At 75.1% G+C, this 55,346-nt stretch carries 51 protein-coding genes, 2 pseudogenes and 2 riboswitches (1 of these 55 running past the window's edge); of the genes and pseudogenes, 30 read left to right on the top strand and 23 right to left on the bottom strand.

Annotation, left to right across the window (positions count from 1 at the left end; genetic code table 11):
- Nucleotides 1–127 precede the first annotated feature (127 nt).
- Entirely contained in the window at nt 128–784 is a 657-nt protein-coding gene (locus AC1WTP_RS08230; RefSeq protein WP_481648609.1) for a methionine ABC transporter permease, read from the bottom strand.
- Nucleotides 781–1,764 carry a methionine ABC transporter ATP-binding protein gene (locus AC1WTP_RS08225; RefSeq protein WP_481648608.1) on the bottom strand — a complete coding sequence of 328 codons (984 nt, stop codon included), beginning with the start codon at nt 1,762–1,764 and terminating at the stop codon, nt 781–783. Before AC1WTP_RS08225 ends, AC1WTP_RS08230 begins: the two co-directional genes overlap by 4 nt.
- Nucleotides 1,765–1,971: 207 nt before the next feature.
- Here AC1WTP_RS08225 and AC1WTP_RS08220 point away from each other — a divergent pair, with 207 nt between their 5' ends.
- From AC1WTP_RS08220 to AC1WTP_RS08170, 11 genes are all read left to right on the top strand, one after another.
- Nucleotides 1,972–2,481 (top strand): GNAT family N-acetyltransferase, encoded by a 510-nt coding sequence (locus tag AC1WTP_RS08220; RefSeq protein WP_481648607.1) that lies wholly within the window; start codon nt 1,972–1,974, stop codon nt 2,479–2,481.
- A 277-nt stretch (nt 2,482–2,758) separates the two neighbouring features.
- Complete coding sequence (locus tag AC1WTP_RS08215; protein WP_481648606.1) at nt 2,759–3,190, top strand: hypothetical protein; 432 nt, start codon at nt 2,759–2,761, stop codon at nt 3,188–3,190.
- A gap of 2 nt (nt 3,191–3,192) precedes the next feature.
- The gene (locus AC1WTP_RS08210; RefSeq protein ID WP_481648605.1) at nt 3,193–4,440 is read left to right on the top strand and encodes an SRPBCC family protein; all 1,248 of its coding nucleotides are present in this window, start codon (nt 3,193–3,195) and stop codon (nt 4,438–4,440) included.
- Nucleotides 4,437–4,856, top strand: coding sequence for a gas vesicle protein GvpJ (gene gvpJ, locus AC1WTP_RS08205; RefSeq protein ID WP_481648604.1), 420 nt, complete (start codon nt 4,437–4,439; stop codon nt 4,854–4,856). The genes AC1WTP_RS08210 and gvpJ overlap by 4 nt, the downstream gene beginning before the upstream one ends.
- Before the next feature lies 1 nt (nt 4,857).
- Nucleotides 4,858–5,613, top strand: a complete 756-nt coding sequence (locus AC1WTP_RS08200; RefSeq protein ID WP_481648603.1) for a GvpL/GvpF family gas vesicle protein — start codon at nt 4,858–4,860, stop codon at nt 5,611–5,613.
- Nucleotides 5,614–5,616: 3 nt separating this feature from the next.
- A complete protein-coding gene (locus AC1WTP_RS08195) occupies nt 5,617–6,144 on the top strand; it encodes a gas vesicle protein GvpG (protein ID WP_481648602.1) in 528 nt (175 codons plus the stop codon).
- Nucleotides 6,104–6,463 (top strand): gas vesicle protein GvpO, encoded by a 360-nt coding sequence (locus AC1WTP_RS08190; protein ID WP_481648601.1) that lies wholly within the window; start codon nt 6,104–6,106, stop codon nt 6,461–6,463. The genes AC1WTP_RS08195 and AC1WTP_RS08190 overlap by 41 nt, the downstream gene beginning before the upstream one ends.
- Nucleotide 6,464: 1 nt before the next feature.
- The gene (locus tag AC1WTP_RS08185; protein ID WP_481648600.1) at nt 6,465–6,836 is read left to right on the top strand and encodes a gas vesicle protein; all 372 of its coding nucleotides are present in this window, start codon (nt 6,465–6,467) and stop codon (nt 6,834–6,836) included.
- The gene (locus AC1WTP_RS08180) at nt 6,820–7,659 is read left to right on the top strand and encodes a GvpL/GvpF family gas vesicle protein (RefSeq protein ID WP_481648599.1); all 840 of its coding nucleotides are present in this window, start codon (nt 6,820–6,822) and stop codon (nt 7,657–7,659) included. The genes AC1WTP_RS08185 and AC1WTP_RS08180 overlap by 17 nt, the downstream gene beginning before the upstream one ends.
- Nucleotides 7,660–7,717: 58 nt before the next feature.
- Nucleotides 7,718–7,975 (top strand): gas vesicle protein, encoded by a 258-nt coding sequence (locus AC1WTP_RS08175; RefSeq protein WP_481648598.1) that lies wholly within the window; start codon nt 7,718–7,720, stop codon nt 7,973–7,975.
- Nucleotides 7,972–8,370, top strand: coding sequence for a gas vesicle protein K (locus AC1WTP_RS08170; protein WP_481648597.1), 399 nt, complete (start codon nt 7,972–7,974; stop codon nt 8,368–8,370). Before AC1WTP_RS08175 ends, AC1WTP_RS08170 begins: the two co-directional genes overlap by 4 nt.
- A 31-nt stretch (nt 8,371–8,401) precedes the next feature.
- Here AC1WTP_RS08170 and AC1WTP_RS08165 read toward each other — a convergent pair whose 3' ends face one another.
- From AC1WTP_RS08165 to AC1WTP_RS08140, 6 genes are read right to left on the bottom strand one after another with little or no spacing between them, the layout of a single operon-like run.
- Nucleotides 8,402–10,729: an AAA family ATPase gene (locus AC1WTP_RS08165; RefSeq protein ID WP_481648596.1), complete on the bottom strand. Its 2,328-nt coding sequence runs from the start codon at nt 10,727–10,729 to the stop codon at nt 8,402–8,404.
- Nucleotides 10,730–10,768: 39 nt separating this feature from the next.
- Complete coding sequence (locus AC1WTP_RS08160) at nt 10,769–11,326, bottom strand: hypothetical protein (protein WP_481648595.1); 558 nt, start codon at nt 11,324–11,326, stop codon at nt 10,769–10,771.
- 43 nt (nt 11,327–11,369) lie between these two features.
- Nucleotides 11,370–12,110, bottom strand: coding sequence for a GTP-binding protein (locus AC1WTP_RS08155; protein ID WP_481648594.1), 741 nt, complete (start codon nt 12,108–12,110; stop codon nt 11,370–11,372).
- Entirely contained in the window at nt 12,088–12,558 is a 471-nt protein-coding gene (locus AC1WTP_RS08150; RefSeq protein WP_481648593.1) for a DUF742 domain-containing protein, read from the bottom strand. The genes AC1WTP_RS08155 and AC1WTP_RS08150 overlap by 23 nt, the downstream gene beginning before the upstream one ends.
- A complete protein-coding gene (locus AC1WTP_RS08145; protein WP_481648592.1) occupies nt 12,555–13,031 on the bottom strand; it encodes a roadblock/LC7 domain-containing protein in 477 nt (158 codons plus the stop codon). Before AC1WTP_RS08145 ends, AC1WTP_RS08150 begins: the two co-directional genes overlap by 4 nt.
- On the bottom strand, nt 13,028–16,513 hold the full coding sequence (locus tag AC1WTP_RS08140) for a sensor histidine kinase (protein WP_481648591.1): 3,486 nt from the start codon (nt 16,511–16,513) through the stop codon (nt 13,028–13,030). Before AC1WTP_RS08140 ends, AC1WTP_RS08145 begins: the two co-directional genes overlap by 4 nt.
- 383 nt (nt 16,514–16,896) lie before the next feature.
- Between AC1WTP_RS08140 and AC1WTP_RS08135 the strand changes: the two genes are divergently transcribed.
- Nucleotides 16,897–19,767, top strand: a complete 2,871-nt coding sequence (locus tag AC1WTP_RS08135; RefSeq protein WP_481648590.1) for an alpha/beta fold hydrolase — start codon at nt 16,897–16,899, stop codon at nt 19,765–19,767.
- Entirely contained in the window at nt 19,767–20,639 is an 873-nt protein-coding gene (locus AC1WTP_RS08130; RefSeq protein ID WP_447134168.1) for an ABC transporter permease, read from the top strand. Before AC1WTP_RS08135 ends, AC1WTP_RS08130 begins: the two co-directional genes overlap by 1 nt.
- On the opposite strand, the gene AC1WTP_RS08125 is transcribed toward AC1WTP_RS08130, so the two are convergent.
- Together AC1WTP_RS08125 and AC1WTP_RS08120 are read right to left on the bottom strand one after the other, a co-directional pair.
- Nucleotides 20,634–21,326, bottom strand: coding sequence for a DUF4232 domain-containing protein (locus AC1WTP_RS08125; RefSeq protein WP_481648589.1), 693 nt, complete (start codon nt 21,324–21,326; stop codon nt 20,634–20,636). The two genes, AC1WTP_RS08130 and AC1WTP_RS08125, sit on opposite strands and share 6 nt — an antisense overlap.
- 173 nt (nt 21,327–21,499) lie before the next feature.
- The gene (locus AC1WTP_RS08120; protein WP_481648588.1) at nt 21,500–21,820 is read right to left on the bottom strand and encodes an ArsR/SmtB family transcription factor; all 321 of its coding nucleotides are present in this window, start codon (nt 21,818–21,820) and stop codon (nt 21,500–21,502) included.
- A gap of 90 nt (nt 21,821–21,910) precedes the next feature.
- Between AC1WTP_RS08120 and AC1WTP_RS08115 the strand changes: the two genes are divergently transcribed.
- The 4 genes from AC1WTP_RS08115 to paaN all read left to right on the top strand — a co-directional run bounded on the left by AC1WTP_RS08115 (nt 21,911) and on the right by paaN (nt 27,593).
- Nucleotides 21,911–22,891, top strand: a complete 981-nt coding sequence (locus AC1WTP_RS08115; RefSeq protein WP_481648587.1) for a DMT family transporter — start codon at nt 21,911–21,913, stop codon at nt 22,889–22,891.
- A 75-nt stretch (nt 22,892–22,966) separates the two neighbouring features.
- A riboswitch (SAM riboswitch) is annotated at nt 22,967–23,102 on the top strand.
- An 11-nt stretch (nt 23,103–23,113) separates the two neighbouring features.
- Nucleotides 23,114–24,400: a threonine synthase gene (thrC, locus tag AC1WTP_RS08110; RefSeq protein ID WP_481648586.1), complete on the top strand. Its 1,287-nt coding sequence runs from the start codon at nt 23,114–23,116 to the stop codon at nt 24,398–24,400.
- Between the two features lie 439 nt (nt 24,401–24,839).
- A complete protein-coding gene (locus AC1WTP_RS08105) occupies nt 24,840–25,859 on the top strand; it encodes an N-acetyltransferase family protein (protein ID WP_481648585.1) in 1,020 nt (339 codons plus the stop codon).
- A 60-nt stretch (nt 25,860–25,919) separates the two neighbouring features.
- Nucleotides 25,920–27,593, top strand: coding sequence for a phenylacetic acid degradation protein PaaN (paaN, locus tag AC1WTP_RS08100; protein ID WP_481648584.1), 1,674 nt, complete (start codon nt 25,920–25,922; stop codon nt 27,591–27,593).
- A gap of 171 nt (nt 27,594–27,764) precedes the next feature.
- Here paaN and AC1WTP_RS08095 read toward each other — a convergent pair whose 3' ends face one another.
- Nucleotides 27,765–28,295, bottom strand: a complete 531-nt coding sequence (locus tag AC1WTP_RS08095) for an N-acetyltransferase family protein (protein ID WP_481648583.1) — start codon at nt 28,293–28,295, stop codon at nt 27,765–27,767.
- Nucleotides 28,296–28,516: 221 nt separating this feature from the next.
- On the opposite strand from AC1WTP_RS08095, the gene AC1WTP_RS08090 reads away from it, so the two are divergent.
- From AC1WTP_RS08090 to groL, 3 genes are all read left to right on the top strand, one after another.
- Entirely contained in the window at nt 28,517–28,720 is a 204-nt protein-coding gene (locus AC1WTP_RS08090) for a cold-shock protein (protein ID WP_013288855.1), read from the top strand.
- Nucleotides 28,721–28,818: 98 nt separating this feature from the next.
- Nucleotides 28,819–30,126, top strand: a complete 1,308-nt coding sequence (locus tag AC1WTP_RS08085) for a hypothetical protein (protein ID WP_481648582.1) — start codon at nt 28,819–28,821, stop codon at nt 30,124–30,126.
- Nucleotides 30,127–30,400: 274 nt separating this feature from the next.
- Nucleotides 30,401–32,023 (top strand): chaperonin GroEL, encoded by a 1,623-nt coding sequence (gene groL, locus AC1WTP_RS08080; RefSeq protein ID WP_281571999.1) that lies wholly within the window; start codon nt 30,401–30,403, stop codon nt 32,021–32,023.
- A 57-nt stretch (nt 32,024–32,080) separates the two neighbouring features.
- On the opposite strand, the gene AC1WTP_RS08075 is transcribed toward groL, so the two are convergent.
- From AC1WTP_RS08075 to AC1WTP_RS08065, 3 genes are all read right to left on the bottom strand, one after another.
- A complete protein-coding gene (locus tag AC1WTP_RS08075; protein WP_481648581.1) occupies nt 32,081–32,329 on the bottom strand; it encodes a hypothetical protein in 249 nt (82 codons plus the stop codon).
- A gap of 86 nt (nt 32,330–32,415) precedes the next feature.
- On the bottom strand, nt 32,416–33,342 hold the full coding sequence (locus AC1WTP_RS08070) for a GNAT family N-acetyltransferase (RefSeq protein ID WP_481648580.1): 927 nt from the start codon (nt 33,340–33,342) through the stop codon (nt 32,416–32,418).
- A 46-nt stretch (nt 33,343–33,388) separates the two neighbouring features.
- Entirely contained in the window at nt 33,389–35,884 is a 2,496-nt protein-coding gene (locus tag AC1WTP_RS08065) for a S8 family serine peptidase (RefSeq protein ID WP_481648579.1), read from the bottom strand.
- Between the two features lie 79 nt (nt 35,885–35,963).
- Here AC1WTP_RS08065 and AC1WTP_RS08060 point away from each other — a divergent pair, with 79 nt between their 5' ends.
- Both AC1WTP_RS08060 and AC1WTP_RS08055 read left to right on the top strand, forming a co-directional pair.
- A complete protein-coding gene (locus AC1WTP_RS08060; protein WP_481648655.1) occupies nt 35,964–37,781 on the top strand; it encodes a glycerol-3-phosphate dehydrogenase/oxidase in 1,818 nt (605 codons plus the stop codon).
- Between the two features lie 83 nt (nt 37,782–37,864).
- Nucleotides 37,865–38,395 (top strand): hypothetical protein, encoded by a 531-nt coding sequence (locus tag AC1WTP_RS08055; protein WP_481648578.1) that lies wholly within the window; start codon nt 37,865–37,867, stop codon nt 38,393–38,395.
- Between the two features lie 32 nt (nt 38,396–38,427).
- Here the strand turns inward: AC1WTP_RS08055 and AC1WTP_RS08050 are convergent, their stop codons facing one another.
- On the bottom strand, nt 38,428–39,828 hold the full coding sequence (locus tag AC1WTP_RS08050; protein ID WP_481648577.1) for an FAD-binding oxidoreductase: 1,401 nt from the start codon (nt 39,826–39,828) through the stop codon (nt 38,428–38,430).
- 66 nt (nt 39,829–39,894) lie between these two features.
- Here AC1WTP_RS08050 and AC1WTP_RS08045 point away from each other — a divergent pair, with 66 nt between their 5' ends.
- On the top strand, nt 39,895–40,194 hold the full coding sequence (locus AC1WTP_RS08045) for a DUF4031 domain-containing protein (protein WP_481648576.1): 300 nt from the start codon (nt 39,895–39,897) through the stop codon (nt 40,192–40,194).
- On the opposite strand, the gene AC1WTP_RS08040 is transcribed toward AC1WTP_RS08045, so the two are convergent.
- Nucleotides 40,151–40,801 carry an HD domain-containing protein gene (locus AC1WTP_RS08040; RefSeq protein ID WP_481648575.1) on the bottom strand — a complete coding sequence of 217 codons (651 nt, stop codon included), beginning with the start codon at nt 40,799–40,801 and terminating at the stop codon, nt 40,151–40,153. The genes AC1WTP_RS08045 and AC1WTP_RS08040 overlap by 44 nt on opposite strands.
- 73 nt (nt 40,802–40,874) lie before the next feature.
- Here AC1WTP_RS08040 and AC1WTP_RS08035 point away from each other — a divergent pair, with 73 nt between their 5' ends.
- The gene (locus AC1WTP_RS08035; protein ID WP_481648654.1) at nt 40,875–42,131 is read left to right on the top strand and encodes an FUSC family protein; all 1,257 of its coding nucleotides are present in this window, start codon (nt 40,875–40,877) and stop codon (nt 42,129–42,131) included.
- A 66-nt stretch (nt 42,132–42,197) separates the two neighbouring features.
- On the opposite strand, the gene AC1WTP_RS08030 is transcribed toward AC1WTP_RS08035, so the two are convergent.
- Nucleotides 42,198–43,460 (bottom strand): aminotransferase class V-fold PLP-dependent enzyme, encoded by a 1,263-nt coding sequence (locus AC1WTP_RS08030; RefSeq protein ID WP_481648574.1) that lies wholly within the window; start codon nt 43,458–43,460, stop codon nt 42,198–42,200.
- 43 nt (nt 43,461–43,503) lie between these two features.
- Nucleotides 43,504–43,625: riboswitch (SAM riboswitch) on the bottom strand.
- A gap of 23 nt (nt 43,626–43,648) precedes the next feature.
- On the opposite strand from AC1WTP_RS08030, the gene AC1WTP_RS08025 reads away from it, so the two are divergent.
- Nucleotides 43,649–45,142 (top strand): PrsW family intramembrane metalloprotease, encoded by a 1,494-nt coding sequence (locus AC1WTP_RS08025; RefSeq protein WP_481648573.1) that lies wholly within the window; start codon nt 43,649–43,651, stop codon nt 45,140–45,142.
- A gap of 66 nt (nt 45,143–45,208) precedes the next feature.
- Here AC1WTP_RS08025 and AC1WTP_RS08020 read toward each other — a convergent pair whose 3' ends face one another.
- Both AC1WTP_RS08020 and AC1WTP_RS08015 read right to left on the bottom strand, forming a co-directional pair.
- Nucleotides 45,209–45,376: a hypothetical protein gene (locus tag AC1WTP_RS08020; RefSeq protein ID WP_481648572.1), complete on the bottom strand. Its 168-nt coding sequence runs from the start codon at nt 45,374–45,376 to the stop codon at nt 45,209–45,211.
- A 161-nt stretch (nt 45,377–45,537) separates the two neighbouring features.
- Nucleotides 45,538–45,876 carry a GroES family chaperonin gene (locus AC1WTP_RS08015; RefSeq protein ID WP_447134189.1) on the bottom strand — a complete coding sequence of 113 codons (339 nt, stop codon included), beginning with the start codon at nt 45,874–45,876 and terminating at the stop codon, nt 45,538–45,540.
- A 105-nt stretch (nt 45,877–45,981) separates the two neighbouring features.
- Between AC1WTP_RS08015 and AC1WTP_RS08010 the strand changes: the two genes are divergently transcribed.
- Nucleotides 45,982–47,334, top strand: coding sequence for an AI-2E family transporter (locus AC1WTP_RS08010; protein WP_481648653.1), 1,353 nt, complete (start codon nt 45,982–45,984; stop codon nt 47,332–47,334).
- 253 nt (nt 47,335–47,587) lie between these two features.
- On the opposite strand, the pseudogene AC1WTP_RS08005 reads toward AC1WTP_RS08010, so the two are convergent.
- Nucleotides 47,588–48,283: pseudogene (locus tag AC1WTP_RS08005) on the bottom strand (ATP-dependent DNA helicase); the annotation flags it as partial.
- Between the two features lie 135 nt (nt 48,284–48,418).
- Nucleotides 48,419–49,777: pseudogene (locus tag AC1WTP_RS08000) on the bottom strand (ATP-dependent DNA helicase); the annotation flags it as partial.
- 137 nt (nt 49,778–49,914) lie between these two features.
- Between AC1WTP_RS08000 and AC1WTP_RS07995 the strand changes: the two are divergent.
- On the top strand, nt 49,915–50,421 hold the full coding sequence (locus tag AC1WTP_RS07995; RefSeq protein WP_447134191.1) for a DUF402 domain-containing protein: 507 nt from the start codon (nt 49,915–49,917) through the stop codon (nt 50,419–50,421).
- 56 nt (nt 50,422–50,477) lie between these two features.
- Here AC1WTP_RS07995 and sigJ read toward each other — a convergent pair whose 3' ends face one another.
- Nucleotides 50,478–51,443 carry an RNA polymerase sigma factor SigJ gene (gene sigJ, locus AC1WTP_RS07990; RefSeq protein WP_481648571.1) on the bottom strand — a complete coding sequence of 322 codons (966 nt, stop codon included), beginning with the start codon at nt 51,441–51,443 and terminating at the stop codon, nt 50,478–50,480.
- A 205-nt stretch (nt 51,444–51,648) separates the two neighbouring features.
- On the opposite strand from sigJ, the gene AC1WTP_RS07985 reads away from it, so the two are divergent.
- From AC1WTP_RS07985 to AC1WTP_RS07975, 3 genes are all read left to right on the top strand, one after another.
- A complete protein-coding gene (locus tag AC1WTP_RS07985; RefSeq protein ID WP_481648570.1) occupies nt 51,649–52,590 on the top strand; it encodes a PPK2 family polyphosphate kinase in 942 nt (313 codons plus the stop codon).
- A gap of 129 nt (nt 52,591–52,719) precedes the next feature.
- Complete coding sequence (locus tag AC1WTP_RS07980) at nt 52,720–53,346, top strand: DUF47 domain-containing protein (protein WP_088996260.1); 627 nt, start codon at nt 52,720–52,722, stop codon at nt 53,344–53,346.
- Between the two features lie 4 nt (nt 53,347–53,350).
- The gene (locus tag AC1WTP_RS07975; protein ID WP_481648569.1) at nt 53,351–54,355 is read left to right on the top strand and encodes an inorganic phosphate transporter; all 1,005 of its coding nucleotides are present in this window, start codon (nt 53,351–53,353) and stop codon (nt 54,353–54,355) included.
- Nucleotides 54,356–54,505: 150 nt separating this feature from the next.
- Here AC1WTP_RS07975 and AC1WTP_RS07970 read toward each other — a convergent pair whose 3' ends face one another.
- On the bottom strand, nt 54,506–55,346 hold the 3' portion of the coding sequence (locus AC1WTP_RS07970; RefSeq protein WP_481648568.1) for a Gfo/Idh/MocA family protein. 128 nt of this gene lie beyond the right edge of the window; the window shows 841 of its 969 coding nt (coding positions 129–969); the start codon falls outside the window, past its right edge — the gene reads right to left on this strand; its stop codon occupies nt 54,506–54,508.

The raw sequence follows: 55,346 nt of genomic DNA, 5'->3' as shown, positions 1-55,346 counted from the left end.
TTGCCTTTCGTCGATCTGGCCGGCGTGCCCGTCGGGGCGGGCCGGGTTGTCGGGTCGGCCGCGCCGGTGGGCGCGAGCCGGGTTCCGGTCGGCCGGGTAGGCGTCGGCCGGCTTCACCCGTCCGGGGTCACCGGTGGGAGAGTCTTCGGGTGAGCACGTCGCCGACCACCTGGACGAGCTGGACGAAGGCGACCAGGAGCACCACGGTGGCGATCATGACGTCGTTCTCGAACCGCTGGTAGCCGTAGCGCAGGGCCAGGTCGCCGAGGCCGCCACCGCCGATCACGCCGGCCATCGCCGAGTAGCCGATCAGCGCCACCACGGTGAGGGTGAAGCCGGCGACCAGGCCCGGCCGGGCCTCGCGGAGCAGCACCTTCCCGATGATCTGCCGGCGGGTCGCGCCCATCGCCCGGGCCGCCGCGATCACGTCCCGGTCCACCTCCCGCAGTGCGGTCTCCACGATCCGGGCGTAGAACGGGATCGCGCTGACCGTCAGCGGGACGATCGCGGCGGTGGTGCCGATGGTGGTGCCGACGACCGCCCGGGTGACCGGGATGATCGCCACCAGCAGGATGATGAAGGGCAGCGAGCGGCCGACGTTGACGACCAGGCCGAGCAGCGCGTTCACCGGCCGCGCGGGCAGCAGGCCGTCGCGTCCGGTGAGCACCAGCAGCACGCCGACCAGCAGTCCGCCCAGCGCCGAGAGCAGCGCCGCCACGGCGACCATGTACGCGGTCTCGCGCAGCCCCTGGGTCAGCAGCGGCACGAGATCGTCGGCGATCACGCGGCCACCTCCACCGCGAGCCCGGCGGCGCGCAGGTGGGCCACCGCCGGGGCGGTCCGCTCGGCGTCACCGGGCAGCACCAGCCGCAGCCGGCCGGCGCGACCGCCGGCGAGCTGCTCGACGGCGCCGCCGAGGATGCGGGCGTCGAGGTCGAAGCGGCGGGTCAGCTCGGCGACGAAGGCGGTGTCCGCGTCCGGGCCGGCCACCGTGACGTCGACGACCGTGCTGTCGGGCAGCGTCGGGGGCGCCCCGAGCGGGAAGACCTCGGCGGCGAGTTCGGAGCCGGGCCGGGCGATCAGGTCGGTGACCCGACCGGACTCGGTGAGCCGGCCGTCGCGCATCACCGCCGCCGAGTCGCAGAGCCGCTTGACCACGTCCATCTCGTGGGTGATCAGCAGGACGGTCAGCCCGAGCCGCTGGTTGAGGTCGCGGAGCAGGCCGAGGATCGAACGGGTGGTCTCCGGGTCCAGCGCCGAGGTGGCCTCGTCGCTGAGCAGCACCTTCGGCCGGCCGGCGAGCGCCCGGGCGATACCGACCCGCTGCTTCTGGCCGCCGGAGAGCTGGGCCGGGTAGGCGTCGGCCCGGTCGCTGAGCCCGACCAGGTCGAGCAGCTCGGCCACCCGACGCGCCCGCTCCCGGCGCGGCACGCCCATCACCTCGAGCGCGAAGGACACGTTGCCCGCCGCGGTGCGGGAGCCGAGCAGCGCGAAGTGCTGGTGGACCATGCCGATCCGCTGCCGGGCCGCGCGCAGCCGGTCCCCGCCGAGCGCGGTCAGCTCCACCCCGTCCACCGTGACGGTGCCCTCGTCGGGGCGCTCCAGCAGGTTGACGCAGCGCAGCAGGGTGCTCTTGCCGGCGCCGCTGCGCCCCACCACGCCGAACACCTCGCCGGGGCGTACGGAGAGGCTGACGCCGTCGACGGCGACCACGGCCCGCCCCCGACCGCGGTACGTCCGGCGCAGCCCGTCGAGCTCGATCACAGCTGATCCCGTCCTCGTCGCCGCGCGGCGGGAGCGGTCGCTCCCGTATTGTCTACCAGCCCAGTAGGTTAATCGGCGAAACGGCTTTTGACAGCGGAGCGTGAGGCGGAACACGATGCGGCCCGACCGGCCGATACCTTCCGCCGTACCGCCAGTCGGTGCTCAACGGGGTGGACTTGCGCCGGTAGGGGCGGCAGACTGCGGCACGTGGCGGGTGCGGTCCGGTTGGAGCCGGTGGACGAGCGGAACCTTGAGCCGTTGCTCTCCGTAGCGGCGGCCGAGGCGGAGCCCGGCGACGTCATGCCGCCGGTGGAGGCGCCGGCGGGGTGGTCGCACGCCCGCCGGGAGGCGTTCCGCCAGTACCACCGGGCCAGCTTCGGTGGGCTGTCCGGCCCGACCGGCACCCAGATGTACGCCATCCTCGTCGGCGGCGAGGTGGTCGGCATGATCCGGATGACCCGCCGGGACGAGCCGGGCACGGTCGAGACCGGGATGTGGCTCGGCCGGTCCGCGCGTGGCCAGGGGGTCGGCCCGGCGGCGCTGCGTGAACTGCTGAACGCCGCGGCCGCGGCCGGCATGCGACTCGTCGTCGCGGAGACCACCCGGGACAATTCCGGGGCGATCTCGGTGCTCGAGAAATGCGGCGCGAAATTGCGCGAGGACGGCGACCGCGTGCACGCCGAGATATGCCTCGATTCGACGCCCCCGACATTCTGATTCCGCTATTGTCGGTTGCTGCAGGTCTGGCATATCCCCTGCTCGTCCGGGCATGTCTGTCCGGAATGCACCCTTCGTGAATGTGTCGACCGGGCGTTCGGACGGCGTCCCCGCGCCGCGATTCGTGGATGTTTTGCGGATTGGGCACCGGGTACTGCCCGCCGGGTCCGCTAAAACGGGACACCTGATTTGCGGTCCTACTTGCGCTATTCCCCGGTAGCCAATTCCGGCCGCTGCCCATCAGGTGTCTCCGCGCCCGGGGAGCGAAGGAGAGCTGATGAACAGCGGAGCACGAATCGGGATGGCGGTCGGCTTCGGCTACCTGCTGGGTCGCCGGCGCAAGCTGCGTACCGCACTGACCCTGGCCGCCGCCGTGGCGATCGGCCGGGCGAGCCGGGACCCCGGCGGACTGCTGAAGCGGGGCACCGACCTGCTGCACGCGTCCCCCCACCTGAGCAACCTCGGCCATCTCGGCAAGCCGCTCGCCTCGGCGGGCAAGGCGGCCGCGACCGCCGCCGCGGGCAGTGGCATCGACGCGATCAGCGGCAAGCTGCGCGGCTCGGCCGACACGCTGCGCCGCAAGGCCGCCGGCCAGCCCGACGGCGGCGGCCGGCCCGAGGACACCGACCGGTCCGGCGGCGACGGCGACCAGCCGGAGCGGGCGGACGCGGAGCGGGAGACCGCCGGGTCCCGCCGACGGGGGCGATGAGCATGGCGGAGACCAGTCCGGGCGGCCTCGCGGGCAAGGTCCGCGGCCAGCTCGTCGACGACGTCAAGGACCTGGCGAGCGCGATCGGCGAGCGAGCCGTCGCCGCGGTGACCGAGCGGGTCACCGGCGCGACCGGCCGGCTCACCGAGTACGCGAAGCAGGGCGGCGGGCCGGGCCTGGTGGCCGCCGCCACCGGCGCGCACAAGCTGGCCGAGGGCAGCTCGCCCGTGAAGGCGATGTTCCATGCCGGGGTGGCCGGCGGTAAGGAGAAGTTGATGTCGGCCTTCGGCCGGGGCGGCAAGGGTGGCAAGGGTGGCGGCAGGAAGCTGAAGGTCACCAACATCGTGGAGGCGGTCGAGGTCGGTGTGCCGGTCCGGGTCGCCTACAACCAGTGGACCCAGTTCGGCGACTTCCCGAGCTTCATGAAGAAGGTCGAGAACGTCGACACCGAGTCGGACGAGAAGCTGACCTGGAAGGCGCAGGTCTTCTGGTCGCACCGGACCTGGGAGTCCACCATCGTCCGGCAGATCCCGGACAAGCTGATCCACTGGCGCTCGAAGGGCGAGAAGGGCTCGGTGGACGGCACGGTCAGCTTCCACGAGCTGACGCCCGACCTGACCCGCATCCTGGTCGTGCTGGAGTACCACCCGCAGGGCCTCTTCGAGCACACCGGCAACCTGTGGCGGGCCCAGGGCCGCCGGGCCCGGCTGGAGCTGAAGCACTTCGTCCGGCACGTGATGACGCAGACCGTCCTCGACCCGGACTCGGTGCAGGGTTGGCGCGGCGAGATCCAGGACTCCCAGGTGGTCAAGGACCACGAGACCGCCCTCCGCGAGGAGGAGGAGCAGGGGCGCCGCGAGGAACGGGAGCAGCCCGAGGAGCGGGAGCCGCGCGGGCGCCGGGGCCGGGGGCGTCCCGAGGCGGAGCCCGAGGAGGAGCCGGAGGAGGTCGGGGAGGAGCCGCGCGAGGAGCGGCCCGCCGAACGCGCCCGCCGTCGTCCGCCGGTTCGTCGTCGTCCCCCCGCCCAGGAGGAGTACGACGAGTACGAGGACGAGTACGACGCCTACCAGGAGGGCGGACCCGACGAGGCGCCGGAGGAGCAGCCGTCGCCGCGCCGCCGCGCACCCGAGCGGGCCCGCCGGGAGCAGCCCCGGGAGGAGGCGCCCCGTCCCCGTCCGGCGGCCCGCCGAGCGCCGGAGGCACCCCGCCGGCCGGTCGTCCGCCGTCGTCGGGAGGAGCGGAACGAGTGACCGTCGCGACGAGTGGGGACCAGGCCGCTGGCGGCGCGCTGGAGCGTGGTGGCACCAGCCTCGCCGACGTGGTGGAGACCGTGCTGGACAAGGGCGTGGTGATCGACGCGCAGGTGTCGGTCGCCGTGGTCGGCATCCAGCTGCTGGAGATCAACGCGCGGGTGGTCATCGCCAGTGTGGAGACGTACCTGCGCTTCGCCGAGGCGGTCGACCGGTTCGACATCACCCCGAAGAACCAGAAGGGGCTGCCGGACCTGGTGGAGGGCGCCTCCGGGGCGGTCGGCAAGGGCAAGGCGGTTTCCGGCCTCGGCAAGGCGGCCCGGGAGATCAGCGGGGCGGTCGCCGACTCGCTGGGCGACCGCGGCGGCGACCGGGACCGGCAGCGCCCCCGCCGGCGCCGGGACGAGGAGCGCTGAGATGGCCGAGGAGACCGGATTGTTCATCTACGGCATCGTGCCCGCCGACGTGGAGCCGACCCCGGACGCGGTCGGGGTCGGGGATCCGCCGGGTGAGGTGGCCGCGATCCAGCACGGCGAGCTGGCCGCGCTGGTCAGCGCGGTGCCGCTGGAAGGTCCCCTGGGCCGCCCGGCGGACCTGACCGCCTACCAGGAACTGCTGGACGGGACCGCGGCGGTGGCGCCGGTGCTGCCGGTGCGGTTCGGCACGGTGGTCACCGGGGCGGACGCGGTGGCCGACCTGCTGGGCGCGCACCAGGACCGGTTCGCCGCCGCCCTCGACGAGTTCGAGGGCCGGGTCCAGTACACCGTGCACGGCCGCTACGAGGAGCCGGCGCTGATCGGCGCGGTACTGGCCGAGAACCCGGCCGCCGCCGAGCTGGCCGACCAGGTGCGCGGGCAGCCCGAGGAGGTCACCCGGCCGCAGCGCATCCGGCTCGGCGAGATGATCAGTCAGGCGGTGGAGCTGCGCCGGGAGGCGGAGAACCGGCAGCTCCTCGACGAGCTGGGCCGGCTCGCGGTGGCCAGCGCGCCCCGGGCGCCGAGCAGCGAGCTGGACGCGGGAAGCGCCGCGTTCCTGGTCGACCGGGACCGCGAGGACGATTTCGTCGACGCGGTGGAGGCGTACGCGGAGCAGCGCCGGGAGCTGATCCGGACCAGGTTGCTGGGCCCGCTGGCCCCGTACGACTTCGTCAGCGCGCACCAGCTGGTGGAGTGACCGGTGGACATCCTCTGGACGCTGCTGACCCTGCCGTACGCCCCGGTGCGCGGGCTGACCGCGGTGGTCAAGGTGATCGCCCGGGAGGCGGAGTCGCAGCGGTACAGCCCGACCAGCATCCGGCGCGAGCTGGAGGAGCTGGACGCGGCGGCCGCCGCCGGCGACATCACGCCGCAGGAGCGGGACCGCGGGCAGCAGCAGGTGCTGGACCGGCTCACCGGCACCACCGCCTGGCGGCCGGCCGCGGGCGGCGAGGCGGGCAACCGCACCGCGGCCCGCGGCCGCCCCGCCGTCCGGCGTGGTGCCGCCGGGCAGGACTCCGGGCGGGGCCGGCAGGAGGCCCGGCGCGGCGACGCCCAGCCGGAGACCCGGCGGGGGACCGGGTGGCAGCCGGACCGGCGGGGGAACGGACGGGCCCGCCCGGTGGCGGAACGGGCGCGGCGCGCCGGCCCGGGCGCGCCGCGTGACGGCGGTGAGGGAGGTGAGCGCGGTGGCGAACCTGATCCGCGGCGACGGCGGCCGGGCCCGTAGGAACGAGCCGGTCGACGAGCCGTACGACGACGAGTACGACGAGGAGGAGGAGTACCTCGAACCGATCTCGGCCGCCGAGGCGGCCCGGGAGGGGCTGCGGCAGATCGTCGAGTTGACCGGCCGGGACGCGGTGGGCACCACCTCGTTGAAGTCCGTCCGGGACGGCTGGCTGGTCGGGGTGGAGGTCGTCGAGGACCACCGGATCCCCGCCTCCACCGACCTGCTCGGCCTGTACGAGGTGGAACTCGACCTGGAGGGCGGCCTGCTCGGCTACCGGCGGGTGCGGCGCTACCAGCGCGGAAAGGGCGAGGTGGGCTGAGATGACCAGCGGGCAACCCCCGTCGGTGGTGCAGAACTCGGGTCAGGTGCTGCCGGCCGGCCACGAGCCGGCCAACCTCGGCGACATCCTGGAACGGGTGCTGGACCGGGGCATCGTGATCGCCGGCGACATCCGGGTCAGCCTGCTCGACATCGAGCTGCTCACCCTCAAGCTGCGGCTGGTGATCGCCTCGGTCGACACCGCCCGGCAGATCGGCATCGACTGGTGGGAGCACGATCCCTGGCTCAGCTCCCGGGCGCGCCCGCCGGTGGAGCCCGGCCCGCGCGACCCGGAGCAGGTGGAGGCGGAACGCCGGCCCCGGGTGGCCCGGCGGGCCGCGCGGAGAGAGGAGTGGGATGAGTTCGACGGCTGACCTCGCGGCCGGCGTCGACCAGATCGACCCGCCCGTCGGCGTCTGGCTGCACGGCGTGGTCCGGGACGTCGAGCCGGCGGTGCTCGCCGCGATCCCCGGGATGGCCGGCGCGTCGGTCCGCCCGGTCCGCGCCGCCGGCCTGACGGCCGTGGTCAGCACCGCCCCGCTGGCCGAGTACGGCGAGGAGGCGCTGCGCCGCAACCTGGAGGACCTGGCCTGGCTGGAACGGGCCGCCCGGGCGCACCACGCGGTGGTCGACGCGCTCGCCCGCCGGGGTCCCGTGGTGCCCGCCCGGCTGGCCACGGTCCACCGCGACGACGCCCGGGTGGCCGGCCAGCTCGCCGTCCGGCGGGCCGAGCTGACCGGCCTCCTGGACCGGCTGACCGGGCGTGGTGAGTGGGGCGTCAAGGGCTACCTGGTGCCCGGTGCGCCGCCCCGGGCCGCGGAACCCGCCGGTGCGGGCGGGGTCGGGACGGCGTACCTGCGGCGGCGGCGGGCCCAGCTGACCGCCCGCGAGGAGGGGCAGCGGATCGCGGCCGAGGCCGCGGCGGCGGTGCACGACGCGCTGGCCGGGTACGCGGTCGCCGCCCGCCGGCACGCCCCGCAGGACCGCCGGCTCTCCGGCGCGCCCACCCCGATGGTGCTCAACGGCGCGTACCTGGTGGAGAGCGGGCGGCTCGACGGCTTCACCGAACTGGTCGCCGCGCTGGCCGAGCGGCATCCGGAGCTGCGGCTGGAGCTGACCGGCCCGTGGCCGCCGTACTCCTTCGCCGAGGAGCGGCCGGCCGGCCCGGCGCTGGCCGTCCGGGAGCCGGCATGCTGACCACGGCCGGCCCGCGCCCCGGCGGTATGACCCGGCCCGGTGGCGTCCGGGAGCCGGCGTGGTGACCACCTCGCTCGCCCCGAACAGCGCCGACGACCCGCTGGCCTACCGCCCGGTGGCCCTGGTCGACCTGCTCGACCGGGTGCTCGCCACCGGCGTGGTGATCAGCGGCGACATCACCATCGCGATCGCCGACGTGGACCTCGTCCGGGTCTCGCTGCGCGCCCTGGTCGCCTCGGTCGGCGCGCTGGCCCCGCCCGAGCTGCGCGACGCCGTCCCGGACGACGGCGCCCGGCTGCCGGGGGAGGGGTCGTGAGCGCGGGGGAGGACGCCCGTCGACCCGGCCCCCGCCCGGCCGGGGCCGGCCGGGACGAGGCGGCCGAGCTGGCCGCCGCGCTCGGCGAGCCGCAGTGGCAGCCGCCCCGGGTGACCCCGCTGGACCGGCGGCTGGCGGTGGACCGGGAGTCCGTCGAGCGGGGACTGGCCAGTCTGGTGCTCACCGTGATCGAGCTGCTCCGGCAGCTGGTGGAGCGCCAGGCGCTGCGCCGGGTCGACCTCGGCGACCTCACCGAGGAGCAGGTCGAGCGGATCGGCATGACGCTGCTGGCGCTGGAGGAGCAGATGGCCGGGCTGCGGGAGTACTTCGGGCTGGCCCCGGAGGATCTCAACCTCGACCTCGGCCCGCTCGGCCCGCTGCTGCCCACCGACTGATTCCGGGCACTGCGCCACCCGGTGGGCCCGGTCAGCTCCGGCCGGCCGCGTACGCGGCGAGCCAGGCCACCTGGGCCGGGTCGAGCGACGGCCGGACCCGGGCGCGGGCCGCGGCGACGTGCGCGGCGGTGACCGTGGAGGCGGTCAGCGACTCCCGCATGGCGGCCAGCGCCGCCTCCCGGACCAGCGCCGCGCAGTCGGCCGCCGAGAAGCCGGCCAGCTCCTCGCCCAGCCCGGCCAGGTCCACCTCCGGCGCCAGCGGCACGTTCCGGGCGGCGGCCCGGAGGATCTCCGCCCGCGCCGGCCCGTCCGGCGGTGGCACGTAGACCAGCCGCTCCAGCCGCCCGGGCCGCAGCAGCGCCGGGTCGACCAGGTCCGGCCGGTTCGTCGCGCCGACCACCACCACGTTGCGCAGCGCCTCCACCCCGTCCAGTTCGGTGAGCAGGGCGGCCACCACCCGGTCGGTGGTGCCCCCGTCGGTGGCCTGGCCGCGGACCGGGGCCAGCGCGTCGACCTCGTCCAGGAAGACCAGCGTGGGGGCGGCCTCCCGGGCGCGGCGGAACAGCTCGCGGACCGCCCGTTCGCTCTCGCCGACCCACTTGGACAGCAGTTCCGCGCCCTTGACCGAGAGCACGTTGGCCCGTCCCGACCCGGCCAGCGCGGTGACCAGGTAGGTCTTGCCGCAGCCCGGCGGGCCGTAGAGCAGCACGCCGCGCGGCGGCTGCACGCCCAGCCGGGCGAAGGTGTCCGGATAGGTCAGCGGCCAGAGCACCGACTCGGTGAGGGTCTCCTTCACCTCGGCGAGGTCGCCCACGTCGTCCAGCGTCACCGTGGCCAGTTCCAGGGTGGACGCCGCCATCGTGGTCGGCCGGACCACCTCCAGCGCGGCGGCGAAGTCGGCCATCGCCACGGTCGGCGTCTCGACCGACTTCTGCCGCAGCGCCGCGCGGACCCCGGCCTCGCGGACCAGCGCGGCCAGGTCGGCGGCGACGAACCCCGGAGTACGCCCGGCGACCTCGTCCAGCCGGACGTCGTCGGCGAGCGGCACCTGCCGGGTGAGCACGGTCAACTGCTCGCGGCGCAGGGCCGGGTCCGGCAGCGGGACGGTGATCCGCAGCGAGAGCAGGTCCGGCGCGCGCAGCGCGGGGTCGACCGCCTCCGGCCGGCCGGTGGTGCAGACCACCGCCGCCCCGGCCCGGAGGATCTCGGCGAGCACCTGGCGGAACACGGTGGCCACCGGGCCCGGCTCGTCGGCGGGGGCGAGCGCCTCCACGTCGGTGACCAGCAGCACCCCCGGGCCGGTCGCGCGGACCTCGGCGGCGGCGGCGCGCAGCCGGTCGGCGGCGGCCTGGTTGCTCAGCGCGGCCACCTCCGGGGCCCAGAGCGGGCAGACCCGCGCGCCGACCCGCGCGGCCACCGCGCGCACCAGCGCCGACTTGCCGGAGCCGGCGGGCCCGCTGAGCAGCACCCCGAGCGAGACCGTGGTGCCCAGCCGGCCGAGCACCTCCCCGTGGTGGAAGCCGAGGTCGAGCAGTTCGGTCAGCTCCTCGGCCTGGGCGCGGAGCCCGGGCAGTTCGTCCACCGACGGGACGCTCTCCGCGTCCGTGCCGTCGGCCACCGCGCCGGCCGGTCGGCCCGCCGTCGGCCCGGCCACGCCAGCGGTCGGGCCGCGGGTCGCCGCCCGCAGCCGGGCCCCGCCCGCACCCGGTGCGACCGGTGCGCCGCGTCCGGCCACCGGCCCGCCGGTCGCCCCCGCCGCCGCGGCGGGCCCGGCGGAGCCGTGGGTGACCGGACCGTGCTCCCAACCGACCAGGGTGTCCATGGTGACCAGCGACCCGTCCGGCTCGGCGGCGACCACGCCGAGCAGGGTGCTGGTCCAGGCGTAGCCGACCCGGTTGGACAGGCTGCGCCGGGCCGCCTCGACCAGGCTGCGGGTCGCGGCGTCCGGCAGCACGTCCTGGGGCAGCAGCGACACGTCGTCGCCGCTGGTCACCACCTTGCCGAGCAGGGCGAGCCGGAGCATCTCCGGCGACACCGCGGCGGCGATCTCGGCGGGGCCGGCGAGGAGCACCCGGCGGGCCGGGGTGACCGGGGTCGGGCTGACCGTGACCTGGCCGCCGTCCCGGACGCCGAGGTTGCCCAGGACCAGGTCGTCGGCGTAGAGCAGGGCGCTGCTCGCGGTCGGCTCGGCCGCCGCCACGATGCCGGCGGTCACCCGCCGGCCAGCCAGCCGCACCGGGTCGCCCGGGCGCAGCGCGAGCGCGGTGAGCACCTCCGGGTGCAGCCGGACGATGCCCCGCCGGGCGTCCAGCGCCGCGGGCCGCAGGCTCGCGGTCAGGGTCAGGTCGGGTCGATCCACCGCCCGACCCTAGCCGCCGGCGTCACCCCCGTGCCCCGGTCACCGGGGCGGGTCGTCGTCCAGCAGGGTCGGGTCCCGGCGGATCAGTTCGGCCAGCCGGGCGGCCGGATCGGCACGCACCCCGTCCCGGCCCGGGGCGAGGTCCGGCACCGTCTTCACCGACATCGGCCAGGCCGGCGGCGGTACGGCGGCGGTCTCCGCGCGGACCGTCACGTCCGGCCCCGACCAGGCCACCCGCAGCGGGTACGCCTGCCCGTCGTGCTCGACCCGGACGGTGACCGCCAGGCCGGGATGGCCGGCGACCACCCGGCGTACCGCCTCGGCGATCTCCTCGACCGGGTCCCGCCGGGCGTCGTCGTCGGCGGCGCGGTGGCTGCCCGCCGGGGAGGCCCCGGCGGCCGCCCGGCGCGGTCCCGCGTCCCGGGTGTCCGCCCAGCCGGGCCCGGCGTTGCGGCCGGTCTCGGGCCGGCCCACGCCGGACTCCGGCCGGTCGGCCGGCTCCCGATCCGGCGCACCGGCCGGATCGGTGGCCCGCCGCCGCAACGCCTCCTCGCGCCGGGCCAACCGGGCCAGTGTCTCGTCCAAACCACCTCTCATCACGACCACCCCTTCGATGAAACGGGTCTGACCGCCCGGGAGTTCAGTCCCTCCGCTCCCGGGTGGCCCGGTCCAGCGCCCGGTCCAGGACGACCAGCAGGGCGTCCCGCACGGAGAGCCGGTCCCGGGCGTCGAACCGCACGAGCGGCACGTGGTCGCCGATCGCCAGCGCCCAGCGGATCGCGGCGAGGTCGTGCGCCAGCCGGCCGTCGAAGGCGTTCACCCCCACCACGAACGGCAGCCCGGCGCGCTCGAAGAAGTCGACGGCCGGGTAGCAGTCGTCCAGCCGGCTGCTGTCCACCACGACGAGCGCGCCGAGCGCGCCGCGGGCCAGGTCGTCCCACATGAAACCGAACCGGGTCTGGCCCGGCGTGCCGAACAGGTACAGCTTCAGGCTGCGGTCGACGGTGACGCAGCCGAAGTCCATCGCCACCGTGGTGGTCGTCTTCGCGGTGCGTACGCCCGGGTCGTCCACGCCGATCCCGGCGCTGGTCATCTCCGCCTCGGTGGTCAGCGGGGCGATCTCCGAGATGGCACCCACCGTGGTGGTCTTGCCGACCCCGAAGCCGCCGGCGATCAGGATCTTCACCGGGATCGGCGGCGCGGCGCGTCCGGCCGGAGCCGGGCGGGGCGCCGGGACGTGACCGGCGGGCGGGGCCGGCGGCGGCGTGGCCCGCCCGCCGGGTGTCGCCCCGGTCGGGGCGCCGTAGCGGGCGGCGGCGCTGTTGGTGGCGACCGCGCCCTGCGGGGCGACCGGCCAGTCAGGAGATCGCACGGAGTCCATCAATCACTCGCAGGATGAGGTCGGGGTCGTGGGCGTCGTCGGCGTCGGCGACGTGCACGTCCAGGTGTCCGGCGGCGCGCAGGTCGCCGACCAGCACCCGGGTCACCCCGAATTGCAGCCGGGTCCGGGCGGAGATCTCCGCGACCGAGATCGGCTCGGCGCAGAGCGCGACGATCGCCGCCAGTTCCGGGGCCAGCCGGGCGGGCGGGACCGTCCACGGGGTGAGGTCGGGCCGGGCGGTCACCTGGGTCTCCAGCCCGATCGCCGGGTCGGCGCCGGTCACCCGGCCGGCGGTGAGCACGAACGGGCGCGGCCCGTCCGGCTCGGGCTCCGGCCCGGCCGGCGCCACCGGTCCGTCCGCCGCCGGGTCGTCGGCGGACGACCGCAGGTAGGGCCGGATCCGGACCACGGGTTCCGGATCCGGCTCGCCGCCGACGTCCGGGGTCATTGCTGGGCGGCGTTCTTCAACTCGGCGATCAGTCGCGGGGTGAGCGCGCCACCGGCCCGGCCGGCGAAGAGCGTCATCTCGTACCCGACGGTGCCCAGGTTGGCCGTCCGGTCGGCGACCACCCCGAGCACCGAGCCGCTGCTGATCGCGCTGATCAGCAGGTAGCCGTCGGTCATGTCGACGACCACCCGGTTCAACCCGCCGAGCGCGTACCAGCTGGCGGCGCCGCCGGCCAGGCTGGTCATGCCGGAGACCACCGCGGCGAGCCGCTCGGCGTTCGACCGGTCCTTGATCGCGGACATCGCCATCAGCAGCCCGTCCGAGGAGACCGCGATCGCCTCCAGCACCCCGGCGGTGCCGGAGGTGAAGGAGTCCAGCAGCCAGTTGAAGGTGCGGGCCTCCGGGCTGAGGTCGCCGCCGGGGTCGGGGTGGTTCTGGTGGTCGACGTTGTCGTGCAGGAAGGGGCTGGTCACCGTGATGATCCCTCTTCGTTACGGCGGTCTGGACGGACTTCACGCAGAGCGCGGGCGACGCCCGCCTCGAACGCGGTGATCAGGTCGCGGACCTCGGCCGGGTCGCCGGGGTGGTGGTTGATCGGCTGGTGGGCCGGGGAGGTGGTCAGCTGGGCCCCGGGCACCCGCCGCCGGATGCCGGCCCCGGCGAGCCCCGGCCCGGCGGGAACCCCCGGCGGTGCGGACGCCACCGGGGTGGCGGTGGGCTCCGGTGGCGGGTTCCGCCGCGGCCGGCGGGGCAGGCCGGACGGGGTCGTCGCGGGTTCGCCGCTGGTCGGCGCGGCCGGAGGGGGTCCGGCGAGGTCGGCCGGCGACCCGGCCGCGGGACCGCCGTGCCCGGCGACGGCCGCCGCCAGCGGCCGCCCGCCCGCGGCGTCGACCACCCGGGGCGGCAGCCGCCGGTCGCGGGCCGGCACCGTGGCCCGGGCCACCGTGGCCCCGGCCCGTTCGGGGCGCGGCACCACCAGCGCGGCCAGCGGGACGTCCAGCAGGACCGTCACGCCGCCACCGACGGTCGGGGCGAGCCGCACCGCCCAGCCGTGCCGGCGGGCCAGCCGGCCCACCACGAAGAGGCCGAGCACCTCGGTGGGGGCCAGGTCGAGCCGTTCCCGGCGGGTGAGCCGGGCGTTCTCCTCGGTCAGCCGCTCCGCGGTCATGCCGATCCCGTGGTCCACCACGGTCAGCCGGGCCCCGGCGCCGGTCAGCTCGCCGGTCACCACCACCCGGGTGTGCGGCGGGGAGAAGACGGTGGCGTTCTCCATCAGCTCGGCCAGCGCCAGCACCAGGTCGCCGACGGTCCCGGGGGCCGCCGAGACGCCCGGCGGCACCTGTACGTCCACCCGGGTGTAGTCCTCGATCTCGCCGAGCGCCAGGCGGACCACGTCACCGAGGGGCACCGGCGCCACGTGGGCGTCGGCGCCGGTCGACCCGGAGAGCACCACCAGGCTGCCGGCGTTGCGGCGCAGCCGGCTGGAGATGTGGTCGAGCCGGTACAGGTGCTCCAGCCGGGCCGGGTCGGTCTCCTGCCGCTCCAGCCGGTCGATCAGCGCGATCTGCCGGCCGACCAGGTTCTGGGTACGCCGGCCGACGTGGCCGAACATCTGCGCCACGTTGCGCCGGCCGGCCACCTGCCGCTCCACCAGCCGGGCCGCGGTGGCCTGCACCCGGTCGAACGCGCGGGCCAGGTCGCCGATCTCGTCCCGGGCCCGTACGTCGACCGGGTCGAGCCGGACCGGCTGGGCGTTCTCGGTCTCGTCGTCGGTGACCCGGACCAGTTCGGCCTCGGCGAGCCGGGCCACCCGGTCGGCGGAGCGGGTGAGCCGGCTCAGCGGCCGGGCCACCGTCCGGGCGACGGCGACGCTGAGCAGCAGCACCACCGCCAGGATCAGCGCGGCCACCGTGCCGACCAGGTACGCGGCGGTCAGCGCCCGACGCTGCTCGCCGGTCACCTCGGCGAGCACGTCCGCGACGATCTTCTTCTCGATGAACTGGCCGAGGGTGATCATCGAGCGGGCCGACGGGAAGAGCGCGTCCAGCGTCACGTTGCGCACCGCGCCGGACGGGTCGATGACGCTGGTGGTCAGGAAGTCGGCGCTGGTCCGGGCGGCCACCGCCGCGTCGTTCAGCTCGGCCAGCTTGAACTGCTCGGCGGTGATCAGCCGGCGGAACCGGCGGTTGTCCACGGTGAGCGCGGCCATGCAGGCGACGAAGGCGGCGTTGGTGGTCGGGTCGTCGCTCGCCTTCACCAGCACGATCAGCGTGGCGCAGGTCCCCAGCCCCTCGTCGGCCCGTAGCAGCGCGTCCAGCGCCAGCACCTGCCGCCCGGCGGCGGTCTCGGTGTCCACGCTGAACGGCAGGCGCAGGGACTCGATCAGCGCCGTGTCGACCGGGCCGTACGCGTCCATGATCCGGCTCGGGGTGGCGGTGCCGGCGAGCACCGCGCGGCGCAGGTCGGTCAGCGCGCGGACCCCGTCCAGCGCGTCGGCGACCGGCGGCGGCAGCGCCTCGCCCTGGTCGGCCCGCAGGTCGGCCACCCGGTCGTCCACCGTGGCGCTCTTGCGTACCAGTTCGGTCCGGCTGACCCGGCCGAGCAGCAGGCCGACCGAGAGGATGCGCTCCTGTTGCAGGTCCTGCACCAGGGTGCCGATCCGGCTGGCCAGCCGGACCCGGTCGGCGATCTCGCCGGCCCGTTGCGCGGCGGCCACCCGGTCGAGCACCACCGGCACGGCGAGGCCGACCGTGCTGACCAGCGGGATGACCACGAGCAGCGCGAGTTTGCCGCGGATCCGGAGCCTACCGAGCAGCATCGACCGGTCCCCACTGCGCGGCCGCCGGGCCGACCGGCTGGAGCGGGCGCGGCTCGTCGGGTCGCGCTCCGGCGGGACGCCGGAGTCGTCCCGGGCCCGCCGCGGGTCGGCCGCCCGCCGCCGGGCCCGGCGGGCCGCGGCGAGCAGCATCCCGCCGAGCGTGCCGAGCAGCAGCAGGGCGAGGCCGGCGGCCCCGAGGGCGAGCCGGCGGTCCCGGTCCAGCGCGTCCACCCGGGCGGCGAGCAGGGTGTCGAGTTCGGCGAGGATGACCGGCTGGAGCTGGGTGGCGGCCGACTGCGCGTTGAGCCGGGCCGCGGCGACCTGCGCCGGGTCGACGACGCCGGTGCGGTCGGCCGGGGTGGAGGCGGCGGCCAGCGTCTCGACCGCGCGCTGGTAGGTGTCGAGCGGGGTGAGCACGGTGGGGCCCAGGTCGGTGCTCTCCGTGCTGTCGACCGCCGCGCGCAGGTCGGTGACCAGGTCGCCGGCGGGGGTGAGCGCACCGACCCGGAGGCTGGCGAGTTCGGTCGCGGTGCGCAGCCGTTCGGCGGCCGGCCGGCGGGCGGCGAGCGTGGTCAGGTCGGCCAGCCGGCCGGTGGCGACCACCGCCGCGGGCAGATCCTGACCCACCCCGTCCTGCAGGAAGAAGGAGTCCGCCCCCCGGTCGCGGATCAGGCCGGAGCTCTCCCGTACCTTGCGGTGCAGGTCCAGCAGCAGGCCGGTGACCTCGCCGTACGCCGCGAAGGCGGCCTCCGGGTCGGCCGGCGGACGGTCGCGCAGCGCCTCGAGTTTCGCCCGCAGCCCGGCCCAGCGTTTCTGGCTGCGCAGCTCGCCCCCGATCCGGGCGTCGACGGTGGCGGCGGCCTCGACCGCGCGGGTCAGCGCCTCTTCGGGCACCGGCCGGCCGGCGACGGCGGCGGACTGGGCGTCGACCAGCGCGTCGGTGACCGGGGCGAGGGCCGCCAGGTAGGTCACCCCCAACCGCTCCCGGGCGGCCAGCGCCCGGTCGTCGTCGGTGTGCCGCCAGGTCAGGCCGAAGAGAAGCGCGACCGGCGCCAGCAGGGCCACCACGAGCAGCGGCGGCAGCAGGCGGGCCGGTGCGGAGGGCCGCCGGCGGGCCCGCGGCGCGGGGACGGTCATGGTCTGTCTCCTCCGGCGGGTGCACGGGAAGGGGAGGCGGCGGGCGACGGGAATGTCGCAGGTGGAGTCCCGTTCGCCGGACCGGAAACGTAACCGAACCTCGCGGCACAGTTGCCCCCCGTCAATCAGTCGGCTTCGCGTCAGTTCGCGCCATGTCACCTGATGCCGAGCCGGCGAGCACGCTGCGTGGGATTCACGGAGTGACATGGATGGATCGGAGCGGTTTTCGCCGAAGATCCGAATTCACATGATCCGAATTCATCGCGCTGGGATGGGACTGGACCGTGCGCGGTCGCACCGCCCCGGACGCCGATCGGGGCAACCGGACGGACGTACGGACGATCTCAGCCGGAGCTCAGCAATCGGGCCGTACCGTGTGCCGCATGAGATCGCCGTTGTCGGCCGCGCGGATCCGGCGTGCCCTGCCCACCCGCCGCCGCCGCGTCGCCGCCGCCGCGGCGGCCGTCGTGCTGCTCGCCGCCGCCGTCACCTGGGTGGTGTGGCCGCAGGAGCCGGCGGTACGCGCCGAGGCCGCGATCCTCACCGTCCGTTCCGGACCGGCCGGTGACCAGCCGGTCGACCTGGACACCACGCTCTACCTGCCGGCGGGCGCCTCTGCCGCGCGCCGGGTGCCGGCGGTGTTGCTGGCACACGGCTTCGGTGGCACCAAGGAGTCGGTGCGCGCCGACGCCGAGGAGTTCGCCGGCCGTGGCTACGCCGTGCTGACCTGGACCGCCCGCGGCTTCGGCCGCAGCGGCGGGCAGATCCACCTGGACCACCCCGACTACGAGGTCCGGGACGCCGCCCGCCTGCTGGACTGGCTGGCCGCCCGGCCGGAGATCCGCACCGACGCCGCCGGGGACCCCCGGGTCGGCGTGGTCGGCGGCTCGTACGGCGGCGGCCTGGCGCTGCTGCTCGCCGCGCAGGACCGGCGGGTCGACGCGATCGTCCCGATGATCACCTGGAACGACCTGTCCCGGGCGTTCCTGCCCGAGAGCACCGGCCGGGAGCCCGTCGACGGAGTGTTCAAGAAGGGCTGGGCGGGGCTCTTCTTCGGCGGCGGCGGCAACCTGGGCACCGGCCCGGCCGGGCTCTCCGGCACCACCGCCGCCCAGCCGGAGGGCGCTCCCGCGTCCGCCGGGCCGCCCAGCCCGGGACCGGGCGCCGGGCCGGGGACCGGTCCGGGCCGCGCGCCGGCCGGGGCCGCCGACCCGTCCTGCGGCCGGTTCGCCGCCGACGTCTGCGCCGCGTACCTGCGGATCGCCACCACCGGCCGGGCCGACCAGGCCGCCGTGGACCTGCTGCGCCGTTCCAGCCCCGCCGGCGTCCTGGACCGGATCACCGCGCCGACGCTGCTGGTGCAGGGCGAGGCGGACACCCTCTTCCCGCTGACCGAGGCGGACGCCAACGCCCGCGGCATCGCCGCGGCCGGCACCCCCGTCCGGGTCGCCTGGTTCACCGGCGGCCACGACGGTGGCGAGGGGCCGAAGACGGACTCCGACCGGGTGCGGTACCTGACCGTCCAGTGGCTCGACCACTACGTCAAGGGCGCGGGCGACCCCCCGGGCGACGGCTTCACCTGGTCCCGGATCGCCGGCTTCGACGCGCTCGACCGGGGTCTGGTGGCCACCGGCTACCGCACCGCCGACTACCCGGGCACCGGGGGCGACGCGCGCCGGGAGATCGCGGTGACCGGCCCCGTCCAGCCGATCGCCAATCCGCCGGCCGGCAACCCGGCCGCCATCTCCTCGGTGCCCTTCGCCGGGGAACTCTCCTCGCTGCTCGGCGGGGTGGCCGGGGACGTGCCCGGCCAGCACGCCCGGTTCGAGTCGGCGCCGCTGGCCGAGGCGGTGGACGTGGTCGGCGCGCCGACCGTCTCCGTCCGGGTCGCGTCGCCGACCGGGGAGGCGGTGCTCTTCGTCAAGCTCTACGACGTCGAGCCCGGCGGCACGGCCACCCTGCCGAACGGGCTGGTCGCCCCGGTCCGGCTCACCGGCCTGCCGAGCGAGATCGACGCGGCGCGGCCGGTCACGGTCACCCTGCCGGCGATCGTCCGCCGGATCGAGGCCGGGCACCGGCTCCGGGTGGTGGTGGCCACCTCCGACCAGGCGTACGCCACGCCGGTCGAGCCGACCGTGCACACGGTGGCCCCGGGTGACGGGCCGGTGACCCTGCCCACGGTGACCGGCGAGCCCATCCCCACCTCGGCGACGGTCTGGCGCTGGGTGCTGGCCGGGCTGCTCGCCACGATCGCGGTCGGGCTCGTCGTGGTCGTCGCCGTGGTCCGGCGTCGGCACCGCCGTCAGGACAGCTCCGTCCATCCGGCGTACGCGGACACCCCGCTGGCCGTGCGCCAGCTCCGCAAGGAGTACGCGGACGGCTTCGTCGCCGTGTCCAACGTGGACTTCGAGGTGCACCCCGGCCAGGTGGTCGGCCTGCTCGGCCCGAACGGCGCCGGCAAGACCACCACGCTGCGGGTGCTGATGGGGCTGACCCAGCCGACGGCCGGCGAGATCTACGTCTTCGGCCACCGGCTGGTGCCCGGCTCGCCGGTGCTGTCCCGGATCGGCGCGCTGGTCGAGGGGCCCGGTTTCCTGCCGCACCTGTCCGGCCTGGAGAACCTGAAGGCGTACTGGCGGGCGACCGGACGGCCGGTCGGGGACGCGCACTTCGACGAGGCGTTGGAGATCGCCGGGCTGGGCGACTCGGTGCACCGGAAGATCAAGAACTACAGCCACGGCATGAAGCAGCGGCTCGCCATCGCCCAGGCCATGCTCGGCCTGCCGGAGCTGCTGGTGCTCGACGAGCCGACGGACGGGCTCGACCCGCCGCAGATCGCCGAGATGCGCCGGGTGCTCCAGCGCTACGCCACCGACGGCCGGGCGGTGCTGGTCTCCAGCCACCTGCTGGCCGAGGTGGAGCAGACCTGCACGCACGCCGTGGTGGTCAACAAGGGGCGGATCGTCGCCGCCGGCCCGGTCGAGGAGATCGTCGGCGAGTCGCCGAGCGTGCTCTTCGAGGTGACCGACCCGGACGCGGCCCGCACCGTGCTGGACCGGCTGAACGGGGTGCGGGTGCTGCCCGACGGCGAGGGGCAGCTGGTCGTGGACACCAACGGCACCGCCCGCAGCGAGGTGGTGGCCGAACTGGTCCGGGCCGGAATCGGGGTGGACCGGGTGGTGCCCCGGCGCCGCCTGGAGGACGCGTTCCTCGCCCTGGTGGGCGAGACTTCTCGGGGAAGCGGGGACCGGTGATGGCGGGCTCGACCTCCACGGTGGGCGCCGCCGCGGGCTACCGGCCCTCGGCCACCCTGCCGTTCGCGGCGGAGTTCCGCCGCCAGGCGTCGCGACGGCGGACCCAGCTCGCGCTCGGGTTCATGGTGCTGCTGCCACTGATCATCCTGATCGCCTTCCAGTTCGACTCGGGCGGCGACGACGACAACGGGCGCGGCGAGTTCGCCAGCCTGATCGAGTTCGCCACCACCGGCGGGCTGAACTTCACCCTCTTCACCATCTTCGTCTCGGCGTCGTTCCTGCTGGTCGTGGTGGTGGCGCTGTTCTGCGGGGACACCGTGGCCAGCGAGGCGAGCTGGGGCAGCCTGCGCTACCTGCTGGCCGTCCCGGTGCCCCGGGCCCGGCTGCTGGCGGTGAAGCTGCTGGTGGCGCTCGCGTACTCGGCGCTGGCGCTGCTGCTGCTGGCCGGCACCGCACTGCTCGCCGGCACCCTGCGCTACGGCTGGGAGCCGCTGCGCAGCACCGTCGCCGCGCAACTGGAGCCGGGGGAGGGGCTGCTGCGGCTGCTGGCCGTGCTCGGCTACCTGGCGGTCGTCCTGCTGGTGGTGGCCGGCCTGGCCTTCCTGCTGTCGGTGACCACGGACGCCGCGCTCGGCGCGGTCGGCGGCGCGGTGCTGCTCTGGATCCTCTCCAGCATCCTCGACCAGATCACCGCGCTCGGCGCGCTGCGCGCCTTCCTGCCCACCCACTACAGCACCGCCTGGCTGGGGCTGCTCTCCACCCCGGTGCAGACCGACGACGTGGTCCGCGGTTCGATCTCGGCGATCAGCTACGCGACGCTCTTCTGGGGCCTGGCCTTCTGGCGGTTCACCCGCAAGGACGTCGTCTCATAGCAGCGGCGTCGACCGCGTCGGGGCGGGCGTGCCCGGCAGCGGCGCGTCCGTCGCCGGCGCGTCCGGTCCGGGGCTGGTCGCCGGTCCGGGGGCCTTCGCCCAGGCGCTGACTCCGACCCGTCCGGTGTTGCCCAGGTCGATCGGGCCGTCCAGGTCGACGAACTGCGGCGGCCGGCCGGCGGCCGGGGCGACCTCCAGGCGCTCGCCGTCGGTCGCGACCACGGTCGAATCGGTGACCAGGTTGCGCCACAGCACGGCGGCGGTGGCCCGCTCGCCGGGGCGCAGGGTCAGCGGCCGGGGCGGGTCGTCGAAGCCCGAGGTGATGCCCTTCGCCCCCTCGACCACCCGGACCGGGATCGGCGCGCCGTCGCCGTCGAGCAGCCGCAGGGACGGATAGCCGTGCAGCTGGTACGCCGCCGGGCCGCAGTTGACCAGCTCCACGCCGAGCGCGCGCAGGCCCATGGCGGCGTCGGTTCCGAGGGCCCGGATCCGGACGCCCGACGCCGGGCACGGAGCGGTCGGGCCGTCCCCCGACGCCGTCGGGCTCGCCCCGACCGTCCCGGACGCGGCCGGCCCGTCCCCACCCGTACCGGCGTGGTCGGGGGTGCAGGCGCCCAGCGGCAGGGCTACCGCGAGCGGCACGGCCGCGGCGAGCAGGAGTCGGCGTCGGGTCGGGCGGGGTGCCATCGCCCCATCCTCCCACCGCCGCCGGTCCGCCTCCGCCCGGGCATCAGCCGGTGCCCCGGCGCCGTCGAGCCGTCCTGGGGCACCCCGGCCTGTCCGCAGGACGGGTCCGGGCCGGGCCCTGGCTCGCGGACAGGTGTCGTCGGGGCGGCGACCGGCGGGAGGGGCGCGGCCGGTCAGTCGCGCGCTGACGGGGTGGCGGGCGGCGCGGTGAGCACCGCGTCGAGCAGGCCGGGGTAGAGGCGGTCCAGTTCGTCGCGGCGCAGCCGGACGAAGCGGCTGGTGCCGGCGACCCGGGTGCGGGTCAGCCCGGCCTCGCGCAGCACCTTGAGGTGGTGGCTGCGGGTGGCCTTGGAGACGCCGAACTCGAAGGTGCCGCAGGCGTATTCCCCGCCCTCGGCGAGCGCCCGGACGATCTGGAGCCGGACGTCGTCGGCCAGCGCGGCCAGCACGGCGGTGACCGGCACCTCGCGCAACTCGGGTTCGTGCAGCTCCATGTGACCAGTGTAACGCTTGTTCGACTTTCGTCGAACATGCCCCTAGGGTCGTCGCTGTTGGTTCGACGATACTCGAACATAGGAGCCGCCATGCGTTCTCGGGCCGCCGCCTTCCCGCTGCTCGCGGTGCTCAGTTGGGGGGTGATGTTCCCCGTCCTGGCCAGCGCGCTGGTCCGGGTCGACGCGCTCAACCTGACCACCGTCCGGTACCTGCTCGCCACCGCGATCCTGGTCGCGCTGCTGCTGTTCCGGGAGGGCGCCGGCACGCTGCGTCCCGCCGGGCGGGCCGCCGAGGTCGCGGTGCTCGGCGTCGTGGGGTTCGCCGGCTTCAACCTGCTGACCAACCTGGCGCTCGGGCACGCCGCCCCGCAGCAGATCGCGCTCTTCGCCGCCACCACCCCGCTGGTCACCCAGCTGATCCGCTGGGCACGTGACGGCGTACGCCCGCGGCCGGTGCTGCTCGCCCTCTCGCTGGTCGCGCTGGCCGGCGTCGGTCTGGTGATCACCCGCGGCCGGCTCGACGGCCTCGGTGACTTCGGTACGGGCGCGCTGCTGATGGCCGGCGCGGTGCTCGGCTGGGCCGTCTACACCCACGGCGGGAGCCGGTTCGGCGACTGGTCCCCGCTGCGCTACACCACCCTGACCGCGCTCGCCGGCACGGTCGCCATGCTGGCCGCGAGCGCGGTGGCCGACCTCGCCGGCTGGCAGCACGCGCCGGCCGCCGCCGACCTCGTCGCGGTCGCCCCGCAGCTGGCGTACGCCGTCGTCGTGGCCGCCGTGGTGGCGGTGCTGGCCTGGAACACCGGCGTGCAGCGGCTCGGCTCGGCCAACGCGGCGCTGTTCATGAACCTGGTCCCGGTGACCACGTTCGCGGTGCAGACCGTCCGCGGCTACCGGCCCGTCGCGGTGGAGCTGGTCGGCGCGGCGCTGACCATCGCCGCCCTGGTCGCCGCCAACCTGGCCACCCGTCCGCGCGCCGCCGCCCGCCCGCGCCCGGCCAACCACGCGGAGGCCGTGCCGGTCGCCGACCCGGTGGCGGTCGTCGACCCGGTCGCCGTGGTGGCCCGGTAGCGGACCGGCTCACACCGTGGGAACCCCGCAGAGGTACGCCGGGGAGATTGCATAGACTCGGCGGCACAACTGCATACCTCATCCAGAGGGGCTGAGGGATACGGCCCGACGACGCCCCGGCAACCACCCCGCGCGCTCACCGCTGAGCGACCGGCGGGGCAGGTGCCAATTCCGTCCCCGCCGCAGAGTGCGATGCGGGGAAAGATGAGAGGACTCCTCGACATGACGTCGACGCTCGCCACCTCCGGTATCGACACCTCCGCCAGCCCCGCCCGCGCCCTGGTCTGCCGCGCCTGTTCGGCCCGCTACCCGCTCGCCGCCCAGCACGCCTGTTACGAGTGCTTCGGCCCGCTGGAGGTCGACTACGACACCGCCGAGCTGGCCAAGGTCACCCGCGAGCAGATCGAGGCCGGCCCGGCCAACCTCTGGCGGTACGCGGCGCTGCTGCCCGCCGGCCAGGACCCGGCGGCCCGGGTGACCCTCGACCCGGGGCTGACCCCGCTGGTCGCCGCCCCGCACCTCGCCGCCGAGCTGGGCATCACCGCGCCGCTCTGGGTCAAGGACGACAGCGCCAACCCGACCCACTCGTTCAAGGACCGGGTGGTGTCGGTGGCGCTGACCGCCGCCCGGGCGCTCGGCTTCAGCCGGTTCGCCTGCGCCTCGACCGGTAACCTGGCCAACTCGGTCGCCGCGCACGCGGCCCGGGTCGGCGCGCCGTCCGTGGTCTTCATCCCCAGTGACCTGGAGCAGGGCAAGGTGGTCACCACCGCCGTCTACGGCGGCGAACTGGTCGCCATCGACGGCTCGTACGACGACGTGAACCGGCTCTGCGGCGAACTGGTGGAGACGGACGAGTTCGAGGACACCGCATTCGTCAACGTGAACGTGCGCCCCTACTACGCGGAGGGCTCCAAGACCCTCGGTTACGAGGTGGCCGAGCAGCTCGGCTGGCGGATCCCCGCCCAGGTGGTGATCCCGATGGCCTCCGGGGAGCTGCTCACCAAGATCGACAAGGCGTTCGCCGAACTGGTCGAGATCGGCCTGGTCGAGGCGCCGGCGGGCGGCTGGAAGGTGTTCGGCGCCCAGTCGGCCGGCTGCAACCCGATCGCCACCGCGCTGCACGCCGGCACCGACACCATCACCCCGGTCAAGCCGACCGGCATCGCGAAGTCGCTGAACATCGGCGACCCCGCCGCCGGCCTCTACGCGCTCGAGGCGGTGCGCCGCACCGGCGGCTGGATGGAGTACGCCGACGACGACGAGATCCGCGCCGGCATCCGGCTGCTCGCCTGTACCACCGGGGTCTTCGCCGAGACGGCCGGCGGGGTGACCGTGGCGGTGCTGCGCAAGCTGGTCGAGTCCGGCCGCCTCGACCCGGCCGCGGAGACGGTGGTCTTCAACACCGGCGAGGGGCTGAAGACCCTCGACGCGGTCGCCGGCCAGGTCGGCCCCACCCACCGGATCAAGCCGTCGCTGCGCGCCGCCCGCGACGCCGGCCTCCTCGGCTGACTGTCCGCCCGCCCGCTCGACGACGGCCGGCGGTCCGCGTCGAGCGGGCGGCGAGATCAACACGGCATCCCGGAATTCGCGGTATCCGGCCCGGTGAGGAGACCACGAGTTCCGGGAGACGGAGTGGATCAGCCGGAAGTCCCGACCCGGTGGGTCCGCCGCTGGTCGCGGGAGGGCGGATCACCCGGACGGGGGATGCGGCCGATCCGCCGGGTAACGGGCTTTTCGCTCTGGGTGCGGAAAACGCGCTGTCGGGGACTTGACGGTAGGAACCGGGCGGCGCAAGATGCTCCGTGCGGGAGGGCGTTTCGCCGAAAGACTTGCGAAGTCCTTGCGACCCAACGCCGGAGGCGTTGTGCGAGCGTCCCTCCCGACCAACGTCCGATCGGGCCGGCGAAATTCGCTGGCCCGATCGTCCTTTCCGGCGCACCCTCGCTGCATGGGCATCACGATCGCGCCGATCGAGGCAACCGACCAGGCCGCGATCGACGCCGCGTACCGGGTCGGCGCCGCGGCCAACGAAGCCGACCTGCCCGACTTCCCGCCCTTCTGCCGGCGGCGGTTCGAGGCCTCGGTCCGGCACCCGATGCCGGGCAACGCCGCGCTCTGGGCACTGGCCCGACTGGGCGGCGTGTCGGCCGGCTACCTCGCTCTCGACCTCCCGCAACTCGACAACACCGACAACGCCACCGCCGACCTGATCGTGCACCCGGCGTACCGGCGGCGCGGCGTCGGCCGGGCGCTGCACGAGCACGGCGTACGGCTGCTGCGCGAGCGGGGCCGCAAGCGGGTGGTCGGGATGGCGGTGTCGGCCCTGCCCGGCGGGCCGTCCCGGCCGGCGGCCGGGGCCGCGTTCGCCGCCGCGCTGGGCGCGCACCCGGCGCTGCGGGAGGTCCGGCGCCGGCTCGACACCACCGGGCTCGACCACGCCGGGTTGGACGCGCTGCTCGCCGCCGCGCGGGACCGGTTCGCCGGCTACCGGGCGGTCCAGTGGCGCGGCAGCACCCCGGAGGAGCACGTCGCCGACATCGCCTACCTCGACGGCCGGCTGATGACCGACTCACCCCTGGGTGACCTGCACTGGGAGGCCGAGCAGGTCGACGCCGAACGGATCCGGGGCACCGAGCGGGCGCTGGACGCGCGTGGCCGGCGGCGCTATCACACCGCGGTCCGCCACGAGGAGTCCGGACGGCTGGTCGCCTGGACGCTGCTCGACGTCGGCGCGTCCGCCGACTGGCACGCGTTCCAGCAGATCACCATCGTCGACCCGGAGCACCGCGGCCACCGGCTGGGCCTGCTCACCAAGATCGAGAACCTGCGTCACCTGCTGGCCCACGAGCCGGCGGTCCGCGCGATCGACACCTTCAACGCGGCCGAGAACGCCCACATGGTGCTGATCAACGAGCATCTCGGGTTCCGCCCGGTCGACGGCTGGACCGACTGGCAGCTCACCCTGTGACGATCCAGGTTGTGACACTGCCCTACTGATCCTGGTGCTTCCTGTTGCATGATGGCGGGCATGACGGAGACCCCGCACCCCCTGTACGACAGGCACGCCGACACCCTCACCCGGGCGCTGACCGCGATCACGGAGCGCGGGTACTGGTCCGCCTACCCCGAGTCCCCCAGCCCTCGGGTCTACGGCGAGACCGCCGCCGCCGACGGAAAGGCCGCCTTCGAGGCGTACCTCAACGGTGACTTCCCCCTCGACCAGCCCGGCGCCGGTGACCGGGTCGCCACCGAGACGAGCCCGTTCGGCGTGGCGCTGAACGTCCGCTACCCGCACGCCGGCGCCGACGAGCTGGTCGCCGCCGCGACCGCCGCCCTGCCCGCCTGGCGCGACGCCGGCCCGCAGGCCCGGGTCGGTGTCTGCATGGAGATCCTGGACCGGCTGCACAAGCACATCTTCGAGCTGGCCAACGCGGTGCAGTTCACCAGCGGCCAGGCGTTCGTGATGGCGTTCCAGGCCGGCGGCGCGCACGCCCTGGACCGCGCGCTGGAGGCGCTCGCCTACGCGTACGCGGAGATGACCCGGCACCCGGGCACCGCCGGCTGGGAGAAGGCGGCCGGCAAGGGCGACCCGCTGCGGATGACCAAGACGTTCCACGTGGTGCCCCGCGGGGTCGGCCTGGTCATCGGCTGCAACACCTTCCCGACCTGGAACTCGTACCCGGGGTTGTTCGCCTCGCTGGTCACCGGCAACCCGGTGATCGTCAAGCCGCACCCGCGCGCGGTGCTGCCGCTGGCCGTCACCGTGCGCTACGCGCGCGAGGTGCTCGCCGAGGCAGGCTTCGACCCCGACCTGGTGCTGCTGGCCGCCGAGGCCCCGGGCGAGAAGCTCGCCTCGGCCCTGGCCCTGCACCCGGCCGTGAAGATCGTCGACTTCACCGGCTCCACCGAGTACGGCGACTGGCTGGAGGCCAACGCCCGGCAGGCCGCGGTCTACACCGAGACGGCCGGCCTGAACACGGTGGTGATCGACTCCACCGACGACTTCGCCGGCATGTGCCGCAACCTCGGCTTCACGCTGACCCTCTACAGCGGCCAGATGTGCACCACCTCGCAGAACATCCTGATCCCCCGGGACGGCATCGAGACCGACCAGGGGCACAAGAGCTTCGACGAGGTGGCCGGCGGGATCGCGGCGGCGGTCGGCAAGCTCACCGCCGACCCGGCCCGCGGGGTGGAGCTGACCGGCTCGATCGTCAACGACGGCGTGCTGGAGCGGCTCGACGAGGTCACCAAGGTCGGCGAGCCGGTGCTGGAGTCGCGTGCCGTCGAGCACCCGGCCTTCCCCGGCGCGGTGGTCCGCACGCCGACGGTGGTCAAGGTCGGCGCGGACGACACCGCGACCTACGGCCGGGAGTGGTTCGGGCCGATCTCGTTCGTCATCCCCACCGACTCCACCGCGCACAGCCTGGAGATCATGCGGAAGACCGTCGGCGAGAAGGGCGCGCTCACCGCGGGCGTCTACTCCACCGACGAGGCGGTGCTGGACGCGGCCGAGGCGGCGGCGATCGAGGTCGGGGTGCACCTGTCCTGCAACCTGACCGGCGGGGTGTTCGTGAACCAGTCGGCGGCCTTCTCCGACTTCCACGGCAGCGGCGCCAACCCGGCGGCCAACGCGGCGCTGACCGACGGGGCGTACGTGGCGAACCGGTTCCGGATCGTGCAGTCTCGTCGGCACGTCTGAGTTGCGGTCTGGGTTTCCGGGGGCAGCCCGCCTCGCTCCGGGCGGTCAGGCTTGATCCCTCCGCGAGGCGGGCTGCCCCCGGAAACCTCCCGTGTCACCCGAGACCGGGCCTCCGGCCAGGGGGAATTGATCTCCGGAGTGCCGCCTCGGGTCGGGTCCCCTGGTTGAGGGTCAGGCGGGGCGGCGCATCTGGAGCTCGGTCAGGGCCGGGACGGTCGGGTGCGGCACCCGGACGCCGGTGTCGACGAAGCCCAGCCGCTGGTAGGCCCGGTAGGCGCGCTCGTTGCCGACCACGACCTCCAGCATCAGCTCCGGCCGGCCGCACGACCGGGACCACTGCGCCACCGCCTCCACCAGGTCGGCGAGCAGGCCGCTGCCGCGCCAGGCCGGGGTCACGTAGACCGCGTAGACCACGGTGAGCCCGGGCTCCGCCGGCATCGTGGTGCCTCCGGCGTGCCCGACGAAACGGCCACCGGGGTCGGCGACGAACTGCGCGGTGTCGGTGCCGGTCGAGGTGTACGCGATCCGGGCGGCGTAGTCGGCGTGCGGCCGGGCCGCCGCGTCGGCGATGGTCTCCAGGAACGCCAGCGGCGCGTCGGCGAGCATCTCCAGGCGCAGCGCCCGCATCCGGGCGGCGTCCCGCGGCCGGACCCGCCGGACCTCCGCCGTTCGCCGGCCCGGCCCGGCCGGATCGCTGGTCATGTCCGCATGCCTACCACAACGACGTACGACGATCCCGACGCGCCGACGATCATTCGGAATACGCCCGATTTGTGGTCGTGCACCGCAGTCACGCCTCGTGTAGCGTGCGATTTCGGTCACCCGTTTCAGCGGTCGTCGCCGATCGCCAAACCGGTGGTTCCGGGGTGCCGGCGTGCCGGCGTCCGGGTTGTGGTACGCCGCGCAGAGTGAGGAAGTGCACCGTGGCACAGGGCACCGTGAAGTGGTTCAACGCCGAAAAGGGCTACGGCTTCATCGCCGTCGACGGCGGGCAGGACGTCTTCGTCCACTTCTCCGCGATCGAGATGGACGGCTACAAGGCGCTGGACGACGGCCAGCGGGTCGAGTTCGAGATCGCCCAGGGCCAGAAGGGCCCGCAGGCCGAGCGGGTGCGCGTCATCGCCTGAGTCGGCGCCCTCCCCGACGCGCGGGGTCGGCGGGGCTGCGGTGCGTCGGCGCGCCAGGGAAGATCATGAGCCGTTCCAGCTGTCGCTGAGGAGGGTTCATGTCCGACCAGCCGCCCCCGGACGCGTCGTCCCCGACGCCGGGCCCCTCCGGCCCGGGCGACCCCGACCCGGGCCGCGCCGCCCCCGCGAGTTCCACCCCGGGGGTGCCGCCGCCCGCCGACCGGGCCGCACCGCCGCCGTCCGCGGCCCACCAGCCGCCGGGCTGGGATCCGACCGCCCCGCCACCGGCGTGGGATCCGGCCGCGCCGCAACCGCCGGCCGGGCAGACGACCGCTCACCCACCATCAGAGTGGGATCCGGCCGCGACCCAGGCCGCCCACCCGGCTCCGGGGTGGGATCCGGCCGCGCCCCACGCCGCCCACCCGGCTCCGGGGTGGGATCCGGCCGCCCCGCCGCAGGGGTGGGCGCTCCCGCCCGGTCCGTACGGCGGGCAGCACTGGTATCCGGGTGCGCCCTTCGCCTATCCGGCCCCGGCGGGTCACGGGTGGTACCCGCCCGGGTTCGACCCGGCCGACGCCCTGGTCACCCCGCCCGGGGCGGGCCTCGGCGGGTGGTTCAGCCGGTGCGTCGGCGCGGTGCGCCGAGGCTGGCGGCTGCTGCTGCCGATCCTGCTGCTGACCCAGGTGCTGCCGGCGGCGACGCTCTCGGTGCTCAGCCTGCTGGTCGACCCGTCGGCCGACTGGGACGCCGCCGCCCGCCAGAACCCGGACGCGCTGCCCGACACGTTCCTCACCGACCTGGCCACCCTGCTCGGTGTGCTGATCGGCGGCAGCCTGCTCGTCGGCCTGGTGCAGAGCGTGGGCTGGGCCGCCGGCACCTGGGTGATCGCCCGGCAGGCGGCCGGCGAGCAAGTCAGCCTCGGCACGGCACTGCGCTACGGGCTGCGCCGGGCGCCCGGCCTGTGGGGCTGGACGCTGCTGCTGACCCTGATCATCAGCCTCGGCCTCTGCTTCTGCGTCATCCCCGGCATCTACTTCGCGTTCGTGCTGAGCATGGCCGGCCCGGTCTGGCTCTTCGAGCGCCGGCCCCCGATCGACCGCTCGTACCGGATGTTCCACGCCCGGCTGGGCCTGGTGCTCGGCCGGGTGGCGCTGGTGGCGGCGGCGGTGATCGTCGGCACGGTGGCGGCCGGGACGGTGGAGGCGGTCGGCACCCTGCCGTTCGGCACCACCCCGCTGGAGTCCCCGGGCTCGGCCGTCGGCGTCGTGCTGGTGGCGCTGGCCGCCGCGGTGCTGGCGCTGCCGGCCCACCTCGCCCAACTGGTCGGCCTGGTCGCCACGTACGCCGAGCAGCGGGCCCACGAGGGCCCGGTGAACGCGGCCCGGCTGGCCGGCGAACTCGGCTGACCGGCCCCATCGTGCTTGCACTCGGCAAGGGAGAGTGCTAAACAGGTCATTGGCACTCGCATCCTGTGAGTGCCAATGGTCGGGGCGGTGGGGCCGCGGCCGCGCCGGTGGAGAAACCGCTGGCGGGGCACGTGGCCGGTCGTCGCGGGCTATCCGGCCCGGCCGAGGAGGCGTCGCCGTCGTCCGGTGGCGACGTCCCAAGGTGCGTACACCAGGCGGCCCATCCGGGACACACACTCGGGTGGCCCGTGAGTGTCCAGGAGGACAACGCCGTATGGCCAAGATGATCGCGTTCGACGAAGAGGCGCGCCGCGGCCTCGAGCGGGGCATGAACCAGCTCGCCGACGCCGTGAAGGTGACCCTCGGCCCCAAGGGCCGCAACGTCGTGCTCGAAAAGAAGTGGGGTGCCCCCACCATCACCAACGATGGTGTGAGCATCGCCAAGGAGATCGAGCTCGAGGACCCGTACGAGAAGATCGGCGCCGAGCTGGTCAAGGAGGTCGCGAAGAAGACCGACGACGTCGCCGGTGACGGCACGACGACGGCGACCGTCCTGGCCCAGGCCCTGGTTCGTGAGGGCCTGCGCAACGTGGCCGCCGGCGCCAACCCGATGGCCCTGAAGCGGGGCATCGAGGCCGCCGTGGCCAGCGTCTCGGAGGAGCTGCTCAAGCTCGCCAAGGACGTGGAGACCAAGGAGCAGATCGCCTCCACCGCCTCCATCTCGGCTGGTGACACCAGCGTCGGCGAGATCATCGCCGAGGCGATGGACAAGGTCGGCAAGGAAGGCGTCATCACCGTCGAGGAGAGCAACACCTTCGGCCTGGAGCTGGAGCTCACCGAGGGTATGCGCTTCGACAAGGGCTACATCTCCGCGTACTTCATGACCGACCCGGAGCGTATGGAGGCCGTCTTCGACGACCCGTACATCCTGATCGTCAACAGCAAGATCTCGTCGGTGAAGGACCTGCTCCCGATCCTCGAGAAGGTCATGCAGTCGGGCAAGCCGCTGCTGATCATCGCCGAGGACCTGGAGGGCGAGGCCCTGGCCACCCTGGTGGTCAACAAGGTCCGGGGCACCTTCAAGTCGGTCGCCGTCAAGGCGCCGGGCTTCGGTGACCGCCGCAAGGCCATGCTCACCGACATCGCCATCCTCACCGGTGGCCAGGTCATCAGCGAGGAGGTCGGCCTCAAGCTCGACGCGACCGGCCTCGACATGCTGGGCCGGGCCCGCAAGGTCGTGGTGACCAAGGACGAGACCACGATCGTCGACGGTGCCGGTGACGCCGAGCAGATCCAGGGCCGGGTGAACCAGATCCGGGCCGAGATCGACAAGAGCGACTCCGACTACGACCGGGAGAAGCTGCAGGAGCGGCTGGCCAAGCTGGCCGGTGGCGTCGCGGTGATCAAGGTCGGCGCGGCCACCGAGGTCGAGCTGAAGGAGCGCAAGCACCGCATCGAGGACGCGGTGCGCAACGCGAAGGCCGCCGTCGAGGAGGGCATCGTCCCCGGTGGTGGTGTCGCGCTGGTGCAGGCCGGCAAGACCGCCTTCGACAAGCTGGACCTCACCGGTGACGAGGCGACCGGCGCGCAGATCGTCAAGATTGCGCTGGACGCCCCGCTGCGGCAGATCGCCGTCAACGCCGGCCTCGAGGGCGGCGTGGTCGTCGAGCACGTCCGCAACCTGGAGGCGGGCCACGGCCTCAACGCCGCCAACGGCGAGTACGTGGACCTGCTGGCCGCGGGCATCATCGACCCGGCCAAGGTGACCCGCTCGGCGCTGCAGAACGCGTCGTCGATCGCGGCGCTGTTCCTCACCACCGAGGCCGTCGTGGCGGACAAGCCGGAGAAGACCCCGGCCGCCCCGGCTGGTCCGGGTGGCGGGGACATGGACTTCTGAGTCCGGTTCCGACGCAGTAACGGGGCGGGCCGCGTCAGCGGTCCGCCCCGTTCGTCGTCAGGTGGGCAACGGGCGCTGGTTGCGCCGCTTCTGTGCCCGGTCGTACGGCGGGCGGAGCTGGATCGGCGCGTCGACCATCTCCAGCGGTTCCTCGATCTCCGCCTGCTGCTCGGCGCCGGCCATCTCCGCCAGTTGCTCGGCGTCGCCGTAGTCGAGCCGGTCGAACGGCAGTTGCCCGGGGAGTTCGCCGACCGGCTTCCAGGTGACGGGCTGGACGTCGTCGGTATGTTCGTCGTCCGTGGTCATGGCTGCCTCCTCTACCGAAACGGTAGGAGGCGCCGGTCAGCGCTGCGGGTGAATGGCGCTATCGGGATCTATATCCCATTCGCCCTTTATTGGGCTCCGAGCGACCTGCGGTACAGGAAGAAGACCCGCTCGATCCGGGCGCCCGCGCTGCCCGAGTAGAACGGCACCGGCCCCACCCAGCCGATCTGTGCCGCGTCGAGCCCGGCCGTCCGCTGGTCGCGCAGGCAGCGGCGGAGCAGCACCCCGCCGATCCCGGAGCCCTCGGCCGCCGGGGCGGTGCCCATCGGCCCGAACCAGCTCGGCCGACTCGATCCGTAGGCGGCGAAGCCGAGCACCTCGCCGTCCCGCTCCGCCAGGTGGCAGCCCGCTGCGTCCCGGCCGACCGAGCCGAGCAACTCCGCGTCCCAGGTGCCGCCGAAGGTGGACCGGGCGAACGCGGTCAGCGCCGGCAGGTCCGCCGGCCCGGCCCGGCGTACCGTGACGCCCTGGCCGGCCAGCCGCCGCTCGGCGGCCTCCGTCGACCGCAGCGCCGGCGACTCCTCGGAGGACAGGTCGGCGGTCATGTTCCACGCCGTCCGGTCCTGCCGGTACCCGAGCGCCAGCGCGGCGCAGACCGCCGGGGTGTACCGCACGTCGATGCCGGGCCAGGCGTAGTAGGGCGGGTTCCCGGCCAGCAGCACCTCGGCCGCGCCCAGCCCGGCGAGCGTCCGCTCGGCGTGCCCGAGCAGCGCCCGCCCGAGGCCCCGGCGCCGCGCGCCCGGCTCGACCGCCACCAGGTCCACGTGCCCGAGCCGCGGGTCGGTGGCGACCGAGCAGATCAGCACTCCGACCAGCGCCCCGTCCCGGTACGCGCCCAGCGCGACCACCGGCCGGTCCGCGGCGGCCCGGGTCCAGAGCGCGGCCACGATCTCGGCGGCCTCGGCCGCGTCCTCCGGCAGGTCCAGCGCCCGGCGGCACAACTGCACCACCGCCGGCGCCCGGTCGGCGGTCAGCTCGACGATCTCGGCGTCCATGGTGGCCGACCCTAGATCATCGGGTACCGGTGCGCGCAAGGGTCGCTCAGGACCGGGCGGCGCGGACGGCGGCGTACGCGTCGACCAGACCGGCGCCGGTGATGTTCCGGTCGCCCCCGCAGGCGTCCGCCGGGTCGCCGGAGGGGTGGCTGGCGGTGGCCGGGGTGGCCGTGTCGCGCAGGATCTGCCGGGTCCGGGGCAGGTCGCCGACGAGCGCCGGGTTCGCCGACCACATCAGCGCCACCACGCCGGCCACCTGCGGGGTGGCCATCGAGGTGCCGTCGAGCCGGGCGTACCCGCCGCCGGGCATCGCGGAGACGACCCCGGCGCCCGGTGCCACCAGGTCCGGCTTGGCCACGTCACCGGGCGCCGGACCGCGCGAGGAGAAGCTGGTGACCCACCGCTGCCGGTCCACCGCCCCCACGGTCAGCACCTCCGGGTACGGCGCGGGCGGGTCGTCGATCGACCCGCAGTACGGACCGGTGTTGCCGGCCGCGGCCACCACCAGGATGCCGGCGGCGTCCAGCGCCCGGGTGGCCGGCCGGAGCACCCGGGGGTCGCAGCCCTCGATCGCCGGGCAGCCCCACGAGTTGGTCAGGATGTCCGGCGCCCGGGCCGGGCGCCCGTCGGTGAACGGGTCCCCGCCGGGCGGGAACGGCGCCAGCATGAACTGGAGGCAGTCCAGGTAGTGGGCCGGGTTGCCGAGGTTGCGGTCGAGGTTGACGCAGCCCACCCACTGCGCGCCGGGGGCCACCCCGACGCCGCCCCGGCCCACCGCGCTGCCCACCGTGTGGGTGCCGTGCCCGCCCCGGTCGGCCGGGGCCCGGCTGCCGTTCCACGGGTCGTACCAGGAGTCGTCGCCGCCCCGGAAGCCGCCGGCCAGCGCCGGGTGCCCGCCGTCCACCCCGGAGTCGGAACTGCCCACCACGACGCCGGAGCCGTCGACCCCGAGCCGCGACCAGACCCGGTCCGCGCCGATCATCCGGATGTTCCACTCCGGACCGGTGGGGGCGGGGGCGGTGCCGCGGCTGACCCCGGCCGGCGCCGGCAACGGTCGCAGCCGCTGGCTGACCAGCACCCGGTCCACTTCCGGACGGCCGGCGAGCCAGGCCCGCACCGCCGGTCCGCCGGCCACCTCCACCGCGTTCACCAGGTAGTACGGGGTGTGCGGCAGCCGGAGCCGGCGCAGGTCCCGGCGCAGGCCGGCCTGGCTCCGGTCGGCGGTGGCGACCAGCCGCCGGTAGACCTCGGCCGCCCGGGCGTCCCGGCCGGCCCGGCCGGGGGTACCGGCCGGCAACCCGGTCAGGTCGGCCTGCTCGCGCAGCACCACCAGCAGCCGCTCGCCGTGCAGGCCGGGCTGGCCGGGGCCGGCGGCGACCACCCCGGTCGCCACCAGCAGGGTCACCGCGGCCACCGCGGCCACCCGCCGGCTCGGCGTGCGACCCCGGGCCAGCAGCACCCCGTACGCGACGGCGAGCAGGGCCGCGACGGCGAGTCCCGCGCCGGCGGCGGCCGCCACCCAGAACGGCACGTCGCGGGTGTCGGCGAGGATCAGGGTGATCTCTTCCGGGTCGGTGAAGGCCAGCGGGCCGAGCACGGTGAGCCCGACCAGCCAGCCGGCCGGGGCGCGGTCGGTGGCCCGGCCGACGCCCGGGCGGCGGGCCGCCGCCTGGAGGGCGGCCAGCGCGAAGCCGGCCGGCGGCAGGGTCAGCAGCAGCGGCAACTGCGCCCCGGACTGGCCGACCCCGGCGGCCACGAGCAGCAGCGCCACCCCGGCGACCAGCCCGCCGACCAGCACCAGCCGGGCCGGCCGGGGCGGCTCGCCGACCGCGAAGGGGGCCCAGAACCCGGCGTCCAGCAGTGTCCCGGCCAGCGCGCCGACGGTGGCCGCCGCCAGTGCGGCGAGCACGGTCTCCAAGGGCCCGCCGAGCGCGCCCAGCCAGACCCAGGGCAGCAGCAGGGCCAGCCCGGCGGCCGCCGCGAGCAGCGTGACCGGACCCGGCCGGTGTCGCCCGGCGGCTCCCGCCGCCTCGGGTCCCGTCCGAACCGGGACGCCAGCGGAGCCCGTCGGTGGCGGGCCGCTTCCCGGGCGTCGCCGGCGGCCCAGCCGGGCCAGCACGGCGGCGGCCAGCGCGGCGGCGCCGGCGAGCGCCGCGAGGTATACCTCGTGGTGCACCGGGGGGATGGCGCGGAGCAGCCCGAGCGCGGCGAGCACCAGCACCCCGGCCAGCCAGGCGCGGCCGGCGGTGCGGACCGCCGCCGAGCGGGGCAGCAGCGCCAGCAGCAGCGCGGGCGTGCCGACCAGCAGGACGGTCGACAGGCCCACCGCCGGCCAGAGCCAGACCACCCGGTCCAGCCCGCTGGCCAGCAGCACCTGGTCGGCCAGCCACCCGCCGGCCTGGGCGGGCACCGCGCAGCCGACGATCCAGCAGCCGGCCAGCGCGGCCGCCACCACCGGCCAGGGGCCGGGCCGGGGCGGCGCCGGCGGGGGCGGGGGCGGTGGCACGTACGGACCGGTGGGTGACGGGGGGCCGACCTCCATTCCCCAGACAGTACGGCCCGGACGTCGCCTGCCGTCCCACGGCCACGACGGTTACGGTGGACGGGTGCGCGACCCGAACGTGTCCCGATCCGTCGCCGGCCAGCTCTCCCCGGAGCGCCGCGTCGACGACCTGCGCCGGCTCCGGGCCGAGCGGTTCGACGTGCTGGTCATCGGGGGTGGCGTGACCGGTGCCGGCGCCGCCCTGGACGCCGCCTCCCGCGGGCTGAAGGTGGCCCTGGTGGAGGCCCGCGACTACGCCGCCGGCACCTCCAGCCGGTCCAGCAAGCTGATCCACGGCGGGCTGCGCTACCTGGAGCAGCTGGAGTTCCACCTGGTCCACGAGGCGCTCACCGAGCGCGGCCTGCTCGCCACCCGGCTCGCGCCGCACCTGGTCCGTCCGGTCCCGTTCCTGGTCCCGCTCCCCGCCGGCCGGGGCGTACGCGACCTGCCGGGCCGGCTCTTCCGCCGCTCCTACTACGGCGCCGGCGTGGCCACCTACGACGCCTTCGCCGGCGTCTTCGGTGGCGGCCGGGGCATGCCGCTGCACCGCCACCTGACCCGGGAGGGGGCGCGCCGAATCTTCCCCAGCCTGAAACCCGACGGGCTGGCCGGTGCCATCCGCTACTACGACGGGCAGGTCGACGACGCCCGGCTGGTGGTCACCCTGGCCCGCACCGCGGCCAGCCTGGGAGCGACCGTGGTGAGCAGCGCGCGGGCAGTCGGCTTGATCCGGCAGGCCCGCGAGGTGACCGGGGTCCGGGTGCGCGATCTGGAGGCGCCCGCCGGTTCACCGGACGCCGAGTTCGAGGTCCACGCCCGCACCGTCATCGCCGCGACCGGGGTGTGGAGCGACGACATGTCGCGGATGCTCAACGACGTCGGGCTGCGCCCCGGCATCCGGGTACGCGCCTCCAAGGGCGTGCACCTGGTGGTGCCCCGTTCGGCGATCACCGGCGAGACCGGGCTGATCCTGCGTACCGCGACCAGCGTGCTCTTCGTCATCCCGTGGGGCGGGCACTGGATCATCGGCACCACGGACACCGACTGGCGGCTCGACCGCTCCCACCCGGCCGCCTCCGCCCGGGACATCGACTACCTGCTCCAGCAGGTCAACGCGGTGCTGGACCGGCCGCTCACCCGGGACGACATCGAGGGCGTCTACGCCGGGCTGCGACCGCTGCTGGCCGGCGAGGCCGACTCCACCTCCAAGCTGTCCCGGGAGCACGCGGTCTTCGAGCCGATGCTGGGGCTGCTGCTGGTCGCCGGCGGCAAGTACACGACGTACCGGGTGATGGCCTCGGACGTGGTGGACCGGGCCGCCCGCCGGCTCGGCGGCGCACGCCCGTCGCGCACCGCCGACCTGCCGCTGCTCGGCGCGGACGGCTACGCCGCGATGTGGCGGGACCGCGCCGACCTGGCCCGCCGGCACGGCGTCCCGGTCGGCGTGGTCGAGCACCTGCTGGAGCGCTACGGCACCCTCACCCTGGACCTGCTCGCGCTGATCGACGCCGACCCGCTGCTCGCCTCTCCGCTGGCCGGCGCGCCGGAGTACCTGGCCGCCGAGGTGACCTACGCGGCGCGGGCCGAGGGCGCGCTGCACCTGGAGGACGTGCTCACCCGCCGAACCCGGATCTCCTTCGAGACCAGCCACCGGGGCCTGGAGTCGGCCGAGCACGCCGCCGAACTGATGGGCGGGGTGCTCGGCTGGGACGCCGCGACCCGGGCCCGCGAGGTGGAGCACTACCGCGCCCGGGTGGCCGCCGAGCGGCAGTCCCAGGAGATGCCGGACGACGTGGCCGCCGACGCGGCCCGGCTGGGTGCGCCCGACGTCCGCGGCTTCGTCGCCGACCGGGGACCCGGCGGGGACGCGGCCGAAGTCCCCTCGTCGTCGCGGTGACCGAACCGGCCGGTAACGTTACGTAACGATTGGTCCGCTCGGCGGGTATCCGGCGCTACCTACGGTGGGGTAGGTTGCGGCGCGTGGTTCCCGTATTCCGGTCATGTCTGGTTTCGCTCTCCGTCGCCGCGCTGCTGGCCGTCAGCCTCGCCGGCTGCTCGCTGCCCGGCAACGCCGACGACGAGCCGGCGGCCCGGCCGGCCGACTCGGCACCGGCGCAGCCCGGGCTGGGCGGCGCGGCGACGATCGGCAAGGGCCAGGTCACCCTGTTGCAGAAGCTCGGCTCCGGCGGCCCGCTGCGCACGCTCAACGTGGAGCCGGACGGCCGGTGGGAGTGCGTCGACTGCGCCGGTGACGGGGTGACCTCGGCGGGCGCGCTCAACGCCGAGCAGGTGCAACGGCTCCGGGTGCTGCTCGACGATCCACGACTGCCCCAGGAGACCGACCAGGCCCGGCAGTACCGGGTGAGCTGCATCGACGCGCTCACCTCCAGCCTGCTCACCTCGGTCGGCACGATCACCACCCAGGACTGCCCGGGCGAGGAGCAGCCGCTGGTCGGGTACGAGATCCTGCTGCTGCTCACCCAGGCCACCCCCGCCGAGCCCACGGCCTGACCGGCGCCCGCCGGCGCGGGCACCGTGAGGGGTCAGAGCACCTTGCCGGGGTTCAGCAGGCCGGTCGGGTCGAGCGCGGCCTTGACCGCCTGGTGCACCCGGACGCCCACCGGGCCGATCTCGCGGGCCAGCCAGTCCCGCTTGAGCAGGCCCACCCCGTGCTCGCCGGTGCAGGTGCCGCCCAGCTCCAGGCCGAGCCGCATGATCTCGTCGAAGGCGCGCCGGCCGCGTTCCAGGCTCGCCGGGTCGGCCCGGTCGACCACGATGTTCGGGTGCATGTTGCCGTCCCCCGCGTGCCCGACCACGCCGATCGGCACCTCGCACTCGGCCGCGATCCGGGCCACCCCGTCCAGCAGCGCGGCCAACGACCCGCGGGGCACCGCCACGTCGTCGATGACCAGCCCTCCGTTGCCGGCCGGGAAGGCGTCCGCGGCGAACTTCTCCATCGCCGGATGGGCCAGCCGGCGGGCCTGCAACAGCGCCGCCGCCTCCACCGTGTCGGTGGCCGCGTAGACCTCGTCGGCGCCGGCCGCCGCGCACACCTCGGCCAGCGCGGCCAGGTCGTCGGCGGCCCGGGCGCCGGTGTCGGCGGCGGCCAGCAGCAGCGCCTGGGCGTCGGTGCGCAGTCCCATCGGCCGGTACGCCTCGATGGCCCGCAGGTGGGTCTGGTCGAGCAGTTCCAGCAGGCTGGGGGAGAGGCCCCGGGCGGCGATCCCGGCCACCGCGTCGCCGGCCGCCGCGGTGGAGGGGAAGACCGCGACCAGGGTCAGCGACCCGGCCGGCGCGGGGCGCAGCGCCACGGTCACCTCGGTGATGATCCCGAGGGTGCCCTCCGAGCCGACGAAGAGCCGGGTGAGGTCGTAGCCGGCGACTCCCTTGGCGGTACGCCGGCCGGTGCGCAGCACCTCGCCGGAGGCGAGCACCACCTCCAGGCCGAGCACGTACTCGGTGGTGACGCCGTACTTGACGCAGCACATGCCGCCCGCGTTGGTGGCGACGTTGCCGCCGATGGTGGAGGACTCCCAGGAGCCCGGGTCGGGCGGGTACCAGAGGCCCTGCTCGGCCACCGCGGCGGCCAGTGTGGCGTTGACCACCCCCGGCTGGAGCACCGCGATCCGGCTCACCGGGTCGATCTCCAGGATGGCGTCCAGCGCGACCGTGCTCAGCACCACCGCGCCGTCGACCGCGTTCGCCGCGCCCGCCAGCCCGGTCCGCGCCCCCTGGGGCACCACCGGTACGCCGTGCCGGGCGGCCGCCCGGACCACCGCGGCCACCTGCTCGGTGCTGCGCGGCCGGGTGACCACCAGCGGCGTGCCGGCGGCGCAGAGATCGGCCTCGTCCCGCTCGTGCATCCGGAGCAGGTCCGGGTCGGTCAGCACCGCGTCGTCGCCGAGCGCGGCCCGCAGGTCGTCGAGCAGGGGGGAACCGGCCATGCGGGGAAGGCTACGGTCGCCGTCGGGCGATCATCAACCGGCCCGGAGCGGGTTAGATTGGCCGCCATGCTGTATCTGGACCGGCCCGGCTGGCCGTGGCGCGGGCGGCTCTGGTCGCATCTGGTCAGCGACGTCTCCCTCGCCGAGCTGCACGTCTTCGCCGAGATGCTGGGCGTGCCGCGCCGCGGGTTCGACCGCGACCACTATGACATCCCGGCCGAGCGGTTCGCGGCGGCGGTCTGGCTGGGCGCCCGGGTGGTGCCGAGCCGGGAACTGGTGCGGCTGCTCCGCGCGGCCGGTTTGCGCCGGCCGAAGCACCTGGTCAGGTCGGCTCCGGGCCGGTCAGCGCGGCCAGCTCGCGGGTGAGGTTCGCCCGGGCGGCGGCCTCCCAGCGGCGGGCCAGCGGGGGCAGCCGGAACAGCGCCGGCAGGGCCAGCAGGCCGGTGAGCACCCGGGCCCGCCCGGCCCGGAACGCCGGCTCGGGCACGTGTGCGTACTCCCGGCGGACCGCGGCGGCGTAGGCGTCGTACGTCGGCGGCGGCGTGGCCAGGACGGCCAGGTCGGCGTCGCAGAGCAGGGCCCCGTCGGCGTCGGCCGGGTCCACCGCGTGCCCGGCGGTGAGCAGCACCAGCCGGCGGACCTCGGCCACCGCGCCGGCCGGCAGCCCGAGCCCGGTGAGCAGGGCCCCGGCCAGCGCGGCGCTGTTCCGTTCGTTGGCGTCCCCCGGGGCGCGGGGGTCGTAGACCGCGTCGTGGCACCAGGCGGCCAGGCGGACCAGGTCGGGCCGGCCGGCCAGCGTCGCGTACGCGTCCACGACGTCCAGCACCGCGGTCAGGTGCCGCGGCGTGTGGTAGCGCCGGTGCGGCTCCCGCCAGCGGGCCAGCAGTTCCTCCCCGGCCGCGGTCAGCGCCGGGCCGTCGAGCACCCCGGAGCCCCGCGCCGCCGCCCGCCACCGGTCGATCAGTTCCGCCACCCGGACGAGTCTGCCGCAGATCGCCGAAGGCGAGGATTCACCCGCGATGCTCCGGGTAGTCCCGGCCATGCCCATGTCCCGGCACCGAACCCGCTCGCTGCTGCGCCGGGTCGTGTTGCACCGGCGGAGAGAAGACCCGGACGCGCCGCGGGTGCAGGAGGCCATGGAGGAGCTGCGGCACCGCAGCAAGGCCACCCTGCACGACCGGCTGCACCGGGTGCGGTTGGCGATGGGACTGGCCCTGCAGGCCGGCGTGGCCGCCGGGTTGTCCTGGCTGGCGGCGCACGAGTTGCTGGGCAACCCGCAGCCGGTCTTCGCCCCGATCTCCGCGGTGGGCACGCTCGCGGTCTCGGTGGGGCAGCGGTTCCGCCGGACCGTCGAGCTGATCATCGGCGTGGCGATCGGCGTCGCCCTCGGCGACTTCCTGATCTACCTGCTCGGCACCGGACCGTGGCAGCTCGGGCTGGTGGTCACGCTGGCCGTCATCCTGACGGTCTTCGCCGGCGCGAGCGTGGGCATCGTCATCCAGGCCGCCGCCACCGCGGTGCTGATCGTCACCCTGAGCCCGACCACCGAGAACCTGGAGATACCCCGGTTCGTGGACGCGTTCGTCGGTGGCGGGATCGCCCTGCTGGTGACCGCGATCCTGCTGCCGCTCAACCCGCTACGCGTGATCAACCGGGCCGCCCGGCCCGCGCTGGACCTGCTCGCCGCCCAGTTGGACACCACCGCCGAGGGACTGCGCGACCGGGACCGTGAGCGGGTCCAGCGGGCGCTGGAGCGGCTCCGCAACAACAAGGAGGAGCTGGCCACCTTCACCGAGGCGATCGAGGGGGCGAAGGAGACCGTCACCCTCTCGCCGGCCCGCTGGCACCGGCGCGACGAGCTCACCCACTACGCCGAGGCGGCCGACCCGATCGACCGGGCGATGCGCAACAGCGGCACCCTGATCCGCCGGGCGGTCACCCTGATCGAGGACGAGGAGCCGGTGCCGGAGCCGATGCCGGACGCGGTCGCCCACCTCGCCGAGTCGGTCCGGCTGCTCAAGCAGGAGTTCGCCGCCGGGGAGGAGCCGCAGAAGGCCCGGGAACGCTCGCTGCGTGCGGTCAGCGAGGCCGGCCGGGCGTACGCCGAGGGCGTCGGCTTCTCCGGCAGCGTGGTGATCGCCCAGGTGCGTACCGCCGCCAGCGACCTGATGGTGGCCTCCGGCATCAGCCAGGAGGACGCGAACCGGTTGGTCCGGCAGTCCTTCGGCGACCGGGACCAGGCCACCGGCGAGACCGAGCCGGAGCCCGCCCCGAAACCACCGACCGCCCCGCCGTTGGGCTGACCCGACGCCCGCTGCCCCGCCGCCGGGAGTCGGGCCCGGTGGCGGGCGCCGGTGGGCGGTCGCGGCTCAGCCGAGGGTGGCCAGCGCGGCGAGCAGGGCGTCCACGTGCCCGGCCGTGCTGCCCAGGCCGATGCTGGCCCGCAGGGCGGTCGGCGGCAGGTCCCGCCGTCCGCTGCGGGTCGCCGCCTCGCCGAGCAGCCGGCGGGCCAGCGGATGGGCGCAGAAGAGGCCGTCGCGGACGCCGATGCGGTGCTCCCGGGCGAGATCGGCCGCGACCGCCGCGGAGTCCCGGCCGGCCACCACGAACGACACGATGCCGACCCGCGGCGCCTCCGGGCCGAAGGTGCGCAGCTCCACCACGTGCGGCAGCGCCGCGATGCCGTCCCGCAGCCGGGCCAGCAGCTCCTGCTCCCGGTGATGCAGCGCGGCCCGGTCGGCGTCGGCGAGGGCGTCGCAGACCGCCGCCAGGGCCACCGCGCCGAGCAGGTTCGGGGTGCCCGCCTCGTGCCGCGCCGGGCCGGTCGCCCACCGTACGTCGTGGGTGGCCGCCCCGACGTGGCTGGTCGCGCCCCCGCCGGCCAGGTACGGCGGTGCGGCGTCCAGCCAGTCGCCCCGGCCGATCAGCACCCCGGCGCCGAACGGGGCGTACAGCTTGTGCCCGGAGACCGCGAGGTAGTCCACGTCGAGAGCGAGCAGGTCCACCGGGGCGTGCGGGGCGAGCTGCGCGGCGTCCACCGCGATCCGGGCGTGGTGCCGCCGGGCGATCCGGGCCAGCTCGGCCACCGGCCAGCGCTCCCCGGTCACGTTGCTCGCCCCGGTCACCGCGACCAGCACCGGCAGGGCGGGGCTGGCGTCCCGGCGCAGCTCGCCGAGGGCGGCGTCCAGCGCGCGGACCGCCTCGCCCGGGCCGGCCGGCACCGGCAGCCGGACCGAGCCGCGGGGCCAGGGCAGCAGGTTGGCGTGGTGCTCGCCGGCGAAGGTCACCACCGTGGTCCCGGCCGGCAGCGCCCGGGCCAGCAGGTTCAGCGCGTCGGTGGTGTTGCGGGTGAAGACCACGTGGTCGTCGGTGCGGGCGCCGAAGAAGTCGCCGACGGTCTGCCGGGCCCGCTCGTAGGCGAGCGTGCAGCGGCGCGACAGCGCCCCGGCGCCGCGGTGCACGCTGGCGTACCAGGGGAGCAGCTCGGCCACGGCGTCGGCCGCGGCCCGCGCGCACGGCGCGGTGGCCGCGTAGTCCAGGTTGATCTCGCCCGGCACGCCGAGCACGTCCAGCCGGGCCGGCGGGAGCGCGGTCGGGGTGCGGTGCGACGGGGGTACGAGGGTGACGGTCATGGCACGACCTCCGGGTCCAGGGACCCCGGCGGGCGCAGGGCGGGGTCCGCGCTTGCCCGGCACGCGGATCGGGCCGGGCCCGGTCATCACCCGGGGCACCCCACCGCGAACCTCGACGAGGGTTGCCGGCCAGCAAGCCGGGGCTTGACGCTGGCGCTCGTGACCTGTCGGCAGCATAGCGGCCGCCGATGCGCCCGGACCAGCGGGCCGGGGATGACTACGCTGACCGCATGGCCGACACCCCGCCCGGCGCACCGCAGCCGCCGTCGCCCACCGCGCCCGCCGTCGCCGTCGTGCCCGGCCGCGCCCCCGGGATGCCGCTGCGCCGGCTGGGCTGGCGGCGGTTCCTCGTGCTGGCCATGGTGGTCCTGCTCATCGCCGCCTGTGCGGTCTTCATGGTCTTCACGCTGGGCGAGAGCCTCGGCGCCGAGGCGCTGCTGATCGGCGTGGTGGCCGCGATCCTGCCGGTGCCGGTGCTGGTGGCCTGCTTCCTCTGGCTCGACCGGTACGAACCGGAACCGCTCAAGTACCTGATCTTCTGTTTCGCCTGGGGGGCGTTCGTCTCCACGGCCGCCTCGCTGACCGTGAACGAACTCTCCGCCGGTCTCTTCACCGACCAGGGCCTGCCGACCGCGCTCACCGGGGTGCTGGTCGCGCCGTTCATCGAGGAACTGACCAAGGCGCTCGGGCCGATCCTGCTGCTGGTGTTCCGGCGCCGGGAGTGGTCCGGGATCACCGACGGCCTGGTCTACTGCGGGCTCTCCGCGATCGGCTTCGCGATGGTGGAGAACATTCTCTACCTGGGCGGCTACGGCTACGCGACGGGCGTGGAACGGTACGGCCCGGCGACCGGGGCGCAGCAGGTCATCGCGATCTTCATCGTCCGGATCCTGCTCTTCGGCTTCGCCCACCCGCTGTTCACCTCGATGACCGGGGTCGGCCTGGGCATCGCCGCCCGGACGGCGGACCGGCGGGTCCGCTTCCTCGCCCCGATCGCCGGCCTGCTGCTGGCGATGATGCTGCACGGCACCTGGAACCTGCTGCCGACCCTCACCCAGGCCACCGGCCAGGCGCTGATCATGCTGTACGGCTTCATCGGGGTGATGGTGCCGATCTTCTTCGGCATGGTCGGTCTGGCGGTGTGGCTGCGCTCCTGGGAGGGGCGGCTCACCGAGCGCACCCTGCCCGACTACGTCCGCGCCGGCTGGCTCACCCCGCCGGAGGTGGCGGCGCTGAGCAGCCTCGGGCGCCGGCACGCGGCCCGGGTGTGGGCCCGCCGGGTGGCCGGCGACGCCGGGGTGAAGGCGATGCGCGGCTACCAGTTCGCGGCGACCCGGTTGGCGCTGCTGCGCGACGGTGCGCTACGCGGCCTGGACCGCCGGCCGGTGGACCGGGAACGGACCGCGCGGGAGGAACGGGAGCTGCTCGACGCGATCAGCGCGTACCGGGCGTTCTTCGTGGGAAGGGATCCGCAGGCCCCGGCCGGGGTCTGGGACGGGCACCGCTACCACCTGCGCTTCCCGGACGGCTCCCAGCGGCCGGTGGAGGCGCCCGACGAGCCGGTGGTGCCGATCCCGGTGGTGCTGGCCCCGCCGCCGCCCCCGGTCTTCCCGGCCGGCTACGGCCCGCCCGGCTGGCACGGCCCGCGGCCGGCCGCGCCGTGGCCGTCCGGGCACCCCTGACGCCGGCGCCGGGCGGCGCCCCGGCCGGCCGGTCCCACGGCGGCGGGCCGGGCGGCGCCGGGCCGGTCAGGTCATCAGGCTGGTGAGGAAGTCACCGAAGCCCTGGAACATGGCCATCAGCGCGGCCCCGATCGACTTGAACATCTCCGCCGCGCCCTCCGGCCGGAACGCCATGAAGTAGATCAGGAACGCGACGAAGCCCCAGAGCAACAGCTTCTTCACCAGTTCCGGCATCGTCCCTCCCCAGGGCCGGTGGTGCGGCTGGCTTCCCGGCGGGGGGCGGTACAAACGAGCCCGGTGGCGTCGGCGGCGCGATCGCGTCCGGCGTCGCCGGCGCCGTCAGCGGCGTGGCCGACGCGGGCAGGGCCGGCGGAACGGGCGGCGGGCGGGCCTGGTCAGAGGTAGAGGCCGGTGGAGTCGTTCTCCACCCGCTCGGCGGCGACGGCGTGCACGTCACGCTCGCGCAGCAGCACGTAGCCGCGGCCGTGCAGTTCGACCTCGGAACGGTCGTCGGGGTCGAAGAGCACCCGGTCGCCGGAGACGATGGAGCGGACGTTCGGCCCCACCCCGACCGCGGTGGCCCAGGCCAGCCGCTTGCCCATGGCGGCCGTCGCGGGGATCACGATGCCGGCGGTCGAGCGGCGCTCGCCCTCGCTCCCCTCCATCCGCACCAGCACGCGGTCGTGCAGCAGCCGGATCGGCAGGCCGGAGTCGAGATTCTGGTCGGCGGTCACGCCGGAGACGCTACCGTGTCCGGGTCGGCCGGCCGCCGGTGGTTACGCCGCCTGACGCCGGGGCACTGGGTGGCGGAACTGCCCTACGGTGACGTGGTCAGGCGTATCCTGTGCGACCTGACGCCGTGGACGGGCCGGTTCTTCTGTCAGGAGGTGCGCTTGAGCCGCTTCGAGCGGGTACGCGGACGGCTCCGCCGCGCGTACGAGTCGAGACGCGAATCGGTGCGCTCCGACCGGACCAGGCCCACGGCGGTTCCCGAACCGGCCGAGGTGGCCACCCCGGCCGCGCCCGGACCGGCCGCCCCGGCGTCGGCGACGGTGGTCGGGGCGGAGCCGCCGGGCGCGATGCACACCTCCACCTCCAGCCGGGACGACGCCGACGTACCGCACGCGCTGCGGATCGCCGCCGCCTGGTCCTGGCGGCTGATCGTGATCGGCGCCGTGGCCTGGGCGCTGCTGAAGATCGTCGGCACCATCCGGATCGTGATCATCCCGCTCGCCGTCGCGCTGCTGCTCTCCGCGCTCCTCGCGCCCGCGGTCGGCTGGCTGCTGCGGGCCCGGCTGCCCCGGTCGCTGGCGACCGCGGTGGTGCTGGTCGGCGGGCTGGCCGCGGTGATCGGCACGCTGACCCTGGTGGTGAACGAGTTCATCCAGGGCGTGCCGGAGCTCAGCGAGAAGTCCTCGCAGGGGGTCCGGCAGATCCAGAACTGGCTGAAGACCGGCCCGCTGCACCTCTCCGACGGTCAACTCGACCGCTACATCGACGAGGGGCAGCAGTGGATCAACAACAACACGGAGAAGTTCACCAGCGGTGCGCTCTCCACCGCGGCCACCCTGGCCGAGGTGCTCACCGGCACCCTGCTGGTGCTCTTCGCGACCTTCTTCTTCCTCCGTGATGGCAACAAAATCTGGCGTTTCCTGGTCCGGTTGCTGCCGGTGGCGGCGCGCTGGAAGGTCGACGACGCCGGCCGGGCGGCCTGGGGGACCCTGGTCGCCTACGTGCGGGCGACCGTGCTGGTCGCCTTCATCGACGCCGTCGGCATCGGCATCTTCCTGGTCATCTTCGACATCCCGTTCGCCTTCCCGCTCGCCGCGCTGGTCTTCCTCGGGGCGTTCATCCCGATCGTCGGCGCCACCCTCTCCGGCGGCGTCGCGGTGCTGGTCGCGCTCGTCGACAGCGGCCCGGTAACCGCGCTGATCATCCTGGGCGCCGTGATCGGGGTGCAGCAGCTGGAGGGGCACGTGCTCCAGCCGCTGATCATGGGCCGGGCGGTGGCCATCCACCCGCTCGCGGTGATCATCGGTATCGCCGCCGGGGTGGTCCTCGCCGGGATCACCGGGGCGCTCGTCTCGGTGCCGCTGATCGCCGTGCTGAACACCGCGGTCCGCCGGCTCGCCGCCCGTACCGTCCCGGACACCCCGCCCGACGCCGTGGTCGTCGCCTCCCACGCCCCCTGACCCCCCGCGCCTCCCACCCGCACCCCGCACCCGCACCCCGCACCCGCACCCCGCACCCGCACCCCGCACCCGCACCCCGCACTCGCGCCTCGCACGCTCGATGCGCCGGCGCACCCGCGCGCCGTCACCCGCTCCTCAAGATCCGCGCAATTTCCCTGAAAGAGTGGCCTCCCGCGCCCGGGAGACCACTCTTTCCCTGATGTTGCGCGGATCTTCGGGCGCGACGCCGGACGGCGCGGCGCGGGGTTCGGAGTCAGGACTTGGCGAGGCGTTCGAGGGCGCCGCGGGCGACGTCGGAACGGGTGGTGTACCAGAACGGCGGGAGCGAGCGGCGCAGGAACGGGCCGTAGCCGCGGGCCGTCTCCAGCCGGGAGTCGAGCACCGCCACCACGCCCCGGTCGCCGTGCGCCCGGATCAACCGGCCGACGCCCTGTGCCAGCCGGACCGCGGCGATCGGCACGCTGACCGCGGCGAAACCGGACCCGCCGTTGGCGTCCACGGCGGCGGCCCGGGCGGCGGCCAGCGGCTCGTCGGGGCGGGGGAAGGGCAGCCGGTCGATGACCACCAGCTGGCACGCGTCGCCCGGCACGTCCACCCCCTGCCAGAGCGACATCACTCCGAACAGGCAGCTGGAGCGCTCCTCGCGGAACCGGCGGACCAGCAGCGGCAGCGCCTCCTCGCCCTGCAACAGCACCGGCAGGTCGGTCCGCGCCCGCACCAGCTCCGCCGCCTGCTGCGCGGCCCGCCGCGAGGAGAAGAGCCCGAGCGTACGGCCGCCGAGCGCGCCGACCAGCGCGAGCAGTTCCTCGCCGGCCGCGTCGGGCAGGCCGGAGACGCTGGGCCGGGGCAGGTGCGCGGCGACGTAGAGGATGCCCTGCCGGGCGTAGTCGAACGGCGAACCGACGTCCAACGCCCGCCAGCCCGGCCCGCCGGCCACTGGACCGCTCGCGGCCTCCGCCGCCTGCGCGGGCGGCCCCGACCGGGCCGGCCCGCCGTCCGCCGCGCCGCCCGTGGCGGCCCCCCGGCCGGAGCGTCCGGTCGAGGTGGCGAGGGCCGCGGCGGCCGGTGACGGTGGCGACGGCGGCGGGGCGTCCAGCCCCAGCGCCCGGGCCACCGTGTCGAACCGGCCGCCCAGCGCCAGCGTCGCCGAGGTGGCGACCACGGTGCGGTCCTCGTACAGGTGGGTGGCGAGGGTGCCGGCGACCGAGAGGGGCGCGACCACCAGCGCGCGGCGACCGCTGTTGTCGTTCTTCTCCACCCAGGCGACGTCGTGGTCGGCCTCCTCCAGCAGCCGCTGCGCCGTGCCGTTGAGCTCGTCGAGCACGGCCTTGGCCTGCTGCTTGCGCACCGGGTCGGGGTCGTCGGCCTTGATGTCGCCGATCGCGTCGAGCGCCGCGCGGGTGGCCGAGTCGAGCAGGGTGCACGCCTCGCGCAGCGGGCCGGGCAGGCCGGTGGTGATCCGCCCGGCGGGAGCCTCGGCGAGCCCCACCGCCAGGGCGTCGCCGGCCGCGGTGAGCGCGTCGGCGGTCTCCGGCCGCAGCAGTGGACGGGCCCGCCGGGTGGACCGGTCGATCAGCTCCGGCACCAGCTCGGCCTGGGCCGCCGAGGAGACCCGGTCGGCCAGCTCGTGCGCCTCGTCGACGACGAGGAGCTTGTGCGGCGGCACGATCTGCCGGCCGGCGAGCATGTCCACCGCGAGCAGGCTGTGGTTGGTGACCACGATGTCCGCCTCCCGGGCGCGGGCCCGGGACGCCTCGGCGAAACACTCGGTGCCGAACGGGCAGCGGGACGCCCCGACGCACTCCCGGGCCGGCATCGAGACCAGCCGCCAGGCCTGGTCGTCGACGCCCGGGTCCAGCTCGTCCCGGTCACCCGTGTCGGTCTCCGTCGCCCAGTCGCGCAGGCGCTGGATCTGCTTGCCCAGCCGCCCCGCCTCGCCGAGCCACCGGGTGCCGCCGCCTCCGGGGCGCGGCGCCGGGGCGTCGAAGAGGGTGTCCTCCGGCTCCTCCTCGGTGGAGTTGTCCAGCCGGGCCAGGCAGAGGTAGTGGTGCCGCCCCTTGAGCACCGCGAAGGTGGGTCGCCGGCCGAGCAGCGGGGTGACCGCGTCCGCCAGCCGGGGCAGGTCGTGGTCGACCAGCTGGGACTGCAACGCCAGGGTGGCGGTGGAGACCACCACGGGCCCGTCCACGGTGAGCGCCGGCGTCAGGTAGGCCAGCGACTTGCCGGTGCCGGTGCCGGCCTGCACCAGCAGGTGTTCGCGGGCCTCGACGCACTCCTCGATCGCCGCCGCCATCTGCTGCTGCCCGGGTCGGGCGGCCCCGCCGGGGACCGCGCCCACCGCGGCGGCGAGCAGCTCGGTGGCGCTCGGCCGCCCGCTCCGGCGCCGGCCGCCGGCGCGGGTCGACGGTACGGCGGAACCGGCGGCGGTGCGGGGCGGGGTCACCGTGCGACGGTACCGGTCCGCGCCGACAGCGGCCGGGGGGATCCGCCCCGTGGCGAGGTAACGGTACGGACTCTCCGAGGGCGTCCGGTTACTTCCCGTGCGACGACGCCTGGGCGGTATCGGTTAGGGTGCGACTCATGCCGAGCGACGTGGTCCGCGTGATCTACCGCAAGTACGACGGCAGCGCCCACCGCGACTACCCGGCCCGTCGGCTGACCGAGGACGACCTCGGCGTCTGGCTCGGGGTGACCGCCGGCACCAAGTCCGTCTACCACGGCCGGCCGTCGGTGGAGCAGATCCCGTTCGTGCTCCTGGTGCCGCACCACGCCTGGTGGACCGGCATGTTCAACCCGCCCCCGCGGACCAGCGAGGTCTACTGCGACATCGCCAGCCCGGCCCGCTGGGAGAACGACGACACCGTCCACCTGATCGACCTCGACCTGGACGTGGTGCGCCGGCGCGCCACCGGGGCGGTCGAGCTTCGCGACGAGGACGAGTTCGCCGAGCACCGGGCCCGGTTCGGCTATCCGGACGACGTGGTCGCCGAGGCGGAGGCCGCCGCCCGCTGGCTCTTCGGCGCGCTCGGCGACGGCACCGAGCCGTTCGCCACCTCGTACCGGAAGTGGCTGGCCCTGGTGGTCTGAGCCGGCGGCCCCACGCCGCCCGTCGCCGCCGGCCGCGACCAGCCGGGCGGCCGGCGTCACCAGCGGGGCGGCCAGGTGTCGTCCGGGCCGAGCGACGGCAGGTCGGCCACCTTCTCCGGGTTGAGCTGGTTGAAGATCCCGGTCACCCGGCCCTCGTGCACCGCCAGCGCGACCACCAGCCGCAGCGGGCGGCCGTCGGAGTACACGGTCTCCAGCTGCAACCCGAGCGCCCCGTCGACCAGCACCGGGCGGGCCCGCAGGGTGCCGGCGTAGCGGCCGGCGCGGCCGAAGAGGCCCCGGGTGAACCGGGCCACCGCGTCCGCGCCGACGACCGGACGGCGGGCCGCCGGGAAGTGGCCGCCGCTGTCGCCGAGCAGCACCACGTCCGGGGCGAGCACCTTGACCAGCTCGGCCAGCTCACCCGACTCGGCGGCGGCCACGAACGCGGCGAGCACCCGCCGCTGCTCGGCGGGGTCCGCCGTGTGCCGGGGCACGTCCGGCGCGTTGACCGCGCGCCGGGCCCGGGAGGCCAGCTGGCGGGCCGCCACCTCGGTGATGCCGAGCACCTCGGCGACCCGGGCGAACGGCAGGGCGAAGACGTCGTGCAGCACGAAGGCGACCCGCTGCTCCGGCCCGAGCCGCTCCAGCACCACCATCAGGGCGGTGCCGACCTGCTCGGTGCGGACCGCCCGCTCGGCCGGGTCCGGCGCGTAGCCGTCGGCGCTCGGCCCCTGGCCGAGCGGGGTCACCACCGGCTCCGGCAGCCACTGGCCGGGGTACGCCTCCCGGCGGACCCGGGCGGACCGGAGCACGTCGAGGCAGATCCGGGCGCAGGTGGTGGTCAGCCAGGCGCCGAGGTGACCGATCTCGGCGCGGGCGGCCGGATCGGCGAGCGCGCCCGCGTACCGCAGCCAGGTCTCCTGCACGGCGTCCTCGGCCTCGCTTCGGCTGCCCAGCATCCGGTACGCGACCGCCAGCAGCCGCCCCCGCTCGGCTTCGAACTCCGTCGCCAGATCCCGCACCCGTGCCCCCTCCCGGACCGTCCCCGCCGACCGCGCACATTCTCCCGCGCCACCCGGCCCGCGCGTCACGCGCCCGCCGGGCAGTTCCGGGCGGGGTGCCCGCGAAGGGTACGAACCAGCCTGTTCCGCCCACCGTAGGCGGGTGGTCCATGAGCTGGACGCCGCTCGGCGGGCGCCGGCCGCGGGGGTGGGTGATGATCCGGGGATGAGCGCGGGTGCGGACGTGGAGGGTGAGGTCGTCGCGCCGGGGGGCGGCGGGATGCGGAAGCTGCTGCGGGCGGCGCCGGGCGGGCCGGTCGAGCTGGGGTCGATCGATCCCCGGTCGACCCCGGGGCTGCCCGGGCCGGAGGTGACCGGCGAGCACCGCAGGGGCTGGGCCCGGGGCCAGGTCGAGCTGGTCGGCGCGGAGCTGGGCCGGCAGCAGGAGATGATCTTCGCCGACGCCACGGTCCGGCCGGCGGGCGCCGGGCACCGGCTGCTGCTGGTGCTCCAGGCGATGGACTGCGGCGGCAAGGACGGCGCGATCAAGCGGGTCGCCGGCGCAATGAACCCGCTGGGCCTGCACATCCGCTCCTTCGGCCCGCCCACCGCCGAGGAGTTGCGGCACGACTTCCTGTGGCGGATCCGCCGCGCGCTGCCGCCGCCCGGGTACGTGGGGATCTTCAACCGCTCGCACTACGAGGACGTGCTGGTCGCCCGGGTGGAGTCGCTGGTGCCGGAACCGGTCTGGCAGGCCCGGTACGACGAGATCAACGCCTTCGAGCGGGAGCTGGCCGGCGCCGGGGTGACCCTGGTCAAGGTGATGCTGCACATCTCGTACGCGGAGCAGGGTGAGCGGCTGCTGGACCGGCTGGCCGACCCGCGCAAGCACTGGAAGTACAACCCGGCCGACGTCGACGCCCGAGCCCGTTGGGACGACTACCAGGCCGCGTACGCGGAGGCGTTGAGCCGCTGCGGCACGGCGGCGGCCCCCTGGTACGTGGTGCCGGCCGATCGCAAGTGGTACCGGGACTGGGCGTTGGCGCACCTGCTCCGGGAGACGTTCGACACACTCCAACTCGGGTATCCGCCAGCCGGTTTCGACGTGCGGCACGAACGGGAGCGGCTGCTGGGATCTGAGGGATCGCCGCAGGTGAACGGCAGGTGAACGAACGATGAATGCGGCCTGGCCGGGGGTGGGCCGGCGCATTCGCGGTTCTGCCGTTTCCTAGCATTCCCAGGCGGGCACCCCTCGGGGCGGCCGCCACCCTTCCACCGACACGACGAGGTCCGTGCTGTGAAGTTTTCCTTCCGCCCGAACGAGGGCGCTTTCTACGAGCTCTTCACCAGGGCCGCGCAGAACCTGGTGCGGGGTACCGAGCTGCTCAACGAGCTGGCTCTGCCCGGGGTCGAGGTGCAGTCGGTCAGCGAACGGCTCACCGAGGTGGAGCACGACAGCGACCAGATCACCCACGAGCTGTACAAGAAGATCAACTCCACCTTCATCACCCCGTTCGACCGGGAGGACATCTACCGGCTCGGCTCGCTGCTGGACGACGTGATGGACCACCTCGAGGCGGTCGGCAATCTGCTCTACCTCTACGGGCTGACCAAGCTGCCCTCGCTGCCCCGCGAGATGCACGAGCTGGTCAACGTCCTGGACCAGCAGGCGAAGCTGACCGCCGAGGCGATGCCCCGGCTGAAGTCGATGAAGGACCTCGAGGACTACTGGATCGAGTGCAACCGGCTGGAGAACGACGGCGACCAGGCGTACCGGATGCTGCTGGTCCGGCTCTTCTCCGGCGAGTACGACGCGCTGACCGTGCTGAAGATGAAGGAGGTCGCCGACGAGCTGGAGGCCGCCTGCGACGCCTTCGAGCACGTGGCCAACACCGTCGAGACCATCGCGGTCAAGGAGTCCTGATCCTGTGAGTCCCGAACTCATCGCCGTGCTGGCGGTGATCGCGGTGGCCCTGGCGTTCGACTACACCAACGGCTTCCACGACGCCGCCAACGCGATCGCGACCAGCATCTCCACCCGGGCGCTGACACCCCGGGTGGCCCTGGCCATGGCGGCCATCGGCAACTTCATCGGCGCGCACTTCGGCGCCGAGGTGGCCAAGACCGTCGGCAGCGGGCTGGTGAAGCTGCCCACCGGCACGGCGAGCCTCGGCATCGTCTTCGCCGGCGTGATCGGCGCCATCGTCTGGAACCTGATCACCTGGTACTTCGGTCTGCCGTCGTCCTCGTCGCACGCGCTGATCGGCGGCCTGGTCGGCTCGACCATCGCCGCCTCCGGCACGGTGCTCTGGACCGGCATCGGGGAGAGCGTCATCATCCCGATGGTGCTCTCGCCGATGGTCGGCTTCCTGCTCGGCTACATCGTCATGATCGCGGTGCAGTGGATCTTCCGGAAGGGGCATCCGGGCAAGCTCAACCGGGGCTTCCGCTGGGCGCAGACCGCCTCCGCGGCGGCCATGTCGGTCGGTCACGGCATGCAGGACGCCGCCAAGACCATCGGCATCGTGGTGCTCGCCCTCTACGTCGGCGGCTACCAGGACAGCCCGAGCCACATCCCGGAGTGGGCGTTCTGGACCTCGGCGGCGGTGCTCGCCGCCGGCACCTACGCCGGTGGCTGGCGGATCATCCGGACCCTGGGCCGGAAGATCATCGACCTGCGACCGCCGGAGGGCTTTGCGGCCGAGACCGTGGCCAGCTCGGTGCTCTACTTCAACGCGCTGGTGCTGGGTGCCCCGATCTCGACCACCCACACCATCACCTCGGCGATCATGGGCGTCGGCGCGACCAAGCGGCTCTCCGCCGTCCGTTGGGGCGTGGCCGGCAACATCATCGGCGCGTGGGTGCTGACCTTCCCGGCCGCCGGCACCATCGGCGCGCTCATGTACCTGCTGGCCCGCCCGCTGTTCAGCTGACCGGCCGACGTCGAGGGGCCCCGCCGCACGGCGGGGCCCCTCCGCGTTCTCCGCCCCGCCGGTGAGCCGGCCGCCCCGCCCGGCCGCCCGGCCCGGCCGTCCCGCCCGGGAGCCGGCCGCCCCGTCGGGGAGCCGGCCGCCCCGCCGGGTTCAGGCGTAGTCGACGCCGATCTGGGCCCGGATCGTGTCCAGCAGGGCCATCACCTCGAGGGTGGCCGAGTGCGGCACCAGCGGGCTCTCCAGCAGCCCGTCGGCCAGGCAGCGCTGCACCTCGATCGCCTCGTGCTGGTAGCCGCCGCCGGCCAGTTCCGCCGGAATGGTCTCCGGCTCCGCGCCGGCCCGGTGCAGGGTCACCGACCCGGGCCGGTAGAACGGCTCGGGCAGGTCGATCCGCCCGGTGGTGCCGGTGATCGCGGCGGCCAGCGGGGTGACCCCGACCATGCCGCAGCTGAGCGTGGCGACCGCGCCCGAGTCGTAGCCGAGCACGATGCCGGTGTTCTCGTCCACCCCCTCCGGGCTGAGCTTCGCCCAGGCCCGCACGTGCTGCGGCACGCCGAGCAGCAGGTGGGCCAGGCTCACCGGGTAGACGCCGAGGTCCAGCAGCGCGCCGCCGCCGAGGGTGCGGGCCCGCATCCGGTGCTCGGGCGGGAACGGCCCGGCCACGCCGAAGTCGGCCTGCACGCCGGTCACCGTGCCGATCGCGCCGTCGGCGACCAGCTCGCAGACCCGCCGGACGATCGGGTTCGTCCGCATCCACATGGCCTCCATCAGGAAGACCCCGGCGGCCCGGGCCGTGTCGACCAGTTCGGTGCTGGTCGCCAGGTCGAGGGTGAACGGCTTCTCCAGCAGCACCGCCCGGCCGGCGCCGAGGCAGGTCAAGGCCGCCTCGTGGTGCGCGGCGTGCGGGGTGGCCACGTAGACCACGTCCAGGTCGGCGTCCGCGGCCAGTTCCTGCCAGGAGCCGTACGCGCGCGGCACGCCGTGCCGCCGG

This window comes from Micromonospora sp. R311 (assembly GCF_056780015.1).
Note: the sequence above shows the minus strand (reverse complement) of the source record. Positions and strands in the feature narration are given on the sequence as shown.

Coding starts and splice junctions, on each gene's coding strand:
- paaN (WP_481648584.1), top strand. CDS start 25,920: ATGACGGAGACCCCGCACCCCCTGTACGACAGGCACGCCGACACCCTC.
- AC1WTP_RS08135 (WP_481648590.1), top strand. CDS start 16,897: ATGAGATCGCCGTTGTCGGCCGCGCGGATCCGGCGTGCCCTGCCCACC.
- groL (WP_281571999.1), top strand. CDS start 30,401: ATGGCCAAGATGATCGCGTTCGACGAAGAGGCGCGCCGCGGCCTCGAG.
- AC1WTP_RS08115 (WP_481648587.1), top strand. CDS start 21,911: ATGCGTTCTCGGGCCGCCGCCTTCCCGCTGCTCGCGGTGCTCAGTTGG.
- AC1WTP_RS08125 (WP_481648589.1), bottom strand. CDS start 21,326: ATGGCACCCCGCCCGACCCGACGCCGACTCCTGCTCGCCGCGGCCGTG.
- AC1WTP_RS08020 (WP_481648572.1), bottom strand. CDS start 45,376: ATGCCGGAACTGGTGAAGAAGCTGTTGCTCTGGGGCTTCGTCGCGTTC.
- AC1WTP_RS08030 (WP_481648574.1), bottom strand. CDS start 43,460: ATGACCGTCACCCTCGTACCCCCGTCGCACCGCACCCCGACCGCGCTC.
- AC1WTP_RS08050 (WP_481648577.1), bottom strand. CDS start 39,828: ATGGCCGGTTCCCCCCTGCTCGACGACCTGCGGGCCGCGCTCGGCGAC.
- AC1WTP_RS07995 (WP_447134191.1), top strand. CDS start 49,915: ATGCCGAGCGACGTGGTCCGCGTGATCTACCGCAAGTACGACGGCAGC.
- AC1WTP_RS08140 (WP_481648591.1), bottom strand. CDS start 16,513: ATGACCGTCCCCGCGCCGCGGGCCCGCCGGCGGCCCTCCGCACCGGCC.
- thrC (WP_481648586.1), top strand. CDS start 23,114: ATGACGTCGACGCTCGCCACCTCCGGTATCGACACCTCCGCCAGCCCC.
- AC1WTP_RS07985 (WP_481648570.1), top strand. CDS start 51,649: ATGAGCGCGGGTGCGGACGTGGAGGGTGAGGTCGTCGCGCCGGGGGGC.
- AC1WTP_RS08075 (WP_481648581.1), bottom strand. CDS start 32,329: ATGACCACGGACGACGAACATACCGACGACGTCCAGCCCGTCACCTGG.
- AC1WTP_RS08085 (WP_481648582.1), top strand. CDS start 28,819: ATGTCCGACCAGCCGCCCCCGGACGCGTCGTCCCCGACGCCGGGCCCC.
- AC1WTP_RS08025 (WP_481648573.1), top strand. CDS start 43,649: ATGCGCCCGGACCAGCGGGCCGGGGATGACTACGCTGACCGCATGGCC.
- AC1WTP_RS08160 (WP_481648595.1), bottom strand. CDS start 11,326: ATGAGAGGTGGTTTGGACGAGACACTGGCCCGGTTGGCCCGGCGCGAG.
- AC1WTP_RS08155 (WP_481648594.1), bottom strand. CDS start 12,110: ATGGACTCCGTGCGATCTCCTGACTGGCCGGTCGCCCCGCAGGGCGCG.
- AC1WTP_RS08130 (WP_447134168.1), top strand. CDS start 19,767: ATGGCGGGCTCGACCTCCACGGTGGGCGCCGCCGCGGGCTACCGGCCC.
- AC1WTP_RS08150 (WP_481648593.1), bottom strand. CDS start 12,558: ATGACCCCGGACGTCGGCGGCGAGCCGGATCCGGAACCCGTGGTCCGG.
- AC1WTP_RS08065 (WP_481648579.1), bottom strand. CDS start 35,884: ATGGAGGTCGGCCCCCCGTCACCCACCGGTCCGTACGTGCCACCGCCC.
- AC1WTP_RS08185 (WP_481648600.1), top strand. CDS start 6,465: ATGACCAGCGGGCAACCCCCGTCGGTGGTGCAGAACTCGGGTCAGGTG.
- AC1WTP_RS08120 (WP_481648588.1), bottom strand. CDS start 21,820: ATGGAGCTGCACGAACCCGAGTTGCGCGAGGTGCCGGTCACCGCCGTG.
- AC1WTP_RS08200 (WP_481648603.1), top strand. CDS start 4,858: ATGGCCGAGGAGACCGGATTGTTCATCTACGGCATCGTGCCCGCCGAC.
- AC1WTP_RS08045 (WP_481648576.1), top strand. CDS start 39,895: ATGCTGTATCTGGACCGGCCCGGCTGGCCGTGGCGCGGGCGGCTCTGG.
- AC1WTP_RS08095 (WP_481648583.1), bottom strand. CDS start 28,295: ATGACCAGCGATCCGGCCGGGCCGGGCCGGCGAACGGCGGAGGTCCGG.
- AC1WTP_RS08215 (WP_481648606.1), top strand. CDS start 2,759: ATGAACAGCGGAGCACGAATCGGGATGGCGGTCGGCTTCGGCTACCTG.
- AC1WTP_RS08105 (WP_481648585.1), top strand. CDS start 24,840: ATGGGCATCACGATCGCGCCGATCGAGGCAACCGACCAGGCCGCGATC.
- AC1WTP_RS08070 (WP_481648580.1), bottom strand. CDS start 33,342: ATGGACGCCGAGATCGTCGAGCTGACCGCCGACCGGGCGCCGGCGGTG.
- AC1WTP_RS08035 (WP_481648654.1), top strand. CDS start 40,875: ATGTCCCGGCACCGAACCCGCTCGCTGCTGCGCCGGGTCGTGTTGCAC.
- AC1WTP_RS08180 (WP_481648599.1), top strand. CDS start 6,820: ATGAGTTCGACGGCTGACCTCGCGGCCGGCGTCGACCAGATCGACCCG.
- AC1WTP_RS08210 (WP_481648605.1), top strand. CDS start 3,193: ATGGCGGAGACCAGTCCGGGCGGCCTCGCGGGCAAGGTCCGCGGCCAG.